The sequence below is a fragment of the Vibrio sp. D401a genome (genome assembly GCF_030248515.1).
In the GTDB taxonomy this organism is placed as follows: Bacteria; Pseudomonadota; Gammaproteobacteria; order Enterobacterales; family Vibrionaceae; genus Vibrio; species Vibrio rotiferianus.
On record NZ_JAHGAI010000018.1, the window covers coordinates 1 to 57671 of the forward strand.

Annotated in this window: 54 protein-coding genes and 1 tRNA gene (1 of these 55 running past the window's edge); 25 read left to right on the top strand and 30 right to left on the bottom strand. The window is 44.3% G+C overall.

Annotated elements, in window-relative coordinates; genetic code table 11:
- Positions 1–252 precede the first annotated feature (252 nt).
- Both KIV41_RS08385 and asd read right to left on the bottom strand, forming a co-directional pair.
- Positions 253–765 carry a type II secretion system protein gene (locus tag KIV41_RS08385; protein ID WP_071234639.1) on the bottom strand — a complete coding sequence of 171 codons (513 nt, stop codon included), beginning with the start codon at positions 763–765 and terminating at the stop codon, positions 253–255.
- A 122-nt stretch (positions 766–887) separates the two neighbouring features.
- Positions 888–2003: an aspartate-semialdehyde dehydrogenase gene (gene asd / locus KIV41_RS08390; RefSeq protein ID WP_252040931.1), complete on the bottom strand. Its 1116-nt coding sequence runs from the start codon at positions 2001–2003 to the stop codon at positions 888–890.
- A 437-nt stretch (positions 2004–2440) separates the two neighbouring features.
- Here asd and nhaC point away from each other — a divergent pair, with 437 nt between their 5' ends.
- The gene (gene nhaC, locus KIV41_RS08395) at positions 2441–3874 is read left to right on the top strand and encodes a Na+/H+ antiporter NhaC (RefSeq protein ID WP_010449438.1); all 1434 of its coding nucleotides are present in this window, start codon (positions 2441–2443) and stop codon (positions 3872–3874) included.
- 80 nt (positions 3875–3954) lie between these two features.
- Here the strand turns inward: nhaC and KIV41_RS08400 are convergent, their stop codons facing one another.
- The 3 genes from KIV41_RS08400 to yejK all read right to left on the bottom strand — a co-directional run bounded on the left by KIV41_RS08400 (position 3955) and on the right by yejK (position 7655).
- Positions 3955–5118 carry a chemotaxis protein gene (locus KIV41_RS08400; RefSeq protein WP_182027248.1) on the bottom strand — a complete coding sequence of 388 codons (1164 nt, stop codon included), beginning with the start codon at positions 5116–5118 and terminating at the stop codon, positions 3955–3957.
- A 113-nt stretch (positions 5119–5231) separates the two neighbouring features.
- Positions 5232–6542, bottom strand: a complete 1311-nt coding sequence (locus tag KIV41_RS08405) for an Hpt domain-containing protein (protein WP_182027249.1) — start codon at positions 6540–6542, stop codon at positions 5232–5234.
- Positions 6543–6656: 114 nt separating this feature from the next.
- Positions 6657–7655: a nucleoid-associated protein YejK gene (gene yejK / locus KIV41_RS08410; RefSeq protein ID WP_010449441.1), complete on the bottom strand. Its 999-nt coding sequence runs from the start codon at positions 7653–7655 to the stop codon at positions 6657–6659.
- Positions 7656–7740: 85 nt separating this feature from the next.
- On the opposite strand from yejK, the gene KIV41_RS08415 reads away from it, so the two are divergent.
- The 3 genes from KIV41_RS08415 to KIV41_RS08425 all read left to right on the top strand — a co-directional run bounded on the left by KIV41_RS08415 (position 7741) and on the right by KIV41_RS08425 (position 10032).
- Positions 7741–7968: a YejL family protein gene (locus KIV41_RS08415; RefSeq protein ID WP_010449442.1), complete on the top strand. Its 228-nt coding sequence runs from the start codon at positions 7741–7743 to the stop codon at positions 7966–7968.
- A gap of 22 nt (positions 7969–7990) precedes the next feature.
- On the top strand, positions 7991–9799 hold the full coding sequence (locus KIV41_RS08420) for a DUF3413 domain-containing protein (RefSeq protein ID WP_285336077.1): 1809 nt from the start codon (positions 7991–7993) through the stop codon (positions 9797–9799).
- Between the two features lie 142 nt (positions 9800–9941).
- Positions 9942–10032, top strand: a tRNA-Ser gene (locus KIV41_RS08425).
- A gap of 604 nt (positions 10033–10636) precedes the next feature.
- On the opposite strand, the gene KIV41_RS08430 is transcribed toward KIV41_RS08425, so the two are convergent.
- From KIV41_RS08430 to KIV41_RS08445, 4 genes are all read right to left on the bottom strand, one after another.
- Positions 10637–13438: a J domain-containing protein gene (locus tag KIV41_RS08430; RefSeq protein ID WP_285336078.1), complete on the bottom strand. Its 2802-nt coding sequence runs from the start codon at positions 13436–13438 to the stop codon at positions 10637–10639.
- Complete coding sequence (locus KIV41_RS08435) at positions 13438–14202, bottom strand: DUF1266 domain-containing protein (protein ID WP_010449446.1); 765 nt, start codon at positions 14200–14202, stop codon at positions 13438–13440. Before KIV41_RS08435 ends, KIV41_RS08430 begins: the two co-directional genes overlap by 1 nt.
- Positions 14203–14212: 10 nt before the next feature.
- Positions 14213–15901 carry an Hsp70 family protein gene (locus KIV41_RS08440; RefSeq protein WP_285336079.1) on the bottom strand — a complete coding sequence of 563 codons (1689 nt, stop codon included), beginning with the start codon at positions 15899–15901 and terminating at the stop codon, positions 14213–14215.
- 178 nt (positions 15902–16079) lie between these two features.
- Positions 16080–17009, bottom strand: a complete 930-nt coding sequence (locus KIV41_RS08445) for a histone deacetylase (RefSeq protein WP_285336080.1) — start codon at positions 17007–17009, stop codon at positions 16080–16082.
- Between the two features lie 281 nt (positions 17010–17290).
- Here KIV41_RS08445 and KIV41_RS08450 point away from each other — a divergent pair, with 281 nt between their 5' ends.
- Both KIV41_RS08450 and KIV41_RS08455 read left to right on the top strand, forming a co-directional pair.
- Positions 17291–17980 carry an SDR family oxidoreductase gene (locus KIV41_RS08450; RefSeq protein ID WP_171306228.1) on the top strand — a complete coding sequence of 230 codons (690 nt, stop codon included), beginning with the start codon at positions 17291–17293 and terminating at the stop codon, positions 17978–17980.
- A 151-nt stretch (positions 17981–18131) separates the two neighbouring features.
- Positions 18132–18338: a hypothetical protein gene (locus KIV41_RS08455; protein WP_009707305.1), complete on the top strand. Its 207-nt coding sequence runs from the start codon at positions 18132–18134 to the stop codon at positions 18336–18338.
- A gap of 62 nt (positions 18339–18400) precedes the next feature.
- Here KIV41_RS08455 and KIV41_RS08460 read toward each other — a convergent pair whose 3' ends face one another.
- The 3 genes from KIV41_RS08460 to KIV41_RS08470 form a co-directional block, all read right to left on the bottom strand.
- The gene (locus KIV41_RS08460) at positions 18401–20368 is read right to left on the bottom strand and encodes a DNA topoisomerase III (protein WP_285336081.1); all 1968 of its coding nucleotides are present in this window, start codon (positions 20366–20368) and stop codon (positions 18401–18403) included.
- Positions 20369–20467: 99 nt separating this feature from the next.
- The gene (locus KIV41_RS08465; protein ID WP_010449457.1) at positions 20468–21016 is read right to left on the bottom strand and encodes an NAD(P)H nitroreductase; all 549 of its coding nucleotides are present in this window, start codon (positions 21014–21016) and stop codon (positions 20468–20470) included.
- Between the two features lie 173 nt (positions 21017–21189).
- Positions 21190–23202: an NADPH-dependent 2,4-dienoyl-CoA reductase gene (locus tag KIV41_RS08470; protein WP_010449460.1), complete on the bottom strand. Its 2013-nt coding sequence runs from the start codon at positions 23200–23202 to the stop codon at positions 21190–21192.
- A 226-nt stretch (positions 23203–23428) separates the two neighbouring features.
- On the opposite strand from KIV41_RS08470, the gene sppA reads away from it, so the two are divergent.
- On the top strand, positions 23429–25279 hold the full coding sequence (sppA, locus tag KIV41_RS08475) for a signal peptide peptidase SppA (protein ID WP_045387317.1): 1851 nt from the start codon (positions 23429–23431) through the stop codon (positions 25277–25279).
- 114 nt (positions 25280–25393) lie between these two features.
- Positions 25394–26410: an asparaginase gene (ansA, locus tag KIV41_RS08480; protein ID WP_010449463.1), complete on the top strand. Its 1017-nt coding sequence runs from the start codon at positions 25394–25396 to the stop codon at positions 26408–26410.
- Positions 26411–26464: 54 nt separating this feature from the next.
- Here the strand turns inward: ansA and KIV41_RS08485 are convergent, their stop codons facing one another.
- Entirely contained in the window at positions 26465–26749 is a 285-nt protein-coding gene (locus KIV41_RS08485; protein ID WP_038884303.1) for a YeaC family protein, read from the bottom strand.
- A gap of 101 nt (positions 26750–26850) precedes the next feature.
- Between KIV41_RS08485 and KIV41_RS08490 the strand changes: the two genes are divergently transcribed.
- Positions 26851–27675: a DUF2989 domain-containing protein gene (locus KIV41_RS08490; RefSeq protein ID WP_045393565.1), complete on the top strand. Its 825-nt coding sequence runs from the start codon at positions 26851–26853 to the stop codon at positions 27673–27675.
- 141 nt (positions 27676–27816) lie between these two features.
- Here the strand turns inward: KIV41_RS08490 and msrB are convergent, their stop codons facing one another.
- Complete coding sequence (msrB, locus tag KIV41_RS08495) at positions 27817–28236, bottom strand: peptide-methionine (R)-S-oxide reductase MsrB (RefSeq protein WP_082038817.1); 420 nt, start codon at positions 28234–28236, stop codon at positions 27817–27819.
- 328 nt (positions 28237–28564) lie between these two features.
- On the opposite strand from msrB, the gene gap reads away from it, so the two are divergent.
- The 3 genes from gap (at position 28565) to KIV41_RS08510 (ending at position 31035) form a co-directional block, all read left to right on the top strand.
- Positions 28565–29560: a type I glyceraldehyde-3-phosphate dehydrogenase gene (gap, locus tag KIV41_RS08500; RefSeq protein ID WP_010449472.1), complete on the top strand. Its 996-nt coding sequence runs from the start codon at positions 28565–28567 to the stop codon at positions 29558–29560.
- A 157-nt stretch (positions 29561–29717) separates the two neighbouring features.
- On the top strand, positions 29718–30602 hold the full coding sequence (locus tag KIV41_RS08505) for a D-hexose-6-phosphate mutarotase (RefSeq protein ID WP_010449474.1): 885 nt from the start codon (positions 29718–29720) through the stop codon (positions 30600–30602).
- A gap of 85 nt (positions 30603–30687) precedes the next feature.
- Positions 30688–31035, top strand: a complete 348-nt coding sequence (locus tag KIV41_RS08510) for a hypothetical protein (RefSeq protein ID WP_045393555.1) — start codon at positions 30688–30690, stop codon at positions 31033–31035.
- A gap of 10 nt (positions 31036–31045) precedes the next feature.
- On the opposite strand, the gene KIV41_RS08515 is transcribed toward KIV41_RS08510, so the two are convergent.
- On the bottom strand, positions 31046–32014 hold the full coding sequence (locus tag KIV41_RS08515) for a nucleoside hydrolase (RefSeq protein WP_285336082.1): 969 nt from the start codon (positions 32012–32014) through the stop codon (positions 31046–31048).
- 330 nt (positions 32015–32344) lie between these two features.
- Here KIV41_RS08515 and KIV41_RS08520 point away from each other — a divergent pair, with 330 nt between their 5' ends.
- The 8 genes from KIV41_RS08520 to KIV41_RS08555 all read left to right on the top strand — a co-directional run bounded on the left by KIV41_RS08520 (position 32345) and on the right by KIV41_RS08555 (position 40355).
- Complete coding sequence (locus tag KIV41_RS08520) at positions 32345–34381, top strand: methyl-accepting chemotaxis protein (RefSeq protein WP_252040936.1); 2037 nt, start codon at positions 32345–32347, stop codon at positions 34379–34381.
- 113 nt (positions 34382–34494) lie between these two features.
- Entirely contained in the window at positions 34495–35337 is an 843-nt protein-coding gene (gene rlmA, locus KIV41_RS08525; RefSeq protein WP_045393546.1) for a 23S rRNA (guanine(745)-N(1))-methyltransferase, read from the top strand.
- Between the two features lie 84 nt (positions 35338–35421).
- Positions 35422–36369 carry a ChaN family lipoprotein gene (locus tag KIV41_RS08530; RefSeq protein WP_285336083.1) on the top strand — a complete coding sequence of 316 codons (948 nt, stop codon included), beginning with the start codon at positions 35422–35424 and terminating at the stop codon, positions 36367–36369.
- 195 nt (positions 36370–36564) lie between these two features.
- On the top strand, positions 36565–36924 hold the full coding sequence (locus KIV41_RS08535) for a hypothetical protein (RefSeq protein WP_045393540.1): 360 nt from the start codon (positions 36565–36567) through the stop codon (positions 36922–36924).
- Positions 36925–37543: 619 nt separating this feature from the next.
- Complete coding sequence (locus tag KIV41_RS08540) at positions 37544–39121, top strand: alkaline phosphatase (protein ID WP_252040937.1); 1578 nt, start codon at positions 37544–37546, stop codon at positions 39119–39121.
- A 134-nt stretch (positions 39122–39255) separates the two neighbouring features.
- The gene (locus KIV41_RS08545; RefSeq protein ID WP_045393533.1) at positions 39256–39552 is read left to right on the top strand and encodes a ribbon-helix-helix domain-containing protein; all 297 of its coding nucleotides are present in this window, start codon (positions 39256–39258) and stop codon (positions 39550–39552) included.
- Positions 39553–39634: 82 nt separating this feature from the next.
- Entirely contained in the window at positions 39635–40030 is a 396-nt protein-coding gene (locus KIV41_RS08550; RefSeq protein ID WP_010449489.1) for a VOC family protein, read from the top strand.
- 40 nt (positions 40031–40070) lie between these two features.
- A complete protein-coding gene (locus KIV41_RS08555) occupies positions 40071–40355 on the top strand; it encodes a putative quinol monooxygenase (protein ID WP_285336084.1) in 285 nt (94 codons plus the stop codon).
- Positions 40356–40438: 83 nt separating this feature from the next.
- Here KIV41_RS08555 and KIV41_RS08560 read toward each other — a convergent pair whose 3' ends face one another.
- Entirely contained in the window at positions 40439–42121 is a 1683-nt protein-coding gene (locus KIV41_RS08560; RefSeq protein WP_045393526.1) for a mechanosensitive ion channel family protein, read from the bottom strand.
- Between the two features lie 238 nt (positions 42122–42359).
- Between KIV41_RS08560 and KIV41_RS08565 the strand changes: the two genes are divergently transcribed.
- Entirely contained in the window at positions 42360–42611 is a 252-nt protein-coding gene (locus KIV41_RS08565) for a GlsB/YeaQ/YmgE family stress response membrane protein (RefSeq protein WP_285336085.1), read from the top strand.
- A 66-nt stretch (positions 42612–42677) separates the two neighbouring features.
- Here the strand turns inward: KIV41_RS08565 and KIV41_RS08570 are convergent, their stop codons facing one another.
- Positions 42678–43118, bottom strand: a complete 441-nt coding sequence (locus KIV41_RS08570) for a YcgN family cysteine cluster protein (RefSeq protein ID WP_010449494.1) — start codon at positions 43116–43118, stop codon at positions 42678–42680.
- A gap of 232 nt (positions 43119–43350) precedes the next feature.
- On the opposite strand from KIV41_RS08570, the gene KIV41_RS08575 reads away from it, so the two are divergent.
- Entirely contained in the window at positions 43351–43599 is a 249-nt protein-coding gene (locus KIV41_RS08575) for a YkgJ family cysteine cluster protein (protein ID WP_010449496.1), read from the top strand.
- Here the strand turns inward: KIV41_RS08575 and KIV41_RS08580 are convergent.
- The 3 genes from KIV41_RS08580 to KIV41_RS08590 are packed head-to-tail and all read right to left on the bottom strand — an operon-like array spanning position 43596 to position 45961.
- Positions 43596–44258 (bottom strand): transcriptional regulator, encoded by a 663-nt coding sequence (locus KIV41_RS08580; RefSeq protein WP_010449497.1) that lies wholly within the window; start codon positions 44256–44258, stop codon positions 43596–43598. The genes KIV41_RS08575 and KIV41_RS08580 overlap by 4 nt on opposite strands.
- Before the next feature lie 29 nt (positions 44259–44287).
- A complete protein-coding gene (locus tag KIV41_RS08585) occupies positions 44288–45565 on the bottom strand; it encodes a serine dehydratase subunit alpha family protein (RefSeq protein ID WP_038884278.1) in 1278 nt (425 codons plus the stop codon).
- A gap of 15 nt (positions 45566–45580) precedes the next feature.
- Positions 45581–45961, bottom strand: a complete 381-nt coding sequence (locus tag KIV41_RS08590) for a RidA family protein (RefSeq protein WP_171359248.1) — start codon at positions 45959–45961, stop codon at positions 45581–45583.
- Positions 45962–46276: 315 nt separating this feature from the next.
- Here KIV41_RS08590 and KIV41_RS08595 point away from each other — a divergent pair, with 315 nt between their 5' ends.
- Both KIV41_RS08595 and aqpZ read left to right on the top strand, forming a co-directional pair.
- Complete coding sequence (locus tag KIV41_RS08595) at positions 46277–47536, top strand: aromatic amino acid transport family protein (RefSeq protein WP_010449500.1); 1260 nt, start codon at positions 46277–46279, stop codon at positions 47534–47536.
- A gap of 212 nt (positions 47537–47748) precedes the next feature.
- On the top strand, positions 47749–48447 hold the full coding sequence (gene aqpZ, locus KIV41_RS08600) for an aquaporin Z (RefSeq protein ID WP_285336086.1): 699 nt from the start codon (positions 47749–47751) through the stop codon (positions 48445–48447).
- Between the two features lie 53 nt (positions 48448–48500).
- Here the strand turns inward: aqpZ and recR are convergent, their stop codons facing one another.
- The 7 genes from recR to KIV41_RS08635 form a co-directional block, all read right to left on the bottom strand.
- Positions 48501–49100 carry a recombination mediator RecR gene (recR, locus tag KIV41_RS08605; RefSeq protein ID WP_010449502.1) on the bottom strand — a complete coding sequence of 200 codons (600 nt, stop codon included), beginning with the start codon at positions 49098–49100 and terminating at the stop codon, positions 48501–48503.
- 30 nt (positions 49101–49130) lie between these two features.
- Positions 49131–49460: a YbaB/EbfC family nucleoid-associated protein gene (locus KIV41_RS08610; protein WP_005380618.1), complete on the bottom strand. Its 330-nt coding sequence runs from the start codon at positions 49458–49460 to the stop codon at positions 49131–49133.
- Positions 49461–49542: 82 nt separating this feature from the next.
- Positions 49543–51738: a DNA polymerase III subunit gamma/tau gene (gene dnaX, locus KIV41_RS08615; RefSeq protein ID WP_285336087.1), complete on the bottom strand. Its 2196-nt coding sequence runs from the start codon at positions 51736–51738 to the stop codon at positions 49543–49545.
- Between the two features lie 8 nt (positions 51739–51746).
- Positions 51747–52292 (bottom strand): adenine phosphoribosyltransferase, encoded by a 546-nt coding sequence (gene apt, locus KIV41_RS08620; RefSeq protein ID WP_045385826.1) that lies wholly within the window; start codon positions 52290–52292, stop codon positions 51747–51749.
- 162 nt (positions 52293–52454) lie between these two features.
- Positions 52455–52859, bottom strand: coding sequence for a YbaN family protein (locus KIV41_RS08625; protein WP_156145158.1), 405 nt, complete (start codon positions 52857–52859; stop codon positions 52455–52457).
- Positions 52860–52874: 15 nt separating this feature from the next.
- Positions 52875–53006: a hypothetical protein gene (locus KIV41_RS08630; RefSeq protein WP_010449509.1), complete on the bottom strand. Its 132-nt coding sequence runs from the start codon at positions 53004–53006 to the stop codon at positions 52875–52877.
- Between the two features lie 215 nt (positions 53007–53221).
- Positions 53222–54328 carry a response regulator gene (locus KIV41_RS08635; protein WP_038884270.1) on the bottom strand — a complete coding sequence of 369 codons (1107 nt, stop codon included), beginning with the start codon at positions 54326–54328 and terminating at the stop codon, positions 53222–53224.
- Between the two features lie 284 nt (positions 54329–54612).
- On the opposite strand from KIV41_RS08635, the gene KIV41_RS08640 reads away from it, so the two are divergent.
- Complete coding sequence (locus KIV41_RS08640; RefSeq protein ID WP_010449511.1) at positions 54613–55488, top strand: LysR family transcriptional regulator; 876 nt, start codon at positions 54613–54615, stop codon at positions 55486–55488.
- A 64-nt stretch (positions 55489–55552) separates the two neighbouring features.
- Here KIV41_RS08640 and purF read toward each other — a convergent pair whose 3' ends face one another.
- From purF to KIV41_RS08655, 3 genes are all read right to left on the bottom strand, one after another.
- On the bottom strand, positions 55553–57067 hold the full coding sequence (purF, locus tag KIV41_RS08645; RefSeq protein WP_010449512.1) for an amidophosphoribosyltransferase: 1515 nt from the start codon (positions 57065–57067) through the stop codon (positions 55553–55555).
- A gap of 36 nt (positions 57068–57103) precedes the next feature.
- Positions 57104–57595, bottom strand: a complete 492-nt coding sequence (locus KIV41_RS08650; protein ID WP_009842584.1) for a CvpA family protein — start codon at positions 57593–57595, stop codon at positions 57104–57106.
- A 61-nt stretch (positions 57596–57656) separates the two neighbouring features.
- A protein-coding gene (locus KIV41_RS08655; RefSeq protein WP_010449519.1) for an SPOR domain-containing protein crosses the window boundary here: on the bottom strand, positions 57657–57671 show its end. It continues 579 nt past the right edge of the window; only the last 15 of its 594 coding nucleotides appear in the window; its start codon lies beyond the right edge, outside the window; its stop codon occupies positions 57657–57659.

Genomic DNA, 57671 nt, shown 5'->3' on the forward strand with positions numbered 1-57671 from the left:
AAACTTACGACGTAATACTTCTGCACCTGAACGGTTATGAGCGATAGCGTGGAAACAGTGCTTGCCTAGGTCGATACCTAAAATATGAATAGAAGACATATGGTTCACCTCATTCTGAGAGCCTACTCTAAGCTTAAGGGCTTGAGAGTGGGGCGGACCATATAATTAAGCCGATGAACTAACATCGGCTTTTCCATCGCTTTTGGCTCTCACGAAACAAAGCATTCCCGCAGGACGAAGCCCGCTCTTGGTTTAGCAACCATCAGTGAAGACTTCTACCTTGTAATCATCACCCTCTTCCATTGCGGTGGTGTATTTTACATAGCAGTTACTCGCTTTGATTGAGTCTCGGTCATAAGCTTTCACCCACTTTGATTGTGTGATCACTCGATAGTTTGGATCGGCTGGAGTTTTACCAGTATTGAATGCATCCCAGACCCATTCACCATCACCGTTTTTGTAGTTCATGTCAGCCGTCATAAACTGTTCTAGACCACCATTTTCTACAATTGGGTAACCAAATTGGACGCTACCTGCACCATCAACATGGTACGCCGGAAGCTTTTCTTGTCCTTCAATAGCCGATTTACCGAAAGCAAGTTCCGCAGCGTTGTGCACAGAGGCTGCCATGCCCTGAATTGAAGAGACCCGAGCGTCATGCTGTAAGTTTAAAAAGCGCGGTGCAGCAACGACTGCAAGAATGCCTAAAATAACAATGACAACAACGAGTTCAATAAGGGTGAAACCTTTAGATGTTTGCTTCATAACAGCGCTCCGATTTGTAAGACGCAGCAAAGCTAAAGGTCAAAAGTCAATTTTTTGTCACGTGAATATCAAAAAAGCGCCCATTGGGCGCTTTCGGTTTAACATCTCATTTATAAGACAGGTTACGCTTTCTCTGCCAGGATAATGCGCAGAGTACGACGAAGTGGTTCCGCTGCACCCCACAATAGTTGGTCACCTACAGTGAAAGCGTTTAGGAAGTCATCACCCATTGCCATCTTACGCAGACGGCCAACTGGGATAGACAACGTACCAGTCACCTTCGCTGGTGTTAGCTCTTGAGCGGTGATGTCACGATCATTTGGCACCACTTTAACCCAATCATTGTGCGTTGCGATGATTTCTTCGATTTCATCCATTGGCACGTTTTGCTTGAGCTTAATGGTCAATGCTTGAGAGTGACAACGCATCGCACCGATACGTACACAAGTACCGTCGATAGGAACACGCGCATCTTGGAAACCAAGGATTTTGTTTGCTTCTACGCCCGCTTTCCACTCTTCTTTACTCTGACCGTTGTCGCGTTTAACGTCGATCCAAGGAATCAAAGAACCCGCTAGAGGCACACCAAACTTATCGGTTGGGAATGAAGAGCTACGCATTGTGTCGGCAACTTTTTTATCGATATCCAGAATAGAACTTGCTGGGTTTGCCAATTCAGAGCTTACAGAGTCGTTGATTACGCCCATCTGAGAGATCAACTCACGCATGTTTTGTGCACCTGCGCCAGACGCTGCTTGGTACGTCATTGCACTTGTCCACTCAACTAAACCTTTCTCGAACAGACCACCAAGGCCCATTAGCATCAAGCTTACTGTACAGTTACCACCAACAAACGTGTTGGTGCCACCGTGAATGCCTTGTTGAATTTGCGCTAGGTTTACTGGGTCTAGAGTGATGATAGAGTCTTCCGCCATACGTAGTGTAGAAGCTGCATCAATCCAGTAGCCTTTCCAACCAGCCTGGCGTAGTGCTGGATAAACTTTCTCTGTGTAACCACCACCTTGACACGTAATTACCGCATCAAGCTGTTTTAAGCTGTCAATATCGAACGCATCTTGAAGTAGACCAGCTTCTTTACCTAGGTTTGGAGCTGGGATACCTATTTGAGACGTGCTGTAGAAAACTGGTTCAATCAAATCGAAGTCTTTCTCTTCGACCATACGCTGCATCAGAACCGAACCGACCATGCCGCGCCAACCAACTAAACCTACTCTCATCGCATTAACTCTCCATGTATATTTTTAAAACTTGCTCCATAGTTCAATTTTCGACACAAAATCTCAAGCCCTAATTTGCAAATAAACGCAACTTTTTTAACCTTTACTGAGAAAGATACCTACTTGGGGTATTTTATCGCATTTTCATATTCATCCCGTTATCTATCGCCCCTGAAACATCACTCTCCCTTTATCCTTTGGTCTTACCACTCAGTGAGAAAATAACAATTGAAGCACACGATTTTTACACCACAAAACATTTCAAACCATTAAATTTAATCTTTTTCAGTTATTAATTTTACAAGCAAACGTTTTTACGGACGAAAGTCAAGATAAAGCACCAAATGTTCGAAATATAATTTTTGTTAATGTATGTTATGCGCGATTAAAACAGGGAGCGGCCTTCCTCTATTGCTCCATGAACGACAGAGGCACATATGAAGCAAGTTACAACACGTCTTCCTAGTCTGATACAGGTATTTATCTCGCTAGGTTTGTTTCTACTTTTGGCATTTTCATTTACTGCCAAACTAGACCTTCCAATTCAGCTGGCACTGTATATTGGTTGGTTCATTATCATGCTATTGGGCCTAAGATTAGGTCACCAATACAAAGATCTTGAAAAAGCAGCACTAAATGGTATTTCTAATGGCTTAGGTGCAGTGCTTATTCTTCTTGCTGTAGGTGCCTTAGTCGGTACTTGGATCAGTGGCGGTATTGTACCTACCATCATCTACTACGGTTTAAAGGCAATTCATCCTTCTATCTTCTTGCTAGCAACCATGATCATCTGCTCGCTAACTGCGCTGGCAACAGGCACCTCTTGGGGTGCGGCTGGTACAGCAGGCATCGCGATGATGGGCATAGGTCAAGGTCTTGGTGTTCCGGCTCCAATTACGGCTGGTGCAGTTCTATCAGGCTGTTACTTTGGTGACAAAATGTCGCCACTTTCAGACTCGGTAATTCTTGCGTCTTCAATGTCGAACGTAGAAGTGGTTGAGCATATCAAGGGCATGTTACCTATCGCGCTGATCAGCTACATCATCACTGGCATCATGTTCACTGCATTTGGCTTCCACTTTGCAGGCAAAGTTGACATGAGCCAAGTAGACTCTGTTATCCAGGCAATGGAACAGCAATTCTTCATTACGCCTTATTCTTTTGTTCCGGTGATCATCGTGTTAGCACTGCTAGCGATGCGTATGCCTTCTTTCCCAGTGATCAGTTTCGGCTCTCTGCTAGGTATTATTTGGGCAGTAATGATCCAAGATGTGGACTTCTTAACAGCGTTCAACACAGCTTGGGCACCATTTGCGATTTCTTCAGGCGTGGATTTCATTGATTCCATCTTGAACCGTGGTGGTATGTCTTCGATGCTTGGTTCTGTCGCGGTTATCGTATTTGGCCTTGGCTTCGGTGGCTTACTAGATAAAGTGGGTGTACTAGAAACGATTGCTAAACTGTTTGAAAAACGTGTACAAAGCGCAGGCTCACTAGCAACAAGTACTATCGGCACCGCGTTTATGGGCAACGTATTTGGCTCAGCAATGTACGTATCGCTGATCCTTACTCCTAAAATTTGTGCGAAGAACTATGACCGTCTTGGCTACAAGCGTAAGAATCTATCTCGTAACGCTGAGTTCGGCGGCACGCTAACATCAGGTATGGTTCCATGGAGTGATAACGGTATCTACATGGCGAGTATCCTTGGTGTCGCAACGCTTTCTTACGCGCCATTCATGTGGCTAAGCTTCGTATGTATCATCGTGACAATCTTTACCTCTTACATGGGCTGGTTTGTTGATAAATGTGAACCAACTGCGCCAGCAACAGAAGAAGCGGAAGGCGAACTAAAACAGCAAACGGCTTAAGTCTTCTTAATTTTCGATAGATAGAAAAAAGGACCGACGATTCGGTCCTTTTTTACGTTTGTCATTTAAGTTCTGACCAATCAAGCAGATTTAGTGCTGGTTCTTACCGCTGAACGTTTACCCAACGCATAACCCAAAACTAGGGGAGCAAAGAAGATCACTAGAATGAACAAAATGAAGTAGATGATGGTGCTCTTCACGAGTTCAATCAGTTTATCCATGGCAAGGTTCACAACCTCTTGTGAAACATGGTCGAGATCTTGAGCGAACTTCTCACGTTCGTTTGTGATGATTTGAGCTATCTCTTGGCGCTCTCTCGCCACCATCAACTCTAAAGCCTGACGCTCTTCACTCAACTGAAACAAACGCTCTTCTGTTTTTTGATCGATATCTTCCACTAGGGGCTGCAACTTCAAGGCCATTTGCTCAGCTAAATTGCGCATATATTCTGGGTTATTATCGATAAAGTCTTTCAGCGACTCTGAAGTCACTTTAAGGCTGTTCAGTGCAGCGTTGACTTGCTCAATACTTGCCGAACTGTTTAGTGCTAATAGCTGTGCTTTCCACGTCATGATCTTTGGTGTTTGTTCAGAAACCAAACTTAGACGATCAGAAACATCACCAATGGCTTCAGGCATTGTACCGAGAGTCGTTACCGCTTCTTCTTCACTGATTTGGTTTGCAGCTAGCCATGCGCGGTAAGCAGGTGTGCGAATCATGCTTAAATCAGTAAATGGGTACTTCTCAACAAAATCAGCTACGAACACCTTAGTCTTGACGTACACGTCCTTCTTCAACAAAGATTGCGCCAGCTTATCAACTTCTTTCGCTAAGTGAGCAGATACTTGTGTTGCTTCATCCGTTGCAAACAAACCTTTACCCGCGCCTGCACTGTAGAATTGGTTCATTTGGTGACTAAACACCCAGGTATCAATCAACGCAGCCATTGGTGACACTTGATAAGCCGCAGCTTGAAGCCCCTCTTCCGCATTAATTTTCCAAAGTAGAATGTAAGATTGATTCACTTTATCCGTAGACTCATAGCGTTCATGCAGCACATCGGCAGCTTGCTCGACCTGAGCGAAGAATTGCTGAGCGTATTCACGCGTCATAATGCGCATATTTAACTCTTGCTTTGTCAACGGAACTGTCTGGCTCTCGATCTTTACTTCTAATAAAGAGCAGCCAGAAAGGATTGATGATAGACATATAGCCAGAGTGACAGCTAACCGACGAAAACACATGATAAATACCTATATTCGATAGAATAAGAACAGGATAAGCACTCCGTTTATTAACGAAGTAGCTTGAGGTAACGCTTTTACCTCATAGCAACCTATTTTAAGTCAGAGGAATATCAATCCGTTAGCGATTCTTGAAGGGTTTCAGTTTCAAGACTGTCTTTTGCGAAAAGTATTGTACTTTCAAGTATGGTTGTCAGCTTAAGCAGCACACTTTCTGGTACTTGGCTTCCTTGTTTGAGCAAGTCTTCGATTTCCGCTGAAATATGGTGCAGTGGCATCGCTCCTAAACTACCAGAAACACCTTTTAGACTATGCGCAACTCGCTGAGCGTGTTCGAGATCTTCACTGAGTAATTGGCGTAACTTATCCGAATCACCAGCATGATCTTGGATAAACACATCCAACAGCATCCTGACTGATTCTTCATCTCCCGAGAGGGCATCCAACATTTTATCGATATCAATGAACTTACTCTCAGCCGTTTCTCTAGGTTCATACACTGCAGCAGGTGCATGAAAGTCCGACGCTTTGTGATTTGAACACTGACTCACATCGTTAACGTCTTCATTCGGCTCCTGAATGCCCTGTTCAGAACAAGAAGTCCCCCCTAATCGCTGGGGTTCAGATAAGTGAGGATCTTTATTAGGATGAGGCTGTTTGGTTTCATAAGCTATATAACTGAAAACAAGTAACAAACTGCCACTCAATAGAGTCATCATGAGTATAAGATGCTCTAATCGGAGGTGTACTTCATCTTCGAATTTTCGTAGCTGAGAAGTAAAGTCGGGGCTAGAAAGGTGGGTTACTAGGTACTTGCCCTGAGCATGGCGAGACAATACGCCAGAAGCCTGAGCCAATAAGCGCTGAAAATCGTCTCTTTGTGCCTGCGGTAAACTCATCGACTCAATAAACAATTGATCCAACTCTTGATAAGAAGTTTGATTGTTAGCGCGATTTATAAAGAGAGCATCCAATATATGTGCCCCAAGGCGAGCAACCATCGCCTGCAACGCGTCACTACCACCAGCTGCAACCCTTGTTTCTTGTAATGCTTCAGCAAGAGATAACAACTCAAGATCACTAGTAACAAACTTGTTCGCACTTTCTAAAAATCGATCTGTCGTATAAAGCAACTGAGTGACATCCGGAGCCCATAACGCACTCTTAGATTGGCTTTCAAGTTGTAACCTAACTGCGTAGATCAGCTGTAGAGTTAGCGAGATATCGTCAGCATGCTGTACTCGATAAGGTAATTCAAAACGAAATGAATTTCGTACTTCATCGATTTTCGTGCCCAGCTCATCAACGGCTTTCACAGACTGCTCTGTAGAACGGTAACTGGTCCACAATGCCACCGCAGCAATACTCCAGATGACAAACAACAACCAAGAAAATCGTCTTAAAACACTTCTAGCTTGAATCAATCCCTAGCCCTCAGGTGAACTCCATTAATAACAAGAATATAACATCAATTACAGGTTTACTGGGCTTACCTCACATAAAAAAAGAGAGCCACTCTAGCTCTCTTTTGAAAATGATTAATTTCGACTCAACTGGTCTTTTAGATTTGGAGGCGTGCCTTTAATCGTCAAGGTATCGGTTTCTGGATCGTAAAAAATACGCTCACCAAGTAGCAAACTATCGAAACTGATATTCAAGCCGCCACCAGCACCAACGTACTTAGTCAACTTACGTACGGTTGAACGATCACCAGGGAATGACTCTTCCAACTCGTAGCCTTGCTCTTTAGTGAAATCCATAAAGCTAGTGCCATCTTGACTTGGTGGCAATTCACCAGACAGTTCAGAAATTTGAACTTCGTCGCCGGATTTGATTTGTTCGTTACAGTAATTGTAAACCTGCTTTTTGTACTCGTTCGCTTCTTGCTTCTCAAGCTTTGAGTCAGCACAAAAGTCTTCGACCGCTTGCATCAAGACTTGGTTTTGCTGCTTAGTATCTAGACCCACATCTGCCTGTAGGAAATCCAAGAAAAAGTCCGCTACTTTACGACCTACGCGACCTTTGATGTAAGAAAGGTAGCGGTTTGAATCACGGTCAGTATCGTAACTTGATAGGTCGATGCGTGCAGCGATGTCCATCTTAGTGATATCTAGATAGTCAGTAGCACTGATATCTAAACCTTCCGTTACTTTTAAGCTTTGATTCAGTGGCAAGATACCAATAAACAGATAGTCGGTAGCTAAGCTTTGGTACTCAGCAAATACTAAAATACCTTCGTCTGCAAAAGGGTATTTAATCAACTCATCTTTCAAACGATTTGCACTAATTTGTGAGAAGTCATAAAAATTTCGTTCTCCTTTGCGCATTTCTTGAAGCCAAAACTGAAATTCGCTGTCTGACTGGAAGCAGCCAAAGCCTTTTCCTGCTTTAGAATGGAATACTCGATGCAGTTCTGCGACTAGATTTTCAGTGGATGCGTCATTTTCGAGAGAGTCTGAACGGTAGGTAACAACCAGTTCGTCCTGATCATTTTTGCTCAACTGATGCAATATTACGTTTGAAAGATGAAGGCTCATAGTGATTTTATCTTGCGACAAGGTTTAAGTTGCTAGGCATTGTAGGGTATCATAAGCCGCTTTTACTATCATTATTAGAGTCTTTATGCCGATTACATCTAAATATACTGACGACCAAGTAGAGAAAATTCTTGCTGAAGTGGGTGCTGTTCTTGAAAAACATGCCGCAACGCCAGAGTTAACGCTAATGATTGCCGGAAATATCGCAACCAATGTCTTAAATCAACGAGTTGCTGCTTCACAACGTAAGATTATTGCTGAAAAATTTGCTCAGGCACTAATGTCTTCTCTTGAAGCCCCAAAATCACACTAATAACGGACAATAGAACAAGTACATGGTAGACAGCGGAAACTCATACGGCGAACGCGTATCTCGACTGGTTGGTTGGGGTCACTGGTTCGCATTCTTCAACATCATAGCTTCGATGTTGATAGGTACACGCTATATCGTCCAGTCACCTTGGCCCGAAACTTTGTTAGGGCAATTTTATCTGGCGGTATCCTGGGTGGGTCACTTTGGCTTCCTAGTATTTGCTCTCTACTTACTGGTTCTTTTTCCGCTTACGTTTATCCTGCCATCACGAAAACTCTTTCGTTTGGTGGCAGTGGTATTCGCGACCGTCGGTCAAACCGTTTTATTGATTGATACGCAAGCCTATCAATCCATTAACCTTCACTTAAATCCCGTCGTTTGGGAATTGTTGTTTAGTGAAGATAAAAGCGCCATTAGCGCAGACTTACAGCACCTTTTTGTTGTAATGCCGCTTATTTTCTTACTCCAACTCGGCTTATCCGAGTGGGTGTGGCGTAAACAACGTAAACTATCTCATAAACATGTTGGCCGACCACTCGCTGCAGTGTTCTTCTTAAGCTTTATGGCTAGCCATCTTGTTTATATATGGGCTGACGCCTATTTCTATAGTCCAATTACAAGTCAACGATCGAACTTCCCTCTGTCGTACCCAATGACAGCAAAAAGCTTTATGGAAAAACATGGTCTACTTGATCGTGAAGAGTACCTGAAACGCTTAGAAGAAAACCGTGACAACATTGATCTCGTTAGTTACCCATTGGAAAAGTTAGAGTTTAATCGCCGCGGCAATAAGCTCAATGTACTGATGATCAGTGTCAATAATTTGCGTGCAGATGCCCTGAATGCCTCTGAAATGCCAAGTACCTATCAGTTTGCAATAGATAATCAAAACTTTACCAACCATTACAGCTCGAGCAATGATGCTTTTGGCGCCTTTGGTTTGTTTTATGGTTTACCAACAAGCTATGCAAGCAGCATTAAAGCACAGGGTTCATCACCCGTTATGCTGAATGTATTGCAAGAGCAAGGCTACTCATTCGGCTTGTTCAGCGGGAATGGATTTGAAGACGATCTATATCCAGAGGTTATCTTCCGAGGTTTAGAGCTAGCTCCTACTTTAGATGGTGCCCAAGCACATACTGAAGCTCAGTCGCTGATTGCATGGAATACTTGGCTAACAGAGCAAGCTAATACGCCATGGTTTAGCTACATTGAAGTGACCACCGTAGATAACTTTGAATCCGAGCCTGCTTCTATCAATAATGAACTGAGCGCAAGTGAGCGATTTAAGCAAGCTTATGAGCAAGCAGTGCAGTCGGCAGATACTACGGTGAAAAACATTCTGACCACACTAGAAGAGCAGCAGTTGTTAGAAAACACCATCGTTGTTATTACCTCTAACCATGGTAGTGAGTTCAACGAAACTAAGACAAACAGCTGGGGTGCAAACAGTAATTACAGCCGCTATCAACTTCAAGTGCCAATGATTGTTCACTGGCCTGGAATGTTGCCTGCAGAGTTTAGTCATAGTACTAGCCACCTTGACCTGTCCGTTACCCTGCTTCAAGACATGCTAGGCGTATCATCAAACCCAAATGAATACAGTAGTGGCCGCAATCTATTTGATGAAAGCCGTCGCCGTTGGATTTTGGCGGGAGATACTAAAGAGCTTGCACTTATTACAGAGAACCAAACTACCGTTATCGACAAGTTTGGAAACTACAAGCTGTATAATCAAGACTATCAGCGCCTACGTGATACTAGCCCTAAACTGCCGGTATTAATGCAAGGTCTGACCGAGCTACAGCGTTTCTATACAAAGAGCAACTAACTCACCTTAAACGGCTTTCATTTTGAAAGCCGTTTTTGTTTAAATAAACACCAAACAACACAATTGTGATCACGAAATAAGCAAACGAACAATTTTGGGGTTTACAAGATTTTCAAAGCCTTATATTATGCGCCTCAACAACGGAGAGATGGCTGAGTGGTTGAAAGCACCGGTCTTGAAAACCGGCATACGTTAATAGCGTATCTAGGGTTCAAATCCCTATCTCTCCGCCACATTTAGAGAAAGCCCGCTAAGCAATTAGTGGGCTTTTTCGTATCTGAAGGCTTAAAGAGGGATTTCTCCAAATCCCTCCTTGAATGCAAGCCCAGCACTCCGAGACATTTAGAAAGCTCGTTGAGAAATCAACGGGCTTTCGTCGTTTTAGCGCTTAGAAAATTGCGGGATTTCTAAATCCCTAGTTGAGCGCAACCCAGGCTCTAAGCCACATTTAGAGAAAGTCCGCTAAGCAATTAGTAGGCTTTTTCGTATCTAAAGGCTTAAAGAAGGATTTGTTCAAATCCCTCCTTGAATGCAAGCCCAGCACTCCGACACACTCAAAAAAAGCTCGCTACGTTAGCGCACCCTGCGTGATTACACTCTAGGCTTTAAATTACTGGTCGTCGACACTTTTGAAAAAGCGACATCACTTACAAGCAAGTCGATTCAGCGGCAGATAAAGGTATAAATAAGTGCCTATAACAATTAAGGCCACTGCTTAGTCTCCTGGTGAGCCCCCAAACCAGACGCATGAAAAAAGCCAACTGCGTAAGCAGTTGGCTCAGTATAAACAGTCAACATGTTTTAGGATGAGCCAAAGTTAGGCTACATCCAACTTTCTTAAGCACTCATTTCGTTATCAGCATCTAACCTGAATAATTCTGGTTCTGGCTTGCGTTCATAAATCTGCTCGAATAAAGGTACTTCTCGACGATGGAAAGTCGAGGACTCCCACTTTCCGTTCAAGTTAAACTTAGTAATACCATAGGTGAAAATCAGCAATACTAAGCCTTGTATTATTCCAACCCAAAAACTTCCAAACAATAACGTACAAACATAGAAAATCGGATATATCAGCCTCACCACATCTCGATTAATCTTAGAAGTCGTTCTTGCATAAGTAGCGAAAAACAAGAGTAACGAGAAGGCATACAATGAGATACTAGTAGATATATTAACCGTGTTCTGAGTGGAGAAAATTTCTGAGAGCCCAATCAGATGATCTCGACAAACAACATAGAGGGCGATATTTAGAAATGCGAGTTTATTATATATGCCTGCATTGTGTGATTTGGCTTTTTTACCCTTCTGTTCAATGTCTTCTTCCAATTTAGTTTGCATCGTAGAGTTCAAATGGTACAACGCAATTTCAGCGATCGTACTTTGTTCGGCTGATATTTGGTCTTTTGATACTAGTTGCTCAATGTAAGATTTATCGAAGTTATGTTTATCGAGTTTAGTCTTAATCAGAGTAATCACATAGTTAATCCCAACCTCGTAGCTATCGCGTGGTATGGTTTTAGCCATGAACCTATTTGCCCCTGTAGGTTCTTCAAAACAGGCACAACACACAGCATAGAGGTAAGTTTCATCATCATACCTAAACTCAATATATTCGATTTTTCTCTCGTCTAACTCTCGCTCAAGGCATAATTTTAATACATCTACGTATAAATCCAGATATGCCCAATCCTCTAATCTAGCCTCTAGGATTGCAAGGCATGCAGCTGCACCTTCTAATTGCCCTTCTCGTATCAAGTATCTAGAAAATGCGGCTAAATGCATACCACTAGACAGAGACTGCTTTGCAAGCTCTTGATAATCTACATTTTGAGATATGTGCTCAATCCGCCGTTCGATTAACTTTTTAAGAATAAACTGATCACTGTACTTTTCGATATCTACAAACTCGTCTAGGTGCTCATTTGCCGGATCAAACAAAAATGCTTTTGCGGCAGTGATTGCGCATTCACCGACTGTATCTAGCGACGTCGAAGGTAAAGGAACAGAATAATTCTGTAAGGTTGGAGATAGGTGATAATAATGCAGCAACCACTCTATGTCGTTTGCAAAGCGTAACCCACCTAGCGGACTTAATAATTGGTAATCTGGACAGACTACCCGATAAAAGCCAATGCTAGACAACCAGTTTACTCGTGATTGGCGAACAAATAGTTTCCTTGTTAGGATTTCTTTTCTCACTAGCAACTTAAACCATTGATCAGGTAAAAGTGGATGGCGGAAATATAAGTTTTGCCACTGTTCAGAGCTCAGCTCCAAGACTTGTTCTTCGGTCAAGTCTGGAATGTCAAACCAATCATGATTGCCGTATAGAGAAAGAGAACTTTTCAGCCATTCAGGATAGTCCAACTCAGAGCTCTTGTGTTGCAACCACATTCCAAGCACTTGGAACATAAGGCCAAAGTCACCTCCCCTTTGTTGCTTAGAAACTCTGGCTGATGTTTGCTGAAAATCGTTAGCAGAACCATAACACCCGCACCACAGCGTGAGATAAACCTCATCGCTCAGATCGTTTATTTCCCCGTGCTTAAGTGGCCTCATCGTTTTTGCGAAAGGTTTGTCGTTTGATAGAGTATCGACGAAAAATTCATAACGAGCGTGATCTTTGCTTTTTTCTTTGTCCCACGGTGTCGGAAATAACCAACGCACCTTTGGCTTCTGTAATATCTCTGCTGCAACAACAGCCATAGCCATAGACACATCTTGCTGCTGTCCTTTAAACCAATCAGACAATACTTCAGCAACAAAACCAAAACTGCTCTGATTCACTTGCAGCACATTATTCAACGATTGCACAAACAAGTCTTCCATTGCGAACTCTTTACAAGCATTAGCAACAAGCAGCCATTCATCACAGTTAAGAGCAGTGAAGTGCAATTTATTTAGCTGTTCAACAACTTCCGGGACGACTGTTTTTGGCCACCAACCTTGTAGCTGGCATCCTTTCAGAAATAGTAGATATTGCGAAGGATGGAAAACTTCTGAAGATGGCATCGGCGTGTGCCACCACTGCATAAAATCGTCGATATTCTGATATGTTGTTGAAAAAGACAATGGCCCAATTCGCATCATTATCGCTCGTTGTTGAGTTGCACAATACTCACTTAGTGCTTCAAGTGGTATTTGAGTTTGTACACCTCCCCAGTAAACTAAGAAGTCAGCGACCTCCTGATCATATTCCGAGCCCTTCATCAAACGTTGCCAGTTGAACATTTGCCAAAAGCAATGAATCAATTCGCCAGGAAACCAGCGTCGTTTCATGATTTTGTCTAATGCATGATCAGAGATCTTAATCTGAGATGACAGATCCAATAAGGCAATTTTCTCCGACCACTTTTTCCAACCGACGATATCAAAACGTACCTTAGGATCTGAAATTCGCTCATCAAAAGTTGCTTTGTACACACTTAATGGTGTGTCACTCTTTTCTCGCGTTGGAAAAGCTTGAGTAATCGTCTCTGCATTACGGCTTTTTAACGCCAAATCATAAGCTTGTTTTAATTGTTTAAACCCTTCAGGATTCACCTCTGGGTGGTTGTGCTTCAATTGTTCACGATATGCACGCTTTATCTCGGTTTCATCTTCAGTTTTCGTGATATCAAGTATTTTCCAAATGTCCATTAAGCTTCCTCTTTTTGTTCTTCTTGGGCTTTTAAAAATAAAGATTCCGGAGCATCAAAAATAGGAAGCTGCAGATCAAAAGGTAAACTATCCCAGACGGGTGCATTCGGGAGATTTAAACAAGAATAAAATTGGCTATAGCATGTAAAACTTCCATCAGTGAATAATATTTCGGGGCCTTCATCGTTGACACTGTATCTCCAAAACACTCTACCCAGTATGTAACTGCGATGATAGGTGGCCCAATCGGGAAACAAGTATTGAATTTTGCGGGCAGCATAGGATAAAAAAAACAACATCTCGTCTTCTGAGAGCCAACCTGACACAAAGCCGTGACGAGAAAGATAAGTTGCCCTCATCAAATCGAATCCAAAAAAGCGACAATTACCGACGAGATCATAGGCCATTTGATGAAATCTAAACTCATCTCTTAACTGGTCACTTTCCAAGTTGTCTATTATTTCCTGTTGCTTGTGCTTCCCGGTCAAAGCTATTTGGTCAAAGAAACCTCTGCCTCCATAACCATGCATATCCAAGCTCAGTAATCGATTGATAGTTTCGACGAGATCATCATGGTTCTGGATCCCCCACGATTCAGTGATGGGCTTTCTGTTTTCCTCAAAACTGCCATCTCTGAATTCAGTAGCCATCCAAATCTGGCTCCAATCGGTACCCCAACTCCAAAGCAACATCGGCGCAGTAACAGCAAGCAACCAGTTATAACAAGGTTGATCTTTTATCTTATCTAGTTTTTGAGATTTCATAGTATTCTTATTATTTCAGCCCTAGCCTACCCAGTTGTTGATAAATTAATGTCCGTTTTTCTCTGATCTCGAGCTCATCTTGTGTCGCCAATGCCATCTCAAACGCAAAGATGTACTCTTCTATAACCGTTCGAAATTCCGCTGTGTTTTCGGCATAGAGCTGATGCAGTTTTTCGAGTAATGTAATGTTGGGAATTGACTCTCTAGGATGGAACTTCAAGCGACTTAGTTTCGCATGACTCATCTCTAACTGTTCCTGGCTTATACCTTCTGGCGTTTTGTCGATAACTTTACTGACGGTTTCACCAGTTGATTGAGGAGTAACATCAACCTCTAACAAGCCATTGATGTCATAGCTAAACCTTATGTCAATTAGCTCTTGTCCCGCTTTTCCCTTGGGGATATCTACTACAAACTCATCAATAAATATATTGTCCTTAGCCCAAAGGCGCTCTCCTTGATAGATCGCCACGCATATATCGGTTTGGTCATCATTGCAGGTCGAGAATGTCTGAACCCTAGAAACTGGAATTATCGTATTCCTTTCTATGATTGGTGAAAAAACGCCTTCTCGATCGCCTCGGCGACAAAGAATGCCAAGACTATAGGGACATACGTCAGTCAATATGATTTCACTGACATGTTCGTTTCTTAAACGACAAGCCGCTTGAATTGCTGCTCCTTGAGCAACGACTAGATCAGGATCGATCTCACTGTGGCCGAAACGGCCTAACAATCGATTCGCGGTTGACTGGATGAGTCTTAGTCGTGTGGCACCACCTACAAAAATGAGCTCATCAATCTGATTTGATTCCAAACGAGCATCTGATAGAGCTTGCCCAAGTGGTCGTAATATTCGGTCGAGAGAACTTTTCCAAACTTCCTCCATGTCCTGTTTGGTAAACTGGATTTTTTGGCCATAAGGCTCTGGGACTTCAACGATCAAACCATCTTCATAACGATGCTTTGCCGTCTCACAATGAGCTCTAAGAGAGGATAGAAATGAGAGTGGAAGCTCCTCTGGGGCAAGTTGTAATCTGGCTAAGACTGCATGAATCACATCATCTGTAAAATCATCCCCGCCTAAAAAGTTATCTCCTGTTGAGGCTCTAACCTCGATAAAGCTGTCAAAGTGTTCCACGACCGTTACATCGAATGTTCCCCCGCCTAAGTCAAACACAAGGAAACGACTATTTGCTTGCTTGTGCAGGCTATACGATAAACATGCAGCGGTGGGTTCATTGATAAGCCGAACAGCATTTAGACCAGCCAAACGAGCTGCTGCTTTGACCTCTTTTCTTTGAGAGTCATTAAAATAAGCAGGAACGGAGATAACCACATCAGATATAGGCAGAGACAAGTATGTTTCAGCATCTTGTTTTAGCGAAGCGAGAATCAGTGAACACAACTCTACTGCGTTGTATTCCTTTTTAGCCAGCTTAAACGTCTTATTCGTGCCCAAAAACCGCTTAAAAGAAGCGACTGAACAAAGTGGATTTGTAACTAAACGCGATTTGGCAGCTTCGCCAACCAAAAGTTCGTCTTTCTCATTAATCGCTACAACTGAAGGTGTTAAGAATTTCCCTAAACTGTTCGGGATAAACACCGCTTTATCATCTTGCCATACAGATATCGCGCTATTAGTTGTCCCGAGATCAATTCCTATGGCCAATTTATGATTAACTTCAACGCTATGCACGGATAAGAAACCAATTGAATTAAATAGGGACTATTGTGCCTACTAAATCAACAAATAACCTTGAATAGCGTTCCAGAAAAGTCACGCACTCCTGTCAAAAAAGTTAATAATTACATTAAGTTACCAATATAAGCGCGCTGACATGCGAATCCCTTTAACTTTTTTTATCAGTGAGACCTTAAAATTGTTCAAACGCATACACTTGAGCCACAGCTTCGATAAGCTGCATATGGATAGGCACCAAGTCAGCGTGGTCACTTCGATACCCGCCACCAACGACGGCCGCGACAGGAATACCTTTGTCTTTCATTGACTGCATTAAAAAACGGTCTCGCTCAAATATACCTTCTGTCGACACGTCAAAATAACCCAGTTCATCGTCGGTATGAATATCCACACCAGCATCGTAAATCACCATGTCTGGACGATGTAAGTTAATAGCCATTTCAACCACTTCTTTAAACGTCATTAAGAACGTTTCATCACTGGTATCACGACTCAAAGGGACATCAAGATCGGAATCTGGCTTTCTCGCTGGGAAGTTCTTATCACAATGGAAAGACAACGTGATGATGTCAGGTTCGTCCTCGCACAGAGTCGCCGTTCCATCACCATGGTGTACGTCGCTGTCAATGATCATCACCTTGTCAATATGGTCATGATCCAGCATGTGCTTCGCCGCGATAGCAAGATCATTGAAAAGGCAGAAGCCACTACCAAAGTCTTTGTGTGCGTGATGATAACCGCCGCTGAGATGAATGGCGACGCCATGCTCTAGCGCCATCTCTGCTGTCAACACCGTACCTGCTGTTGACGTGAGTGTCCGAGCGATGAGGGCCTCACTCCAAGGGAACCCGATTCGACGCATTTTGACTGCTGGCATGCTGCCAGTCACCAACAAATCAACGTACTCTCCACTATGAACGCGTTTAACATCATCCACACTCAGAGGGTTTGGTTGGAAGAATTCAATTTGTTCTCCCCACCCTTTGGTCGCTAGCTTCTCCACTACCGCTTGATAGAGATAGTGATATTTCATTATCGGATAGCGATGGCCTTCTGGCAGCTCAAGTTGTGAGTAAATAGGGTGATAGATAAGGGGTAGCATGAGACATTCTTTTCATAAATCGTTGTGAAATAGTACCAACTCCAAGAGTTGATTAAAAAGGAAATTAATTGATAATGATTTTCAATATCAATTAATTTCCTTCTGTTATGAATAAAACCTTATATACGATCCTTGGTACTTTCTTTGGCTCTTTCTGCGCGATATCTCTATTCATGTCGATGATGCTAGGTGCGTGGTGGTTAGTTGATTTTATCGCCTTAAGCTAACACAATGATTCTATCTCCTAGTAAACTCATTGAATCAGATAGATAGGTATTTCCATGAGTCAAACAGTCTTTATCACTGGTGCGAATCGCGGTATTGGCTTGAGTTTAGCTGAACTGTATTTACAAAAAGGTGCTCAAGTACACGCGACTAGCCGTAACCTAGCAGAGAGCTCAGAGCTACAAGCATTAGCATCAAACTACCGCACATTAACTTTGCATCAATTGGACGTCACTAATTACCAGCAAGTCGCAGAGCTAGCTAGCAAGCTATCGGCTATCGACGTGCTGATTAACAACGCAGGTTACTACGGTCCTAAAGGCTATGGCTTTGGTAACACTGATATCGAAGAATGGAGAAAGGTCTTCGAGATAAATACCATCGCACCATTAAAACTAGTGGAAACTTTTTACCCGCTGCTACAAAGAGGTAGCTCGAAGAAGGTGGCGTGTATCTCTTCTAAAGTTGGCAGCATGACGGAAAACACCTCTGGTGGTGGTTACATCTACCGCTCTTCCAAAGCGGCACTTAACTCCGTTGTTAAGAGCTTAAGTAACGATTTAACCGATGAAGGGTTCACTGTGCTTGCGCTTCATCCAGGCTGGGTACGCACTGCAATGGGCGGACCAAATGCGCTTATCGACACTAAAACCTCTGCTGCAGGGTTAGCAAAAGTCATAGAGCAAAGCACGCAAGAAAATTCTGGCCAGTTTATTAACTACGACGGAACACAATTGCCTTGGTAATAGGCATTTATCAATAAGTTAATGTTGGGCGACGAACAGGTTCCTGGATTCGTCGCCCATTTTTCATTTCTCCAATCTCGTCACTCAACTTGAATTTCACCGTTTCCTATCCAGACTTAGTGAGGTATTAACCCCACTAAGGAGAGTAACCATGGCAGCAGATAAAGATCTGGTGAATTTCAGTGAAGATCATGAGCTCAATTACTGCTTAAGAAGTGCAGGTAAACGTCAAACTCAAGCGAATCGCGATACGCTGATCGACTTAGGACGACAAGTAAAACAGGATTTAGGTAAACGAGTGTTAACTCAAGACGATGTCAGAGGCGCAATCGACAAGAACGATAACTTGTTCGACTAGTCATGACATCAATATCAGAAAGCGGCATTGGATGGTGCCGCTTAGTTGTAGGTAAACATGAGTTATTTAGAGGATTTACGTTTAGTGCTCGTCGTTTTCGATGTACCACCTTTCGAATAGCTGCGCTTCTTACGCTTGAATGCTGGTCGTTCTACTTTAGGAAGATGACGTAAAGAATCAGGAATCGGACCCGATTTCACTTCGCCCATCAATCCATCAATACGCTGTTCTAACGCTTGCATGAAAGGCTGATACGCTTGATTTCGTTCTGCCATTCCTTGTAATTGGTGCTCCCAATGCGCTGTCATATCAGGATAAGTCGCATCCATTGGTAGCGCATGAATCAAGCCACGCCCCGCTGGCGAACTCAAAATCGATTTACCCTGACGAGTCAGCAACTGGCGCTTAAACAGCGTATCCAGAATACCGGCTCGAGTCGCTTCCGTTCCTAAGCCATCGGTGTCGCGCAATATCTTCTTCAATTCTTTATCTGCTACATAACGCGCAATGCCCGTCATGGCTTGAAGTAATGTAGCTTCGGTAAAGTGCTTTGGTGGTTCAGTCTTACGATCTTTAATTTCACCTTCACGACAAGTCAGTACGGTCCCTTCTGCTAACGGCGGAACCGCATCAATGCCATCATCTTCTTTATCCGTTTTCCCCATTAACGCTTTCCAGCCCGGTGATACGAGCTGACGACCTTTGGCGATAAACATACCACCAGCAATATCAAACACCAGCTTCGCCTCAGCATAAACCGCTGCCGGATAAAACTGCATCAAGTATTGTCGTGCAATAAGTTGATATACCTTCATCTCATTGCCAGATAGCGCGTTCACATTTGCTTGTTTTGGCGTTGGAATAATCGCATGGTGAGCATCCACCTTTTTGTCGTTCCACGCTTTAGACTTAATCGATAAGTCAGCACCTTGCACCGCGCCTTGTAACTCTTTGGCATTGTTAGCAATAGCAGAAGTCACTGATCCCGCTTGCGAATAATGCTCCATCGGTAAGTAACGGCAATCAGAGCGTGGGTACGTGATCAGCTTGTGCTTCTCATACAGCGCCTGACAAGTATCCAGCACCTGCTGCGCACTCATGCCATAACGCTTGGCAGCATCAATCTGCAATGCGGATAATGAATATGGTAGTGGTGCAAATTGCTTGGTTTGCTTTTGTTCCGACTCGGTCACTTTCGCAGGTTGGTTGGTAATGCGGTTCGCCACGTTCTCGACCAGCTTTCTGCTGAGAACACGCCCTTCCTCATCTTGCCAAGGCTTACAGGCTTCACTTGGCTTCCAGCGCGCACGAATATCAAACGAGCCATTTTGATCTTGATAAGGGATCAGAGCATGCAACGTGAAGTAATCTTTGGGTACAAAGTTTTCGATTTCTTCATCTCGGCGTACCACCAAACCAAGCACTGGTGTTTGCACACGCCCCACAGATAAAACACCTTGATAACCCGCTTTTTGTCCCAGTAAGGTATAAGCGCGAGACATATTCATTCCGTAAAGCCAATCAGCACGAGAACGGGCCAGAGCCGACACAGAAAGAGGAATAAAATCACGATTGCTACGCATTGAGCTTAACGCACGCTTTACCGCGGGTAAGTTTAAGTCAGAGATAAGAAGTCGCTGTGTAGCTTCTTTCTTAGTTTTGGAAAGCTTGCAGTAATCCAGAACCTCGTCCACCAACAATTGACCTTCTCGGTCTGGGTCTCCTGCGTGGATAACCTCTGTCGCGTCTTTGAGGAGTTTACGGATCACCGTAAGCTGTTTACTCGCGCTTTTTCGCGGTCTCAGTTGCCATTGCTGTGGAACGATAGGCAAATCTGCCATATTCCATTTCTTATAACGTTCGTCATAAGCATCGGGCTCGACTTGCTCTAACAAGTGGCCAATACACCATGTGACCACATCTCCATTACCACAACGGATAAAGCCTTGGTCTTTCTTTTGGGGATTTGGCAAAGCCGCCGCGATCGCGCGACCTAAACTTGGTTTTTCAGCAATAAACAGACGAGACATAAGGACTTGGAAGTAAAAACAATTAGGGCCACATTATCCAATGTCGCCCTAATAAATCAAGAAGAACTGTACAGATAAACAGTAAGAGTCATCCTTTGATTAAAGAAACTCGACATAATCAGAGAGGTTTCTTTGAGGTACCTTCATTGGGGTACAACCTGGTGTTCCCAAGTATAAGAAGCCGACGATTTGGTCTTCGCCTTCAAGGCCAAAAGCTTGGTGTACTTCTGGATGGAACATCCACTTACCTGAACGCCAGAAACCTTGGAAACCCTGAGCCACCGCTGCCATCTGCATAGCTTGTGCAGCACAACCGGCAGAAAGGTACTGTTCAAGTGCTGGCACTTTTTCATGCTCTGTCACTTTAGCAATAATAGTAACTACCATAGGAGCACGGAAAGGAGCATTTCTCACTTTCTCAACAACCGCCTCATCACTCTCTTCCGCCTCTGCTGCTTTAACTAGAATATCAGACAGCCTCTTCAGGCCATCACCCTGAGCAATAACAAAACGCCAAGGTGTTAGCGCTGCATGATCAGGGGCTCGTAGGCCTGCTCGAATGATGTTTTCAAGCGCTTTACCTTCTGGGGCGGGCTCAGACAACTTGGCAATAGAACGACGGTTGAGCAAAAGTTCGAGAGCTTCCATGAGCAAATCCTTATTTGATTGAGTTATTATTTTTTACGCAACTCACTTTAGCATAATCCACTTTCCCAAATAACACTCTGTTTTATAGGGACTTAGAAACAAAAAAAGCTGCGCACTTGGCGCAGCTATAAAAGTTAAGAACGAATGAAAAAATTAAGATATGTGTCGAGGAGTTAGAGTTTCACTGCTAATTTAACGCCTTGACGAATGGCCCGAACCGCATCCAGTTCACCAGCATGATCGGCACCACCGATGATATGCAGCTTCTCTCCCAATTCATGCCATTTATCTTCGAATGGGCGAACTGACTCTTGACCAGCACAAATCACCACTTTGTCGGCTTCTAACAACTGCTCTTTGCCATTCACATGGATATGTAAACCCGCATCATCAATTTTGTCGTACGATACGCCACCGTACAGGTGAACGCCGCGCTTCTCTAATGTACGTTTGTGAATCCAACCGGTCGTTTTACCTGGGCCTTTACCTACACGTCCCTTACGACGTTGAAGCACCCACACTTCTTTATCGCTCACCGCATCTGGATAAGGATACAAACCGCCCGGTTGAGACATCTCTTTATCGATGCCCCATTCGTGCAGCCAATCATCAAGTGTTTGGCCGACAGGCTCTGTAATCATGGTGGCAACATCCACACCAATACCACCAGCGCCGACGATCGCAACTTTCTCACCAACTGGGGTTTTATCTCGAATCAACGTTTGGTAGTCGACGACTTTCTCTGGGTTATCAATACCATCGATTTTGACTTTACGTGGCTCAACACCTGATGCCATGACGACTTCATCGTACTCAGTAAGTAAATCATAATTGGCTTCTGTCTCTAGATGCAGATTCACACCGGTTTCTTCAATGCGGTTTGCAAAGTAACGAATAGTCTCACGGAACTCTTCTTTACCCGGAATCTGCATCGCTAAGCGGAACTGACCGCCAATGCGATCATTCTTCTCAAACAAATCAACTTTATGCCCACGCTCAGCCAGTGTCGTCGCACAAGCCAAACCCGCAGGTCCAGCACCGACTACAGCAATGTTTTTCTTCTTGAAAGCGTCTTCAACAACGATTTCCGTTTCGTAACACGCCAGCGGGTTAACCAAACAGCTTGCGCGCTTACCTTTGAAAACATTATCCAAGCAGGCTTGGTTACAGCCAATACACGTATTGATTAACTGAGATTTCTCTTGCTCCGCTTTGGCAACAAAATAAGGGTCAGCTAAGAAAGGGCGCGCCATTGAGACCATATCTGCTTGCCCAGATGAGAGAATACGTTCGGCATCGTCTGGGGTATTGATACGATTACAGGTGATAATAGGCACTGACACATGAGGTTTGACTTTCTCTGTCACCCACGTGAATGCCCCACGAGGAACCTGAGTGGCAATGGTCGGAATACGTGCTTCGTGCCAACCAATACCCGTGTTGATAATGGTTACGCCTGCTTCTTCTAACGCTTTCGCTAACTCAATTACATCCTCAAACGTGCTTCCTTGCTCGACCAAATCAAGCATTGAAAGACGGAAGATAATAATGAATTTTTCACCGACCGCTTTGCGTACCGCTTTAACGATTTCAACCGGGAAGCGCATACGTTTTTTATAACTGCCACCCCATTCGTCATATCGCATGTTGGTACGTTTACATAAGAATTGGTTAATCAAATAACCTTCAGAGCCCATCAGTTCAACACCATCATAGCCAGCTAGCTGAGCCAGCTCTGCACTATTAGCAAATGCTTCGATGGTATTTTTAATTTGGCGAGCACTCATTTCACTTGGGGCAAACTTCGCGATTGGCGCTTTCATGCCTGACGCACTTTGTGCGAATGGGTGCATTGCATAGCGCCCAGCATGAAGGATTTGCAGAGCGATCTTACCGCCATGTTTATGTACGGCTTCTGTCACAACCTTGTGTGCTTTAGCATGCTTAGGTTTACTGAACTCTGCACTCAAAGGATGTAATCGACCACGTAGATTGGGAGAGAAACCGCCCGTCACGATCAGACCTACACCGCCTTTTGCACGTTCTTCATAAAACGCGGCAAGCTTTTGTAGACCTTCTTTATGCTCTTCTAGGCCTGTGTGCATTGATCCCATCAGGACACGGTTTCGTAGTTGTGTAAAACCTAAGTCCAGTGGCTTTAACAAGTTCGGGTACATGGCAGACATCACTAAACATCCATTTTTATTGTTGTGGTCTGACCACAGTACGCCGCAAAAATCAAAAAATCAAACAGCCGTTTACATTTTTGCAACACACGTCAATCTCACGTTAAAATATGCCAATTGTTGAATTGCCGTGATAAGCTAAAAAAATTGTTATCTTTTGAGATCTTAGAGATAAGAACCCATACTTTGTAAGATTAGGGAATGACTATCTCGTTATGGAGACAAGATGAAAAAACTCTTCAAATTTATTGGTCTGATATTTAAGGGGATATGGAAAGCCATCACCTTTGTCAGACTTGCACTGGCAAACTTGATCTTCCTAGTGATGATTGCCGTTTTCTACTTTGCCTTTACCTACACGGGCGAAGGTCAACCTACCGTTGAAAAAGAATCCGCGCTGGTGATGAACCTGTCTGGCCCTATCGTAGAACAACGTCGCTATGTAAACCCGATGGATTCGATAGCTGGCTCAGTTCTTGGTAACGAAATCCCGAAAGAGAACGTGTTATTCGACATCGTCGATACCATTCGTTACGCGAAAGACGACCCGAAGATTTCCGGCTTAGTACTCGCACTCCGCGATATGCCAGAAACAAACTTGACGAAGCTTCGTTACATCGCAAAAGCACTCAATGAATTCAAAGCGTCAGGTAAACCTATTTATGCCGTTGGTGACTTTTACAACCAAAGCCAATACTACCTAGCAAGTTACGCAGACAAAGTTTATCTCGCTCCTGATGGCGGTGTACTGATTAAGGGTTACAGTTCTTACTCGATGTACTACAAAACATTGCTTGAGAAGCTAGACGTTTCAACACACGTGTTCCGCGTAGGTACCTATAAGTCTGCCATCGAGCCATTCATTCGCGATGATATGTCAGATGCAGCAAAAGAATCAGCAACACGTTGGATCACGCAGCTTTGGAGCGCTTTTGTGGACGATGTTGCCACTAACCGCAATATCGACGTGAAAGTTCTGAATCCGACGATGGACGAGTTGCTAGCTCAAATGAAATCCGTGGATGGTGATATTGCCCAATTGGCGAAAAAGTTAGGCTTGGTTGATGAACTCGCCACCCGTCAAGATATTCGTAAGTTGTTCGCCGAACAATTTGGCAGTGACGGTAAAGACAGCTATAACGCAGTGAGCTACTACGATTATCTTGTAACTATGCGTCCTGACCTGTCAATGCCAGAAAGTGATGTTGCTGTCGTTGTCGCTAGCGGCACAATTATGGATGGTCAGCAACCTCGTGGCACTATTGGTGGTGACACCGTTGCAAGCTTGCTTCGCCAAGCGCGTAACGATGACAAAGTAAAAGCTGTGGTACTTCGTGTAGATAGCCCAGGGGGGAGCGCATTTGCTTCAGAAGTTATTCGCAACGAAATCGAAGCGCTGAAAGAAGTTGGCAAACCTGTGGTTGTGTCCATGTCTAGCCTCGCGGCTTCAGGCGGTTACTGGATCTCTATGAGCGCCGATAAAATTGTAGCTCAACCAACAACGCTAACAGGTTCAATTGGTATCTTCAGTGTCATTACGACATTCGAGAAAGGCTTCAACAAAATTGGCATCAGCACTGATGGTGTTGGTACATCCCCATTCTCTGGTGAAGGTTTTACCACTGGTCTTTCTAAAGGCGCATCTGACGCATTCCAGCTTGGTATCGAGCATGGCTATAAGCGTTTCATTTCTTTAGTTGGTACTAATCGTGATATGTCACTAGAAGAAGTAGATAAGGTGGCGCAAGGTAGAGTGTGGACTGGGCAAGATGCGATGTCATTCGGTCTTGTGGACCAAATGGGTGATTTCGATGATGCCGTTAAGTTGGCAGCGCAGCTTGCTGACATCACTGACTACGGCATCTACTGGGTGGAAGAACCTCTATCACCTACCGAGCAGTTTATCCAAGAGTTCATGAACCAAGTGAAAGTGTCTCTAGGTATCGACGCTACAAGCTTTTTACCGAAGAGCCTTCAACCTATTGCTCAACAGTTCGAACAAGACGCAAGTATGCTACAAAGCTTCAACGATCCTAAAGGCCAATACGCATTCTGTTTAACTTGCCAAGTGCAATAGCACTCTGAATCATAGTCTAAAAGGGGCAGCTCTGTGCGAGATGCCCCTTTTTATTAGGTTTCATTCCGCTATAATCCCCGCCACTGTTCCCCTACATGAAAGTTAAATATAACGATGACTAGAAAACACATCTACATCGCTTACACTGGCGGTACCATCGGTATGCAGAAATCCGATGACCATGGTTACGTACCAGTAGCAGGTTTTATGGAAAAACAACTTGCTAGCATGCCAGAGTTTCACCGTCCAGAGATGCCAGATTATACGATCCATGAGTACGAGCCTCTGATCGACTCTTCTGATATGACTCCGGCAGACTGGCAGCAGATCGCCGATGACATCCGTGACAACTATGAAAAGTACGATGGTTTCGTGATCCTTCACGGTACCGATACTATGGCGTATACGGCATCTGCTCTGTCTTTCATGTTAGAAAACTTGGGCAAACCCGTTATCGTGACAGGCTCACAAATCCCGTTGGCGGAGTTACGTTCGGATGGTCAAGCGAACCTGCTAAACGCGCTACACATTGCGGCAAATTACCCAATCAACGAAGTCACATTATTCTTCAATAACCAGTTGATGCGCGGCAACCGTAGTACCAAGTCTCACGCAGATGGCTTTAATGCCTTTACTTCACCTAATCTACCTCCATTGCTGGAAGCGGGTATCAATATCCAAATCAGCAACAACATTACTGTGGGGGCAAAGCCAGAAGGTGAATTCAAAGTACATAACATCACACCACAGCCTATTGGCGTGATCACTATGTACCCAGGTATTTCGCACGAAGTAATTCGCAACACGCTACTTCAGCCTGTAAACGCGATGATCTTGCTGACGTTTGGGGTGGGCAATGCACCACAAAATCCAGAATTACTTGGCCATCTGAAAGAAGCATCTGAGCGCGGAGTCATCGTCGTGAACCTCACTCAATGTCTGGCGGGTAAAGTCAACATGGGTGGCTATGCAACAGGCTGTGCTCTTGCGGAGTCAGGTGTTATCAGCGGCTTTGATATGACGCCAGAAGCTGCGCTAGCAAAACTGCACTACTTGTTAAGCCAAGATCTGTCTTACGAACAAATCAAAGACAAGATGCAGGAAGTATTAAGAGGAGAAATGAGCCTGTAAACTCATTTCAAATGCTAAGCCCAACTTATGCGTTGGGCTTTTTGGGCGTAAATTTTAGTCTAAGTTTGGGTTCACTCTAACTATATCTGCCTCTTCTTGACAAAACTGCTTCTTAAGTTCTTGTTTCGACTTAAAACTTATTTCCCCACCTGCAGCAACCGTCATGTGCTGTGCTTCCGTATTGTGCTTAGATTGAAACAACATCACAGCTTGCATACATGAGTCTCGCTGCTCTTGAGAAAGTGGTGTACCCTCAGGCCATCTACCCGTTTCGACCGCATAAACCAAGCGATCATAGACTTCTGGGGTTATCGCGTTTAGTAATTGTTCTGCGTTCATCATGTACCTTTTTATTACATTTTCATCACAGAAAATAACCGGATACTAAACAGAGTCAAGACAACACAAATAAATTGGTGTAACGGATCACAAGCAAAATGATGAAACGTACAAATTGGCTAGTTGCAACCACCTTTTCTCTATTACTCACTGGCTGCTTTGAAGGAAACTTAACAACCGAAGAGCTGTGTGAAAAGAATCCTGAACTTCGTTGCGAACAGCTCAACATGAGTGATGGGCAGTGCCGTATTCCGCGTACCAATTTGGTATGGCACCGCTTTGAAGTAATGAAAGCCCCAACAGAAGCAAATAAAGTTCAAGAATATAAACTGGTTGCTGAGTACCGTAAATGCCTAGAACTCGCTTCTCAGATCACCCCTATCGACCAAAGTGCACTTAAAAGGCAACGCTTCAATGCTTTAGTTAATAGCATCGATGAGCTAGAGCGCATTGTTAATGATTTACAATCCACATCAGATCCATCAACGCTATACTTTCTTTGGTCTCAAACTGGTGACAACAGCGCGAGGCGAAAATTCTTGCAAATGGAAGGAACAGCCGCATTAGATACTGCTGAATTGCAGTTCGCTTTAGCCACTTTTTACACGACTCGCGATCAAGAAAAGACTATCACTATCCTCGATAAGGCATTGTCTCTGACTCAAGACGGAAAAGTGAACCCTGAGATCCTCAAGTCTATGGCAAGTATCCATCAAGGTTTGAACAGAAAAGAGCGTGCTTACATTTGGACGATGGTAGCGAAGCGATTTGATGTGCAAGTCGCCTCTGAAAAAAACCTAAAAGTCATGTTTCACTTTTCCGATGCAAGTAAATATGACGAGCTTGACGATATAGCAGGTAAGGTCGCTAAAGCGATTGATAAAGGCCATTATCACCCAAGCCTCATTCCTACTAACCTTGAATAACTGCTTCACCAAGCTGAATAAGGTAATAATTAATTGAACAGAACACCCTTCTTAGGGTGTTCTTGCATTTGGGTAAGCAGCCACTCACTTGTTATGAATGAAAAATGAAAGGATGAAACATTCTTACATTATATAGTGCGACTATTGTTCTGATTTGTTGAAAATTAACGACACCGAGTTGACGCAGTAGCGTTCACCGGTAGACACCGGACCATCCTCAAAAACGTGACCTAGGTGGCTATCACATGCCGCACAACGTATCTCAGTTCGAACCATTCCGTGACTTAAGTCCTTCAAATAACGAATCGCATCATTATTTATTGGTGCATCAAAGCTCGGCCAACCACAGCCAGAATCATACTTGTTGTCGGACACAAAAAGAGGCGCATTACAGCAGGTACATGCATACACTCCGGTATCTTTGTTATGGAGCAGCTTGCCGCTAAATGGAGGTTCAGTACCTTGCTCACGACAGACATGATATTCCTCAACAGATAACTGCTCACGCCAGTACTCATCGGACTTCGTTACTTTTATTCCATCTTTCTTCACAGCATTCATTTCCTTCTTTCTTATTTTTGGCAATGACTTTTTGAGCAAAAAACTTGCTTCTCGTAACAGTTGTAGCACATACTTTCTCACCAGGACACCATGTGTAATTAATTTGATACGAGTACTTATCTCAAAAGTTATATTACGCCAACTGGAATGTAGAATAACTAGATAAAAGTTTAAAAAACGAGCATTTGCGAAGAATTGTTAAAAAAAGCGTCGCTTTTTTTTGACTTTAAACAAGTTAAGTCCGATTATCTGTTGCAGATGTTTACTGGATTCTGTAATTTTACTACCAGTTATCTTTAATCAGAAATTAAGTTGTGGAGCAACTATAATGACTATCAAAGTAGGTATTAACGGTTTTGGCCGTATCGGTCGTTTCGTATTCCGTGCAGCGCAAGAGCGCAACGACATCGAAGTTGTAGGTATTAACGACCTTATCGACGTAGATTACATGGCATACATGCTTAAGTACGACTCAACTCACGGCCGTTTCAACGGTACTGTTGAAGTTGAAGGCGGTAACCTAATCGTTAACGGTAAAACTGTACGTGTAACTGCTGAGCGCAACCCTGAAGATCTAAAATGGGATGCTATCGACGTTGACGTAGTAGCTGAAGCAACTGGTCTTTTCCTAACTGACGAGACTGCACGTAAGCACATCACTGCTGGTGCTAAGAAAGTTGTTCTAACTGGTCCTTCTAAAGACGCGACTCCAATGATCGTTATGGGTGTTAACCAAGACACTTACGCTGGTCAAGACATCGTTTCTAACGCTTCTTGTACTACTAACTGTCTAGCGCCTATCGCTAAAGTTCTTAACGACAAGTTCGGTATCGTATCTGGTCTTATGACTACAGTTCACGCTACTACAGCAACTCAAAAAACTGTTGACGGTCCTTCTGCTAAAGACTGGCGCGGTGGTCGTGGTGCTTCTCAGAACATCATCCCATCTTCAACTGGTGCTGCTAAAGCTGTAGGCGTTGTTCTTCCAGAACTAAACGGCAAACTAACTGGTATGGCTTTCCGCGTACCAACAGCTAACGTTTCTGTAGTTGACCTAACAGTTAACCTAGAGAAAGGCGCATCTTACGAAGCTATCTGTGCAGCAATGAAAGAAGCTTCTGAAGGCGAACTAAAAGGCGTTCTAGGCTACACTGAAGACCAAGTTGTTTCTCAAGACTTCATCGGCGAAGTTCAAACTTCAGTATTCGATGCTAAAGCTGGTATCGCTCTAACTGAAAACTTCGTTAAAGTTGTATCTTGGTACGACAACGAAATCGGTTACTCAAACAAAGTTCTAGACCTAATCGCTCACATCTCTAAGTAATTAGACAGTTAGCAATTAGCGAATAACTTCGTTAAAGAAAAGGCGGCTCTAGAGTCGCCTTTTTTGTATCTGGAATTTGAGAGAAGACAGACTCTGTTTTACATTTGATGTATGAAGTGTGTCGCGAAGTCTCTCCCCCAGCTATAGGAAACAGCACATGGATTTAAATACTCTCCCTGCCCTAACGGTTCTATCTGACAACGTGACAATCGTAGAAATCGATCAGGTTAAAGTCGTCCGCGTTATTCATGAGAAGGCTACTGCAGGCATCGCACTACACGGCGGTCATGTCGTATCGTTTACACCAGCAGGCCAAGAAGATCTGATCTGGATGAGCGAAAAAGCAATCTTTGATGGTAAAGCGGCACTGCGTGGTGGCATTCCAGTTTGTTGGCCTTGGTTTGGCCGCGTTGCTGCGCCAGCACATGGATTTGCACGCACTGCAGAATGGGAATTAGTTGAACACCGTGAGAACGACAATGGCGTGATCGTTGAACTGGCTCTGTTCCCAACTGAAGAAATTCACGATATCTGGCCACACATGTTCGATGCTCGCCTAGTTGTTGAAATCAGCGACGAGCTAAAAGTGACATTGAAAGTCATGAACATCGATGATGAAGAGTGGACATTCTCTGGCGCGCTGCACACTTACCTAAATGTCGGTGACATCAACCAAGCACAAACAACAGGTATGGGTCCTGAATACATCGATAGCCTAAAAGCAGGTGAAATCTGCAAAGGTGGCGAAGTTCTTCAGCTAACCGATACTATTGACCGTGTTTACACTCAACCAGAAGCGCAAATTTTGGTGAAAGATCCAGTATTAGGCCGCACATTGAGCGTAGAGAACCAAGGTCATAACTCGGCAGTATTGTGGAACCCTTGGGCAGAGGGCGCGCAAGGCATGGGTGATATGGCTGACAACGGTTACCAAACCATGATGTGTGTTGAGTCGACGGTTCACGCTCCAAGTATCGAGCAAGGCAAAACGCTTCAACCTGGCGAGACACATGAGCTTATCACTGTGATTTCTGCGCAGTAATCCAATTTTAAAGGCCGGTTCACCCGGCCTTTTTTACAGTTCCATACTAAGACCAATCAAAGCGAATTGAGACGATGGAGCAACCATGAAATACCACATTTATTCAATATCACTTCTTACAAGCTTATTGTTTGGCTGTGCTAGCTCTGAGGTCTTGTTACACGCAGAGAAAAACGTCTTCGAATACAAGCAGTTGTCACCGACACAATTTCAAGTCTATTGCCCAACCGGAATTTGCCGCTTCCAAGTCTCCGCGGACGAGAAAACGGCAGTAAGCATTGAGATGTTCTACGGAGAAGGCAAACCGTTCAAGAAGATTGAGGGGCTTACCTACGACAATCAAAATCAATACCCAGCGTCGAATGCTTTTACTCTTCCCGTAGAGTCAGGCAACGAGAGGCTATCCGTGCAAGTTATCGACTATTACAGATAACCTCTCTCCATTATCGTTCGGAATAATGAATAATAGACTCTCGATAAAGCGAAAGCAGTGTATCGCTTTTCACACCGACGCCAACGTTTTGCGCAGAGAAAGCGCTCCACTCATCGTGCATGTATTTGCGTTGGTCGGTTTTCTGAATCGTCATCCCTTCGGCAGGTCCATCAGTCACTACTCGGACGGCACCACTGCGCAAAGTAAACAGCTCAGGATCAATGACATACGCAATCGCAGAAGGGTCATGGACATGGCAACCATCCAATCCAACCTTCTCGGAGTAAAACTTCAAATAGTAGCGGCTCACATCCCAAATGAACTGCCCCACTTCTCCCGCATCCTCTCGCAGTTGGTCTAGGTATTGCCCCGTAAAGAAGCTCTCTTCCGTAACATCCAAGCCGATGATGACGACCGGCCACGAAGCCGTGAATACCTTATCTGCGGCATGAGGGTCGTCATGAATGTTTGCTTCCGCAAATGGCGTAACATTGCCTCGATGATCGTTCTCACCAAAAGCGCCGCCCATTACAACCACTTCCTTAACCAAGTTAACGATTTCTGGGTCTGCTTCCAAAGCGAGCGCAAGGTTAGTTAAAGGGCCCACGGCCACCAAGGTGATTTCTCCCGGTTCTGCTCTAACGCTGTCGATGATGAACTGATAGGCAGGCGTATCAATGGCACTTACATCCAGTGCGCTCGGCGCCTTCACATCACCAAAGCCAGCTTCCCCGTGTACGACAACTGTTGCTCCAACCGGCGCTTTTACTAAAGGCTTATCCGCACCTTTCGCAACCAATGCTTTCATACCAAACTTCTGTTTTAGGTAAAGGGCGTTTTGTGTCGCGTTGTCTATCGTTGCATTACCATAAACGGTTGTAATGGCCATAAGGTCGATATCAGGATGGGCTTCAGCAAAAAGAATGGCCATCGCATCATCGATGCCAGGATCTGTGTCTAGGATGATTTTCTTTGTCATAACAGCTTCTATTAAACGCTTGGAAAGCCCCAACAATACCTATAAAAAACAAGGATAAACGTGACCAAAGCCGAAGGTATGAGCTTTCTTTTTCTCACCATGCTAACCGACGAATTGAATGAATACAAAAAGATCGCTATCCAGAGTGGCGATTCATCCGTTCTTTCTGAAATAAACTGAGCAATCAAGCGGTCATTTCCTATCTAAGCTATTGGTTGCTCTTATTTTTTGACAATTAACTTAATAAATATCAAAAAAACTCGTCATATAAATCGCTAGCATGCCGATACAACATTTATAACATCTATCAATAATCAGGAAAGACACTACATGCTAGACAAATATCGGAATCAAAGTGTTGGTTTCCAGCTCAAACTGGTCATCACACTGTGTCTGCTTATTGCATTTTCAAGCATTGCTGCGCTTGTTTATCAAAACGCTTCAAACGTACTTTTAGAAAACACGCTGAAAGAACATCAATCTAAAGTGGAATCGATGGCAAAAACCATTGCAGGCCAGTTCAATGCTTATCTGCACACGGCAGAAGTTTTAGAATCAACATTCCGTAATGGTTATTTAGCGGGCGTCTATGTCGAGAGTTACAACGTCGACTTTCAAGGTCACCAAGTACCAAACATCACCCAATACAGCGAAAGCTTGATTGGTGACACTAAGTTAGTTGATAGCTTCACTCGTGACACTGGTGCTGTTGCGACCCTGTTTGCTCCAATGGGCAACGACTTCATTCGCGTCGCTACTTCACTAAAAGATCCTCAAGGTAAGAGAGCGCTTGGCACTACATTAGGGCTTAACCACCCCGGTTACCAAAAGCTTAAAAACGGCCAGCCTTACTATGCGCAAATCAAACTTTATGGTGAGCGCTACATCACCTACTACGCACCTTTAAAAGACGCGAATGGTAAGGTCAACGGTATCTCTTTCATTGGCTTACCTGTTGAGCGCGCGACCCAAGATCTATTCAGCTCGCTACAAAGCGTAAAATGGGGCGACACTGGTTACACCATCATTCTGGATAACGAAAAAGACAACCAAGGTCATTACCTTCTTCACCCAAAACACGAAGAGAGCGATCCACCGATTCAAGAAGTGTCTGACTACAACGGCAATAAGCCTTTCTACCAACTTTTCGAACAGGACAGTGGCTTAATTCGATACCCATTTGAATATCAAGGCACCGTGGGTGAAAAGTACCTAGTTTACACTCAAGTACCAGGTTGGAACTGGAAACTCTTAGGTGGCACTTTCATCAATGAAGTCACCAAAGGCAGCCAAGCTTTACTTCAACTGATTGCGACAATTTCTCTCATTGTGGCAGCGGCCACTTTTGTGGTGCTTACGCTTGTACTCAACCGAACGCTAAATCCACTCACCGTTTTGAATGGCTACATGAACCGTTTGGCAAAAGGTGAAGTGAGTATTGATATTCCTGCGTCAGGTAAAGCATCGAAAAACGAAATCATTAACTTGAACAACGGCGTTGCTAATATGGCGGGACAACTGAACGAGTTAGTTGGTCAGATTCGTTCGACCAGCGACCAAGTTGAAAGCAACTCGACCAGCGTTGTTGATGATGCCAACCGCAATCTTATGCAATCAGACTTACAGCAAGAGCAAGTAGAACAAGTTGTTACGGCCATTGAAGAAATGGCATCCTCAGCTCAATCTGTTGCACAGCAAGTGGAACAGATTGCCGTAAACGTTCGCTCTGCGAACACCGACAGCCAATCTGGCTTGGAAGTTGTCGAAGGTGTCTGCATCGATGTCGCACAATTGAATGACCAACTTGATCAATCGGCAGCAGCCATCGAACAAGTAAACAATGACAGTGAAAGCATTCAAACCGTCACTAAGATGATTGATGAGATTGCAGAGCAAACCAACCTCCTCGCACTCAATGCCGCAATTGAAGCCGCGCGGGCTGGCGAACAAGGTCGTGGTTTTGCCGTAGTTGCTGATGAAGTTCGTACCCTAGCCCACCGAACACAGACTTCCGTTAAAGACGTTGTCGAGATCATTGAAAAGCTAAAAGGCTCAACCAGTAATGCGGTCTCCATGATGAACGAAAGCCAGCAAAATGCGAATAAAGTACTCGATAAGGCGCAAGAAGCTGGTACGGCACTTGAAGCTATAGCAGGACAAGTTCAATCCATCGCCTCTCAAGCCGATGCCATTGCCGCAACGTCAGAAGAGCAAGCTCAAGTTTCACAAGAAATCGCTGCTAACGCTCACTCTATCAGTGAACTCAACCGCGAAAGCCGTGACACCAGCGCTAAAACGTCACAAAGCGCTACTGAACTACAGCAGCAAGCTCAGAACTTGAAGCAACAAGTGGATTTCTTCCACTAAGCACTCGTTAGCAAAACCGTTCAAAAGAGCCGATATATTCGGCTCTTTTTCTTTCGCTTGCCGCATCCCTTTTTGATAGAATCTGCCGCCCTACTATTTGTCCAGAGATCGTCATGAACTATCAATGCCCTCTATGTCATCAAGCTCTTACGCTCACAGCAAAGACGTTTAAATGTGATAACAATCATCAATTCGATCTAGCCAAAGAAGGCTACGTGAATCTGATGCCTGCTCACCATAAACGCTCAAAAGATCCAGGTGATAACAAAGAGATGATGCAGGCTCGTCGTCGTTTTTTAGAAGGTAACCATTACGATCCAATGCGACAAGAAGTGGCTCGCCTATGTGCAAAATACGCTGAGGGCACTGACCACCAGCTTTTGGATATTGGCTGTGGTGAAGGCTACTACACTGACCAAGTTCAGCAATCTCTGCACGCTCAAAATGAAGCGGCCAATGTATACGGTTTGGACATCTCTAAAGTAGCGATTCGTTACGCATCTAAGCGCTACCCGAACTGTGATTTCAGCGTGGCATCTAGCCACCGTCTACCATTTTCCGAGCAATCTCTCGATGCGGTTTTACGTATCTACGCGCCATGTAAGGCAGAAGAACTGCAGCGCGTCATCAAGGATAATGGCGTCGTCATTACTGTCACTCCTGCGGGTCGTCACCTGTATCAATTCCGTGAACGTATCTATCAAGAAGTGCGCCTACATAATGAAGAGCCTGAGAGCATTGACGGGTTTGAATTAGAGCATCAGCAAAAGCTCAACTACACCATGGACTTAAAAGACGGCGTAGCATTTGACCTACTACAAATGACCCCATTTGCATGGAAAGCCAGCGATGAACTTCGCGAAGAATTAAAGTCATCTACACTTTTCCAATGTGAGGCTGACTTTATGCTGCGCGTTTATCGAAAGAAAGCAGCTCAATCAAGCAAAGAACAATAGATTGTAATGTAAATTATTCTCATTAGCATTGATTCATCTGCCAGCCTCCATTAATATCACTCGGACATTTTTGGAGGCTTTTTAATGCGCTTTACTACATTGAGTCTGATTTTTGCAGGCTTGCTCACTGGCTGTGTATCTAACACACCAACAACTCCTAACGTTACTGAAAATAACGTATCCAGTTTCTATGACTACCAACTTCATGATCCATCCGGTGAAGTTATCTCCGTCAATCAACTGCCCTCTGAACTACAGCAAGCTGACGTAATTTTAATTGGTGAATGGCATACACATGCAGGTGTCCACCGATTTCAGACCGACATGCTAAAGCAGTTATCTTCTGCTAACCGCCCCCTTGCTCTTTCAATGGAACAGGTCACACGCGACAAGCAAGTAATCTTGGATTCGTACCTAAACGGCGAAATCGGCGAGCAGTACTTCATGAAGCAAAGTAATGCTTGGCCAAATTACGAAAGTGACTACCGCCCATTGGTGGAGCTTGCTAAGCAAGCGGAGATTCCTGTGATCGCATCAAATGCGCCAAAAGACATTGTGCGTTGTATTGGACGCCAAGGTATCGACTACCTAGATAAGCTCGATTCTGACGAGCGCAGTTTTGTTGCAAATGAAGTCAACACCGCAAACAGCCCATACAAAGAAAAGTTCATGGCATCCATGCACCATGGCAAGCCAGAACAGACCGAGAAGCAATACGCAGCTCAGGTTACATGGGACGAGACCATGGCGGAGTCCATCGTAAAATACTTAGAAAAACACCCAGGGGCTCAAGTGGTTCATGTTGCGGGTAAATTCCACACCGAAGGTGGTTTAGGCACAGCAACATCTATCTTGAATCGCAACCCAAATTTAAACGTCGCAGTTATTACGCCTACTGCGGACATTACGTCTGATGGTTCTGATTACCAACTTGAGGTCCTTGATCCACCAGTACGCTACGTACAAGACGCGAATCGTATGGCGGCGTACAAACACCTCACGAAACGAAACAACGACCTTCAATGTAAGTAATCCGAAATACCTTACAATCGATAAAGAAAAATAGGTCTGCTTTTTGCTTTAATTTCTGGGTATAAACCAGAGGCGGCAAAAGCAGACCTATTTTTTGTTTGATTGATTCAAGAATTATCCATTGCCGCCGATATAGAAATAACTGCTTTTTACCTGCACTCATAGAAGGAGTGCTGTTGTTCGAAGGGGTAACAGATGAATCCAGTAGGAAGCAACTCGGTCAATGCATATTCCAGTCAGCCAGCTAAGATACAAGCTAACAAAGTTGCTGGTAGTGATGATGCGCCTAAACCATTGCAAATAGAGAAAAATAAGGTGACCTTGTCTGATGAAGGCAAAGCCTTGTTAGCCGCGCTGCAAGACATCGACCAAAATGGCCACGAAGTCAAAGCTGAAAACAAAACCGTGGGAGACAAAGTTGAGTCATTCGCCCATGGTGCGTTAGGCATGGATCATCCGGATAAGATTAAAGAAGAAGAGGATGACTCTTACTCTGCGGGTCAATACCTTTCAGCAGCACTCACCGTTGGTGGAATCATCTTAGCGCTTGTTTAGCTTTTTTGGATAATGCTTAAAATCCACCCAAAAATCAAAAGATTAAACAAGAGTTTCTTTCGTTACGACAAGTAACCTCATTTGAACGCGTTTTTTGTCCAAGTCCATAATGGTCAACGATTCATTATTGGACGATGGACTATGAAAAAGGCTTTTCAATCTTGCCCTTCTTCAACTCAATTTTTCCATTTTCCTATTAAGTACGGTCGATAAGTTCGCGCCCGACGAATCCCAAATTTCACTGAATTATCTCGATTATGCTGCTGCGTAAGGCGAGTTCTGTTTGCTGTTCATCATTTGTCTTTAGAAGGGCAAGAGGAGTTGCCACTCTATTCAGACAACATGGTAAGAGCAAAACTGGCCAAACTTGGTTCAGAAAAGGCTTCCATGCCTTCCTCAATCGAGTTTGCTCATCGTGGCCCAAAGTACTGCTTACGCGGTGTAACTTTAGCTCATGACTTTCAACTCCTAAACGTAATTCAAAGCTCACTTCGGTGAGCTTTTTTTATTGTCACCCTAGAACATCGCAATGACTTTCATATGAATCTTTTATTACTGTAGTATTTCCTTCATCAATCCTTGTTGTAATGCCAGCGCTTTTATAAATAAGGAATATACAATGAAGCACTTAGTGACCCCAATCGTAACCGCAATGGCGGCTTCGACGCTCTCTTTCAATGCCCTATCGGCAGAAATCAAAAACGTTATCTTGATGATTGGTGACGGCATGGGCCCTCAACAAGTTGGTCTGCTAGAAACCTACGCGAACCACGCACCAAACTCAATTTACCAAGGTGAAACCACCGCGCTCTATAAACTCGCCCAAGAAGGTGTTATCGGCTCCTCTTTGACAAACCCTGAAGACGCCATTGTTGTAGATTCAGCCTGTTCTGCGACCATGCTTGCGACGGGTATCCCCACCGCTTCTGAAGTGATTGGTATCGATAGCCAAGGCAACCATGTCGAAACTATTTTGGAAAAAGCAAAATCAAAAGGTAAGGCAACGGGCTTAGTATCGGATACCCGAATGACGCACGCCACTCCCGCGGCTTTTGCCTCGCACCAGCCTCATCGCTCACTTGAGAACAACATTGCGGTCGACATGCTAGAAACTGGCGTTGATGTGATGCTTTCTGGTGGCCTTCGTCACTGGATTCCAAAATCAACCAACGACAAAGGCGATACCTACAAGCAACTTGAGAAGCTCACTCAAGGTGATGTTTACCTAAAATCGAAGCGCAAAGATGAACGTAACTTACTCACCGAAGCGCAGCAGCAGGGTTACAGCTTAGCATTCAACCGCAACATGCTTGAGAAAGCCAAAGGCGACAAAGTACTCGGCCTATTTGCTTACTCAGGAATGAATGATGGCATTGCCTACAGCCAGAGTAAAAATGATCCAAAACGAAGCCAACCTTCTCTCAAAGAGATGACCGAGAAGGCGTTAGATGTACTTTCAAAAGACAAAGACGGCTTCTTCTTGATGGTAGAAGGCGGACAAATTGACTGGGCAGGTCACAGCAACGATGCTGGCACCATGCTGCATGAGTTGATCAAGTTCGATGAAGCTGTAAATTCCGTTTATGAATGGGCAAAAAACCGTGAGGATACGCTAGTGATCGTCACCGCTGACCATGAAACCGGTTCTTTTGGTTTTAGCTACTCTTCAGCCAATCTTCCTAAGCCTGAAAAGCGTAGTGGCGAAGCCTTCGCGAAGCGTGATTACGCACCAAACTTCAACTTTGGTCAGTTTGATATTCTCGATGGCCTCTACAATCAAAAGCAAAGCTACTACGGCATGATCAGCGAGTTCCAAAAACTTGATAAAGCGCAGCAAACCCCTGAAAAGCTGGCTGACATTGTGAACGCCAGCAGCGATTTCTCTATTACTCCAGAGCAAGCAGAACGCGTACTAGCAAGTCAACCTAACCCGTACCGCTTAGCTAGCCATAAGTACTTGAAAGAAGAAACTGTCCCAGCCATTAACGACTTTGATGCATTTTTCCCATACAACGACAGGGGTAACTTGCTAGCTCGTGAACAAGCCACTAAACAAAATACCGTTTGGGGAACAGGCACACACACGCATACACCAGTCAATGTGTTCGCTTGGGGACCAGCGGGTACCATTCTGCCAGTATCGAAGATAATGCATCACTCACAACTTGGTGAATACCTTATCCAGCAAATCAAATAATCCATGCTCCGCACTGACTACATTGGTGCACTTCCACGCCCTCCTTTGAGGGCGTTTTTTGTATTCAAAACGGTTGACGCTTCGCTTCTCAAGCTCCAATATCTTCGGTTCATTTGTAAAACGAACAACATCACATGTGCGAAATATTTGCTAAACAACCCCAAGAAAATTATCAGTTTATCACCCGCTCTATCCGCATTGATGGCCATGCCACCAGCGTAAAACTAGAATCGAGCTTTTGGTTGATTCTTGAAGAGATTGCTTCCGCGCAAGAGATGACGGTGCCTAAGTTCATCAGTACTGTTTACCAAGAAGCGTTAAAGCACAATGGTGAGGTCAACAATTTCGCTTCCCTGCTACGTTGTGCTTGCCTTACTTACGCACGCCAACCTCAAGCAACGATTGAAAGCGCGCTCAGCGAACTTAACTAAGTCCCTATTTGATTGTCGTACTTGAGTACTACCTATTGTTCCCGAAAAATGACTAGTCTGGGCGCACTAATAAGGAGTACTCATGACAAAAATGATTCATACCATGATCCGCGTAAGCGATCTCGAGCGTTCTCTTAAGTTTTACAGCAATGCACTTGAGCTAGAAATCAAAGACCAATATATCTTCGACGGGTTTTCTCTTACCTATTTGGCCAACCCAGAAACGGGCTTCGAACTCGAACTTACCCACAACCATGATCAGAGCGAGCCGTATACTCATGGTACTGGTTACGGCCACCTCGCTGTCAGTGTCGAAGATATCGAGGCCGCCCATCAACGCCTAAAGAACTTAGACATAGAGGCGAGCGACATTAAAGCGTTTGATCACCAACAAAAGCACCTAGCGACATTCTTCTTTATTACCGATCCAGACGGCTACAAGATTGAGTTCTTGCAACGTCAAGGTCGTTACCTATAAAAACGAAATCTTTCATAACGACAAAGAAGTGAACACGACAATGATTCATTTAACGGCTGCATTTCATGCTAAAACAGACTCTATTTCGCAACTCAAGCAAGCGCTAAAAGGCATGCTAGAACCTACTCGTAATGAGCCGGGTTGCCTGCGTTACCAACTGTTCCAAGATAAAAACGACCCAAGCCAGTTCTTGTTTCAAGAGCAGTTTGCAGACCAAACCGCGTTTGACTCACATTGCAACACGGCGCACTTTCAAGCCCTATTGAAGGAGATTGAAGACTTACTGGTTAGCGAGCCTAAAGTGACTTTCTTCGACCAGATCTAAATCTCGACAGCAATACCAAGAAAAACGCCAATAAAAAGGCGCTCATTGAGCGCCTTTGTTGTTATCTGTTAAAGAGGAGGTGTCTACGACTCTTTCTTTTCCACCATGTGTAAGTGTACGTCTTGTTGCGGGAATGGAATCGAAATGCCTTCACGATCGAAGCGCAGTTTCACTTCCTTGGTTACATCCCAATATACATCCCAGTAATCATCGGTTTTCACCCAAGGACGAACAATGAAATCAACTGAAGATGTATTTAAGGTGTGTACCTTGATATTGGGTTCAGGTGAACGAAGTACCGAAGGGTGCGACGTAACAATATCATTTAGCACTTCTTCTGCTTTGAGCAGATCATCGGCATAGCCGATACCAAAAATCATATCAACACGACGAATGCGCTCATGGGTGACGTTTTTGATCACATCTCCCCAAATTTTGCTATTTGGTACGATAATGATTTGGTTGTCGAAGGTACGAATTGTGGTGTTCACTAAGCTCATATGGCTTACCTTTCCATCTACCCCACCAGCATAAACAAAATCGCCAACATCAAACGGACGGTAAATAAGTAACATCATACCCGCCGCAAAGTTCGACAACGTATCTTGCAGCGCAAAACCGATAATCACACCCGCGATACCAAAACCCGTCAAAATTGGCGCTAGGTTGAGACCTATTTGAGATAAGCCGACCATGATACCAATCACCCAAACGGCTTTACCTGACATTGAGATAAAGAAGTCTTGCATTAGGTGAGAGAGTTTTAAGTTTTTCGAAGCAACGGTTTTACTCACCACTTTGCGAGTTAGCTTGGCTAAGGCACGGGCAATAATGAGAATTAACGCAAATACGAACAGCTGGAAGATATGTTGAGGCGCATTATCAGCTAGCCAATCTACCGCTGAGTTTGACCAGTGGCTCACGATGGAGAGCACCACTTTGGTGTTGAGTAGATCGTGGGTAATGCTCCCCGTCACTTCGAAAATCTGACGCTTATATTCAGAGGTTTCTAAACCAACTTTATCACCAATGGAAATCAGTTTTCGCAAGCTGTCCGTTGCAATACCAAGTCTCTGCTTAAGTATTAATTGGCTTAGTTGTAGCGATGCCTTCTCTGATTCAGGGCTTGAAGACAACTGAGAGGCAATGACACCACTTTGTTGATTCAAGTATTCAATCGAAGCCGAAAGTATGCGCATTCGCTTATCGACTCCTTCTTTAAGCTCCAATTCTGCATCTTGATCTTGGATATTGAGCTTTTTCAACCAAGTCAGGTTTTGCCAGCTCGAGTCATAGCTTGCATCAAGATATTGCTGCAACTCTCGATAGCTATTGATCAAAGAGAGTTTGTCTTCATCCTTAGCCTTATTGATTTCCACCAAAAGTGTTTTGATTTTCTCATCTAAATAAGCAGTCGCACCTACAGAGTACTTCTCTTGCGTTCTCACTAACTCAAGCAGTTTGCTATGAGGAATCGATTCATGGTCGATGGCAGTTGCTAATCGGCTTCTTAATTCTTCGTTTTTCTGGAAAAGCTGCAGTTGTAGTGCATCGCGCTCATCACCACTCGCTTGTTTCAGGGTTTCAGACAAATCGATAATGTCTGTGTTGATGCGATCAATCGCTTGCTCCGCAGCAGAAACCTTTGGGACTTCTGCTTCACTCTCTGTTGCCTGCGCAATAAAAGTGCTCAGAGAAGCCATGACTATTGTCAATATAAATAACAAGGAAGCGAAACGCACCTTAAGGGGAGATAGAAACGCCATTATTACCTCATTCGAAAACGTGATTCCGTTCTTAGAGTCCAATTTTGACTCAAAGAGACTCAAACACCTGAAATTATAGTTCTTAAGTTTACAACACGGCTTTAAATGTCGAACAGCATTTCGTTACTCATATGTCAAAGTTCATAGCACGGCTTCAAAATATTCCCCATCCCACTTAAATAGAATGAACTATGATTTAGTCGTATCCGTGTAACTTCAACTTATGTAAGGGAGAATTATGGGTGTTCTATCGTGGATTATTCTTGGCTTGATTGCAGGCGCGTTAGCAAAATGGCTAATGCCCGGTAAGGATGGTGGTGGATGGATTGCAACCATGCTACTCGGTATCGCTGGTGCATTCGTGGGCGGTTTTTTAGGAAGCTTTGTCGGACTTGGTGGCGCAAATGGGATCAATATCGGCAGTATCATCACAGCGACACTGGGGGCTTTCGTCCTGCTGTTTGTCTATAACCGTTTCTTGAGAAACTAAGCTCCTTTTTCTCTTGCCCATAGCGAACAAGCCTCCCATATACTTGAGAGGCTTGGTTAAATTTGGTTACGAACGATTAGGGTGGTTCAAAATATGGTCTTCCCAGTCCACCACATCAATCTCGTAAACGACTTTGTTGCGTACACTCTCACCAGCCGCATGCATAGCTGACTTAGAACCCGTAATCAAAGGGTGCCATTCTGGCAACGATTGCTTCTCTGCGAGCAGACGGTATGCACAGGTATGAGGTAACCATGTGAAATCATCAATGTCTTCACGCGTGAGCTTGGTACACTCTTCACCTGATGTGAAACGGTTCGGATAGTCTTTACAAGAACAGGTTTTACTGTTCAACCAACTACACGCAACGTTGGTATAGTAGATTTCGTCAGTATCTTCATCCATTAGCTTGTGCAAGCAGCACTTACCACAACCATCACAGAGAGATTCCCATTCTTCTTCTGTCATGTGCTCTAACGATTTACTTTGCCAAAATGGAGTGCTCATACGCTTACTACTTATGTTTTGAATGGGAATGAATAGGGTGCGTTTTATACTCCTCTAGCGGCAAAAGTTCAAGTTTTGCTAACTACTCAAAGATAAGGCAAACAGGTAACCAGCTGATTTTAATCATTAACATAAAGGACAGTTCAATTAGATGAAGGGAATTTAGTTGGAATGCTTCCAATCTGGCGAGAAATGTCCATAATGCCCCCTTATTTTTTACGAGGGCTTATAAATGGAATGTCGATTGGGCTGCGGGGCGTGTTGTATCGCACCAAGTATCTCTTCTCCGATTCCTGGCATGCCAAAGGGCAAACCAGCTGGAGAGCGCTGTATTCAATTGAATGATGACAACCTATGTAAGCTTTTCGGAAAACCTGAACGCCCAAAAGTTTGCCACGACTTTAAACCTTGCCCGGTCGTGTGTGGCAAAACCAATCAAGAAGCGATCAATAATATTACAGAGCTCGAGCTACTGACTTAATCGTTGCTGCCCAGCTCTCGAAGGTAAAGGTAAATCGTATCGCGTGAAATACCGAGATGATTTGCCACCATCAATACCGCATCTTTGTACTTGAAAATGCCTAAGCCCTGTAAACGCGTCACCAGCTCTCGGTTACGTTTTGAAGGTGAAATCGCCTCGTTAGCCCACACTTCCGACTGCACTGTCTCAATGGTGCTGATGATGGTTTCATCGATATTACGTGCGAACGTTTCCGGCGAACGAGCATTCCCCGAACAACAATCATTTTGCTGAACCGGCATAATCGACCTTAAGAAATCCTGCATCGGTACGTCCATATCCACGTTAATGCACAGCAAACCAATTGGCTTGTTTTTTGGGTTGCGGACAATAGTGGTGATTGAATGCAGAGTCTTGCCACTCGCCGTTTTGGTTACGTACGAATCCGAAACGTCGTTGCCTTCAAGTAGTTTCATTCTTGCTAAGTTGGTAATCGGTGCACCTTCTCCACGTTCAGTAACATGGCCATTGGCAATTTTGATGATTTCCGGTGCTTCCGCATCAAGACTGTGAAGGACGACTTCGGTATGCTCACCGTACATGCGAGCAATACCATCTACGACGTTCTTCATTGAATTCAAAATATCTAAGTCACTTTTGGTGAGTTTCTTAAGTTGCAATGTTACTTCCCTTAGCAAAAACGTTGAGGCTAGGCCGACATAATATCGATTATAGATTTGTCAGTATATGGCATACCAAGTCTAACCATTGAACCTACATTTCTTATCGTTTGTTCAACTTCATCGCCTACTATACCTTGATTCTTCACGCTGTGGTTACCCATCGCCATCAAATATGAGCGTACCGCGGTGGTAGAGGAAGTGCAGACTTTCATCGCGCAGGATGATTTCGCCCCATCACATACCATGCCCGAACTGTCGCTAATTACGTTCTGAATCGCATAACATGACTGTTCAAACGAGCCGCCTGCCAAATACACTAACGCCATGGATGCCGCCGCGCTGGTTACAGTGTTGCCACAGAAAGCAGACAATGGTGGGTAGTAGGATTTGATATAAATCGCGCCAAGATGACTCATTATCAATGCGCGTGCTAGCTGCTCTTCACTGCTTTGGAACGCTTCTGCAGCAATAACGACAGGAACCGTTGCTGCGATACCTTGGTTTCCACTGCCAAAGTTGCTCATAGCAGGCAGTGTCGCACCACCCATTCGAGCATCGGATGCCGCAGACGTCATCATCTGAATTCGGCTCATCAAATCATTGCCAAGCAAACCTTGATCGATGTTGCCTTTCAGCGTTCTTCCTATCTCCAAACCGTAACCGCGATCGATCCCTTCTTGCGCCAAAGAACTATTTAACTCCGCCGCTTTTAGAATAAATTTGATGTCTTCAAAAGGCGCTTGAAGTGCAAATTCGTAGATTTGTTTAATCGAGATATCGACGCCTTCGCAAATCGATCCTGTTGCAACACGCTGTTGCTGAGGTGCATCAAACGTCACTTCACCGTTACGAGTAATCTGAATAATGTTGGTATGTCCGCCACTGATCGTCACTGAAACGACTTCATCCCCAGCTGTCATAGTCACGCTGCAAAAGATAAATTCTTGTGTGTCGATACGTGCAACACTAACACGCTCTTGATCGATCAGTTGCTGGGCGGCAGTTACGTCGTCTTGATTAATTTTGGCAAGAACCTCAAGTTCTGCATTAGGATCTCCTGCCAACGCACCAACTGACGCAGCGATCTTAAGACCAATTTTCCCGGTTCCGGGAACATAAACTCCCATCGAGTTTTTAAATAAATTGTCAGAGACACGAACTTCAATCCTGTCTGGGGTCTGGCTTCCAAGCTCACGCTTTGCAACTGCTGCCGCATATGCAGCAGCAATGGGTTCTGTACATCCGAGCGCAGGTTTTACGACTTGCTTAATGATTTGGATATATTGGTTCCATTGCTGATTCATGCTTTTTTCTCCGTATTACTTCTTGCAAGCAATCGCTTCAACTTCAATCAACACACCTAGCGGAAGATCTTTCACCGCAAAGCAGCTGCGTGCAGGGCAATCTTTATTGAAAAACTCTGCATACACTTTATTGAATTCAGCAAAATCACTGATGTTTGCTAGGTAGCAAGTTGTTTTTAAAACAGTATCAATACTACCGCCACCCGCTTCTAAGACGTGTTTCAAGTTCGTCAAAGATTGATGGCTCTGAGCAGTAATGCCGCCCTCAACCACTTTGCCTATCGCGCTATCAACAGGAAGCTGACCAGAAGTAAAAATCAAGTCACCATAAGCGGTACCGTGTGAATAAGGGCCAATAGCGGCTGGAGCGTGCTCTGAAGCGATCAATTCTTTCATGTTAATCCTCACATAATTTTTAGTTTTAATCTAAAAGCTCTTAAGTAAGCTGTCATTTCAAAGCTATTCTTTCAACTAAATGCGAATACAACAACTACCTCAGATCACATAAATCGATCTTTTTTCAGATTTTATTGAGTATTTTTGTCGAGATCTCAAATTCATCTGAATTTTCCACAAAAAAATTGTTGCTAAAGTTTTTCTCAAATAGATTTGAGAAAAATTCATACAAACAAAGAGAAAACGACAATGAGCGTTACTGTTCCTACACAAACTCTTCCAATAACAAATGAACCGCCTCACGTTAAAGCTGGCATGACGGCAGAAGAATGGAGAGCCGCAACTAAGTTTGATAGCACCGACTGGGGTTGGGTTATCATGAGTATCGGTATGGCTATCGGTGCAGGTATTGTGTTCCTCCCCGTTAAGGTTGGCGTGCTTGGCCTATGGGTGTTCCTAGCCTCTGCAGTAATTGGCTACCCTGCAATGTATCTATTCCAACGCCTCTTCATCAATACCTTATCCACTTCACCAAAATGCCAAGATTACGCAGGTGTCATCTCCGGTTACCTAGGTAATAAATGGGGAGCATTATTAGGCATGCTCTACTTCATCATGTTGGTGATCTGGGTATTTGTCTATTCCACTGCGATCAACAACGATTCAGCTTCCTTCCTACATAGTTTTGGCGTAACCAAAGGGCTATTGTCAGAAAATCCGCTGTACGGTCTAGCTTTGGTTTGTGCTTTGGTAGCCATCGCTTCTCGTGGTGAGAAGATCCTATTCAAAGTCAGTACAGGATTGGTATTAATCAAATTGTGTACTGTTGCATTGCTTGGCTTCATGATGATTGAGAAGTGGGATTTAGCAAACGTGGGTAGCGTACCAACAGCAGGTGCTGGCTTGAAAGATGCCATAGAGCTATTGCCGTTCACGCTCACTTCTATCTTGTTCATTCAAAGCTTAAGCCCAATGGTGATCTCTTACCGTTCTAAAGAGAAGTCGATTGAAGTTGCACGCTTCAAAGCAATGCGCGCGATGAAGCTTGCCTTCGGTATTTTGTTTGTCACCGTGTTCTTCTACGCAATTTCATTTACCTTAGCAATGTCTCATGAACAGGCAGTCAAAGCAGCAGAAGAAAACATCTCAGCCTTGGCGATGGTAGCTCAGGGGATGGACGGCACAACTCTGAAACTTCTAAGCCTAATGCTCAATATCTTCTCAGTGATGACTGCATTCTTCGGCGTATACCTTGGTTTCCGTGATTCTTGCCAAGGCTTAGCCATGCTCGCTCTTAAGAAGGTCATGCCAGAAGAGCAAATCAACAAGGAGCTTGTGACAAAAGGCATTATCTTATTCGCGATATTGATGGCATGGGGTGCTATAGTTCTGAATTTACCTGTGCTGAGCTTTACTTCAGTATGTAGCCCTATCTTTGGTCTGATTGGTTGTTTGATCCCAGCTTACCTAGTGTATCAAGTGCCTTCTCTGCATAAATACAAAGGTGCTTCTTTATACCTAATCATTGCTACAGGCATTTTGCTGTGTATCTCACCGTTTATCGCTTTTAGTTAATCCATCCTCTCGCCTCGGTTATCATTTATCTAAGTGGTAGCCGAGGTTTTCGTCTTTATTTTTCCCCTCTCCGTTCGCGACAATTCTGTTTCATACCTGAGACGAGTTTACCCAAATCTCGCAATCTGCTTAATTTCCGAGTGCTAGCTCACACTTTTCTGACAATTCTCAACTATGTTCAGCGGGTAATCTCAATCCGCATAGGAAACAATATGAATAAATACATAGCAGAGGTGTTTGGTACTTTTTGGTTAGTACTTGGTGGTTGTGGCAGTGCTGTACTGGCTGCTGGCTTTCCAGACGTGGGCATTGGCCTATTAGGTGTTTCTTTTGCTTTCGGTTTGACCGTTCTTACCATGGCATTTGCTATCGGCCATATCTCTGGCTGTCACCTAAACCCAGCTGTGACTGTCGGTTTATGGGCTGGCGGCCGTTTCGACACTAAAGACGTTGTACCTTATATCATTGCTCAAGTTGTCGGTGGTGTGATTGCAGGTGGCGTGCTTTATGTTATCGCGACCGGCCAAGCAGGATTTGAGGTTGTTGGTTCGGGCTTCGCTTCAAACGGCTACGGTGAACATTCTCCAGGTCAATACTCAATGATGGCGGCACTTGTGACTGAAGTGGTGATGACGATGATGTTCCTTATCGTAATCATGGGCGCGACAGACAAACGCGCACCGCAAGGCTTTGCACCTATCGCGATCGGTCTGTGTTTGACTCTTATCCACCTAATCAGTATTCCTGTGACTAACACTTCGGTTAACCCAGCACGCAGTACTGGTGTTGCGGTGTTTGTTGGTGACTGGGCTGTGTCTCAGCTATGGCTCTTCTGGGTAGCACCAATCGTGGGCGGTATTCTAGGTGCGCTTATCTACAAGAATCTTCTAGGTAAAGAATCAAACGATTAAGTAGTTCGCAAACCGCAAGATCAAAAAAGCCGCTGAATTCAGCGGCTTTTTTATTAAATCTTGTGTCGCCCCAGAAGGGAGTGTGACAAGGTTGTCCCGTCCACGAGCTCAAGCTCGCCACCGACTGGTACACCGTGGGCAATGCGGCTTGCATCAACTTGATGTTCTTTACACAGCTCTGCGATGTAATGTGCTGTTGCTTCCCCCTCCACCGTTGGGTTGGTGGCGAGAATCACTTCAGAAACATCACCTCGACGGAGACGGTAATCCAACACATCAAGGCCAATATCACTTGGGCCAATACCATCTAGGGGTGATAAGTGCCCCATCAGCACAAAGTACCGACCGGAGTATTGACCAGTGGCTTCTACTGCTGCAATGTCTGCTGGGCTTTCTACTACACAAATTTGACCGTTTTCTTGGCGTTTTGGGTTAGTACAGATATGGCAGACTTCTTCTTCAGTAAAAGTACGGCACTCAGTGCAATGACCAATTTCTGTCATGGACTGACTCAGCGCGTCTGCCAGTTGCAAACCGCCTTTTCTATCACGCTGTAACAAATGAAAGGCCATACGTTGCGCCGACTTGGGGCCAACCCCAGGTAGACAACGTAAGGCCTCCATCAATTGTTCCAGCATATGACTGGTACGCATTAAAAATCCGCTTAATTAAGATTCAGCAGATTAGAATGGCATCTTCATACCTGGTGGTAGTTGCATACCGCCAGTTACAGAAGCCATTTTCTCTTTTTGAGTCTCTTCAACGCGACGTGCTGCATCGTTGAATGCTGCAGCAATAAGATCTTCTAGCATCTCTTTGTCGTCTTCCATCAGACTTTCGTCAATGTCTACACGACGCACACTGTGGCTGCCAGTGATTGTAACTTTAACTAGACCAGCACCAGACTCGCCAGTTACTTCCATATTCGCGATTTCTTCTTGAAGCTTTTGCATGCGATCTTGCATTTGCTGGGCTTGCTTCATTAGGTTGCCCATACCGCCTTTACCAAACATGTTTATCTCTCTGGTTTAATTAGGTGTTGCATCTGTTAATGGGGTTATCACATTACGTTTTCAACCCCATTCCGTTCAATTTTTAGATAGGACGAACACTATCTTTATCAAGCTCTGCTGCAAATCGACGTTCGATGAACTGAACATGTGGATCGTTCTCTAAGCTGTTCAGAGCTTGTTGTAATTTTTCTTGGTAGAGCCTGTCTCTCAACTCAAGCGGCGTCTCACCGTTTTCGCCGACTCCGATGCTCAGGTGACACTCTTCTCCCAACACATTGTTCAGTGCGCTCAGAAGCTCACTTTGCGCTCTGTCGGTATTCAAGTGTGCCTGACTGCCTCTTAATTGTAGCGAAACTGTCGAGCCTTCTTTGTTGAAATGCGAGTTTAATGCCAATTGTTCCACTAATTTTGGGGTATTCATTTGGCTAATTAAGTTCGCCCATTCGCTTTTCTCTAGCGATTCATCAACAAGCTTCTGAGCCATCTCTGGCGTCTTTTCATGCTCTAGCGCTTGCTTGAGCTGCGTAGGTGTCAACTGCGTATTGGCTTTCTTTTCAACCGGTTTGGTTGGACGCCAACGGTACGCTTCATCCTCTGGTGCTTGTTTTTCAGCTTGAGGAGCAGATTTGGGCGACACCTGCGCGGAATTGCCATGCAATTGCGCTAGACGGTCAATAACCGATTCTTTTTGTGCAGATGTCGCGTTAGACTTTTTTGGACCACCAGTTTGATTTGGTGCTTGCTGCTGCCCTTGACGTTGCGAACGCAATTGATGACGCAAACCACTCAAGTTACCACGAGCTGGGGCTGGAGCACTTTCTTGTGGCTGAGCCTGTTGAGGAGCTTGCTGCGTTGGTGCAGGGTTCTCACCCACTGGCGGAGCCATATCATATTGTGGTGGTACCATGTCGTAGCCACCCTGATACTCAGGCTGGTACTGTGGCGCTTCGTTCATCGCACTTGGGTTGTGCGCCGCAGGCTGGCTCATTGGCTGAGATACAGCTTGTTGTTGCGGCGCCGATGTCATTGGGCGGCTTTGCGTTTGCTGCACGGGCGCTTGAGACACGGATGCTTGCTGGTGCGATGGTGGCTGTTGAGATGACTGCTGCGGAGCCGCTTTTGGCTGACTTGTACTCGCAGCTGGCGCGACTTGTGGCTGTGATGATGTAGAAATCACGTTTGCGCCATTACTCGCTGCTGGGCGGAATGCCATCATACGCAATACAATCATTTCCATGCCGACGCGACCATTTGGTGACAACGTCAGATCTTCACGCCCTTTTAAAGCAATTTGGTAGTAAAGCTGAACATCTTGCGGCGTTAGAGCTTTACTTAATAATTCGATTTTTTCTGCATCAGGTTGCGCCTGATCCAAGGTCGATGGCAGAGCTTGGTACATCGCGACACGATGAAGCTGCGATGCCAGTTGTTGTAACAATCCATCCCACTCCACACCATTCGATGCAAGTTGCTGGATTTTATCCATCGCCTGTTGAGGTTGCTTACTGCTGATCGACTCAAGTAAGTGAATCGCTTGGTCAGTATCAATTGTCCCAAGCATGTGACTCACGATATCGGTTTGAATTGTACCGTTACCTAGAGCAATCGCTTGGTCAGTTAAGCTCAATGCATCACGCATACTGCCATCTGCAGCGTGCGAGATCATGCCAAGTGCTCTTGCTTCTGCAGAGACTTGTTCTTTTTCCAGAATATGGTCAAGTTGTTGATGAATGTCATCAACACTGATTGGCTTAAGGTGGAACTGTAAACAGCGTGACAGAATCGTCACAGGCAGTTTTTGTGGATCCGTGGTCGCCAACAAGAACTTCACATACTCAGGCGGCTCTTCCAACGTTTTTAACAGTGCATTGAAAGAGTGACGCGAAAGCATGTGTACCTCATCGATGAGGTACACTTTAAAACGTCCGCGAGCGGGTTTGTATTGAACGTTATCTAACAGTTCACGAGTGTCTTCAACTTTAGTACGAGAAGCTGCGTCAATCTCTAATAGGTCAACAAAACGACCTTCATCAATCTCACGACAAGTATCACACTCACCACAAGGGTTAGCAGTAATACCTGTCTCACAGTTCAGGCCCTTAGCAAACAGTCGGCCAATCGACGTTTTACCAACGCCTCGAGTGCCGCTAAATAAGTACGCATGGTGTAAGCGATTTTGCGCTAACGCGTTCTCTAAAGCCGTCAGAACATGGTTCTGGCCTACGACTTGGTCAAACTTGTTAGGACGCCATTTTCGCGCTAAAGCTAAATAACTCATTGAATGTATTAGTGTCCTTCAAACTCGCAAATGCTGTATACGTTCAGGCCTAGACCTTCTAGACGCTTATCACCACCGATTTCTGGCAGGTTGATAACGAATGCAGCATGCTCTAACTCACCGCCTAGTTGGCGGATAAGCTTCGTTGTTGCTTCAATTGTGCCGCCAGTTGCTAGCAGATCGTCAACAACCAATACTTTATCGCCTTCTACGATTGCATCAGTATGAATTTCTAGCGTATCGACACCATATTCAAGCTCATATGATTGAGCAACCGTCGGGCGAGGAAGCTTGCCAGGCTTACGCACAGGAACAAAACCCACGCCTAACTCTAGCGCTAAAGGTGCGCCGAATAGGAAACCACGAGCTTCTGTACCCACAACTTTAGTAAAGCCCATGTCTTTGTAACGCTCAACCAATAGGTTAATCGTTGCTTGGTACGCTGTTGCGTCCTCAAGAAGGCTAGTTACGTCGCGGAAAAGGATACCTGGTTTTGGGTAGTCTTGGATGCTTTTGATGCTAGATTTGATCAGTGAAATTGTTTCTGTAGTCATAATACCGGTTTACTTAGATTGGCTCATCACCCTCTGTTCTAATCACAATATTATGAGGGCAATCAACAATAGGTTTTCACCACCATGTGCTTTTTTAAAAAATCACAGGCGCTGAAAATACAAACGCCCACTCGAAGAGCGGGCACACTATTCCCTACAATCTTAGTGATTTTCTTCTCTGTCAGCAACAAGCTCAGTCACAGGTAGACGCATAAACCAACTGAGTAAAACGATTAGCATCACTAAAAGCGCAATTTTTACCCAGATGAAGGGCGCAACCAGAATTGATACGGTAAAACTCAATACGATAAACAACGCACCACGTTGCTTAACTTTTCGAGTTACCGCTCTATGTTTGTGCCAGTTCTCTAACATCGGCCCAAAAGTTTTATGCTCGTGTAGCCAACGATGAAATGTCGGGCTACCACGTAAAAAGCAGGCACTCGCTAAAAGGATAAAAGGTGTGGTCGGGAGCAAAGGAAGAACGATACCTGCAATGCCAAGTATCATGCAGAGTCCACCTGCAATATTGAAAAAGTAACGCTTAATACGAATGGTGGACTCCAATAAACTATCTTTTAATTAAAAGCCTGCGTAACCGTTCATTACGCGAAGCCAGGTTAACGTTGCAGGTAGAGTTGGGATCAAAAGGACTGCAATAAAACCTAAAAAGTAAAAAACATTATAAGGCTCTTTAAATTCTTTGTCTGCCATGGGCTTCTTCTCACTAGTTGACTTTACTTCTCCCAAACGCACCGCGTTAAATTAACGTTGCACAAATGGGTCATTATTGTTTTAAGCGATGACTATACCTTAAACAGCAAATGCTAAACACCAACAAAAAGTAAGGGTTTATAGAATAAGAAGCCGGATACGAACCAACAAAAAACGGCGCAATGCGCCGTTTCAGTATAAATATACTCCCACAACTAAATAAGCCGACTCATCTGAATGATACTGAGGCTAAAGCTTGAAGATCCGATACAACCTATTGAAAGCTGACCATTGGTGTTAATGGTTAGATCTTTGGTAACGAAGTTCTTCACACTTCCCTCTCCTAAACTCAATCCAGCAGGAACATGGTGGTTCATATTGCCATTGATCCATTGGCTGTCTAAGCCTGCTGGTAGTATAGATATTGAAGAAGAAGCCAGATCCGCCACACCAAATACCGCATTGACTGGCGCTGCACACTCTGAACACTGAATGCCTTTTTCAATAATCTCGACAAGGTCTTTAAGGTCAGCACTAAAGCTCTTCAGGTTCCTCAGGTAATCATCAAATAAAGCTCGAATAAGGAGTGTTGTCGCTACCCCTTTATCTGACTGAGAAGCAGAATCCACCAAGTAAAATGCAAACTGACCATTCATCAACCATCGATAATCAAATACTAAAGGCATAACGTCAGTGGATTGCAGCAACCTATATGAACACTTCCAATCACCTTGGGTGGTATCTTTCTCTGGCAGCAAAGCATGCAGCAGATCCCGAGCGGCGCTTGGGTTGTTTTGCAAATACTCTAAGTGCCAATGCAATTCCTGCTCATCTGGCATCTCGCCGCCATCATCAACACGGAACCACTGGCTTGAAAAATCGCGTTGCTCTGAAAAATGACAATCAGAATCCTCTAGGGTGTTTTCAACTGCTTGATAGAGATGTTCATAATTACTAATGGGTTTGGGTAAGAAATCTTTTATTCCAAACCTTAAGGCTTTCGCAACATCTGACATCTCATTGGTAGCAGAAACTACAATAAGGGGTAGTGATGGATACTCTAGACTAACCTCTTCGACGAACTCAATACCATCGAGCACTGGCATTGATAAATCACACAATATAACGTCGGGATCATTATTTCGAAGTTGTTGCAGTGCTTCTAGCCCGTTTTCAGCTTCTACTACCTTAAATCCCTGACTTTCCAAATAAGCACTAGTCACTTTGCGAAAAATCGGATCGTCGTCCACTAACATGATCAGTTTCTGATTAACCGCTTCTTGCGCCGAGGCTATTGCTGTTTGACTGTGAGTCTTATACATACCTTTACACCTCACAAAGCTCAGTCAAAAAACAAATTAATAAGTCATTATTTTTGTTATATTTACGTCTCACGAAACGTTGCGCAGCAAGACATCAGGCCCTTTCACCTTGTTATAAACCGTAGCCTTAAAATGAGTTTTATACAAATATTGCATGTTTTATCAGTATTTACTCAGCTATGTCTCGTGTGTTGAAATGATGCAACATGTTGACTTAAAGCAAACTTTGATCACAAAGTTAATTATAAATTAGCCAAAAACGGTAATTTAAAGTGTCTGGAAATATGAAATTAGATGATTTGAACCTGTTTCGATTAGTTGTCGAAAATGGGAGCTATACCGCAACTTCGCGTAAGACCATGATTCCGGTGGCAACCATCACCCGACGTATTCAGGCGCTAGAAGATTCGGTTAACTTGCGACTGTTAAATCGCCATGCGCGAAAACTGTCTCTAACAGAAGCCGGAGAACGTTTTTATCATGAGTGCTCTCCCCTTCTTCAACGCCTTACTTCTGCAGCTGAAGAGATCACCGACGAATGCCGCGGTGCGTCTGGCAAGATAAAGATATCCGCGCCATATAATCTGACTAAGCGCATGATGATGCCGATGTTCAATGGTTTTATGCGCCAGTACCCAGATATCAATATTGAACTGACAACTGAAAGCAATGCAGATCAACTTGATCCGACCGAATGGGATGTTATTTTCCGTGTAGGCCCTCAACGTGATTCAAGTCTAATTGCACGTAAGATCGGCGAAGTTAAAGATATTTTAGTCGCTAGTCCCGACTACTTATCTGCAAACCCGGCCCCAACTCATGCAGAAGAACTTAGCAATCACTCGCTACTTAAAGGGCACCCTCTTCTTAAGTGGACGTTGATTAACAGCAAGGGTGAATCTGTCGTTAACATCGAGCGAGGTCGCTTCCAAGCTAACGCGCTAAATGTTGTTCGTAGCGCTTGTTCAGACAGCCTTGGTATTACCCTAATGCCTGACGTGATGATCAAAGAATTTATTGAGAGTGGTGATTTAGTTCGCGTTCTGCCAGATTGGAGCGCAAACCCGCGTGATATCTACATGCTTTACAACCACAAAGACCACCTTCCTGAAAAAGTGCGCTTATTCATTGATTTCGTGATCGCTTACAACATTCACTAAGTCAAGAGCCATAAAAAAACCAGAGCCTTCGCTCTGGTTTTTTTATTTCTTTAGAGGTCGTGGATTATGCGCCTTCATTATGCAGTTCAAGGTTCGCTAAATCTTGTTGAATTTCGCGTTCCGTCTTCGCATCATCATTACGCATACCATCTAAGAAATCGAGATATTGCTGATCTATATCACCAGTAACGTATTCGCCGTTAAATACTGAGGTATCGAACTGAGCAATGTCTTGGTTACCTAGGCCAACCGCCTCAACTAAATCATCAAGGCGCTGATAAATAAGCGCGTCTGCACCAATTTGCTTACAAATGGTCTCGTTGTCGCGACCGTGAGCAATCAATTCTGTTGCACTTGGCATGTCAATACCATATACGTTCGGGAAACGAACTTCAGGTGCTGCAGAAACCATAAATACTTTATTCGCACCCGAGTCACGCGCCATTTCAATGATCTGCTCAGACGTTGTGCCACGCACTATAGAATCGTCAACAAGTAGTACGTTTTTGCCTTTAAACTCAGAGCGAATCGCATTCAACTTACGGCGCACAGATTTCTTACGCTGCTGCTGACCCGGCATGATAAAGGTACGGCCGACATAACGGTTTTTCACAAAACCTTGGCGGTATGGTTTGTCGATCGCTTGAGCAATTTGCAAAGCAATGTCACAAGAAGTTTCTGGAATTGGGATAACAACATCGATATCGAGATCTGCGTAGTCTTCGCTGATACGTTCACCGAGCTTCTTACCCATCTCAACGCGTGCGCTGTAAACAGAAATTTTATCGATAAATGAATCTGGGCGAGCAAAGTAAACAAACTCAAAGATGCATGGATTAAGCTTGGGATTGTCAGCACATTGCTTAGTAAACAACTCACCATCGAACGTTGCGTAAATTGCTTCACCTGGTGCAACGTCACGTACAAAATCAAAACCAACCGCATCTAACGCTACTGATTCTGAAGCCACCATGTATTCTGTTTTGCCATTCTCTTCGCGCTTACCAAGGCAAAGTGGACGGATTCCATGTGGGTCACGAAATGCAATCATACCGTGCCCAATGATCATTGCAGCGACGGCATAAGCACCACGGATTGTACGATGTACATTTGTTACGGCGCGGAACACATCTTCTGAAGTAACGTTCCCCTTCACTGTGTCGATTTCATGAGCCAATACGTTGAGTAAGACCTCAGAATCTGAAGTGGTGTTAATGTGGCGGCGGTCTTTTTCAAACAGTTTCTGACGAACTTCGTGCGCGTTAGTCAGGTTCCCGTTGTGGGCAAGTGTAATACCGAAAGGAGAGTTTACGTAGAAAGGTTGAGCTTCTGAGGCACTTGAGCTGCCTGCAGTTGGGTAGCGTACATGTCCAATACCCACCTCACCTTGCAAGCGCTGCATGTGTTTGGCTTCAAACACATCCTTCACTAAACCGTTCGCCTTACGCAGACGAAAACGATTGCTTTCTATGGTACAAATACCAGCGGCATCTTGGCCACGATGCTGTAACACCGTTAACGCGTCATAAATAGACTGGTTTACAGGCGTTGTGCCCACGATTCCAACAATACCACACATGTCCTAATCCTCGATTTGCGACAGTAGCTGGCACTACTAGATAGTGCCAGACAAAAAACTTGATGTTGCTTGTAAGTGCTCGAAGAATGGGGCGATGATACGGCTGAACTCTGGGACCAACTGTGACTCTTTCCACCAATCCGAGCTTGGGAATGCAGTAAACGCATCCATAAAAAACAGCACCGCAGAAACAATCAGTACTCCACGTAAACCACCAAACACCACACCAAGAATTCGATCGGTGCCGGATAGTCCTGTTTTTTGTACCAGTTGACCAATGACGTAATTCACCACTGCACCAACCACTAAGGTTGCGACGAATAACGCCGCAATTGCGGCTCCGTTTCGAAACATTTCATCTTCGATGTTGGTGAAGTACACCGCCAATTTGGCGTAGTAGTTGCTGGAGATAAAAAACGCTCCAAACCAAATCACCAAAGACAAAGCTTCTTTAGCAAAACCGCGAACTAAACTGATCAGAGCTGAAAATCCGATCACACCTAAAATGACAAAATCTAACCAATTCATGTTTTCTTCATCTTAAGTTGGCGCGCATTTTAACAGAAAAAATGCTGACGCAAACGTTTTCTTATGGATTTAATGG

Excerpts from the sequence above, each read along its gene's own strand:
- KIV41_RS08535 (WP_045393540.1), top strand. The coding sequence starts at position 36,565 with ATGAATCCAGTAGGAAGCAACTCGGTCAATGCATATTCCAGTCAGCCA.
- KIV41_RS08560 (WP_045393526.1), bottom strand. The coding sequence starts at position 42,121 with ATGGCGTTTCTATCTCCCCTTAAGGTGCGTTTCGCTTCCTTGTTATTT.
- KIV41_RS08650 (WP_009842584.1), bottom strand. The coding sequence starts at position 57,595 with ATGAATTGGTTAGATTTTGTCATTTTAGGTGTGATCGGATTTTCAGCT.
- KIV41_RS08510 (WP_045393555.1), top strand. The coding sequence starts at position 30,688 with ATGAAATACCACATTTATTCAATATCACTTCTTACAAGCTTATTGTTT.
- purF (WP_010449512.1), bottom strand. The coding sequence starts at position 57,067 with ATGTGTGGTATTGTTGGAATCGTGGGCACAACGCCTGTAAACCAGTCT.
- aqpZ (WP_285336086.1), top strand. The coding sequence starts at position 47,749 with ATGAATAAATACATAGCAGAGGTGTTTGGTACTTTTTGGTTAGTACTT.
- KIV41_RS08465 (WP_010449457.1), bottom strand. The coding sequence starts at position 21,016 with ATGGAAGCTCTCGAACTTTTGCTCAACCGTCGTTCTATTGCCAAGTTG.
- KIV41_RS08635 (WP_038884270.1), bottom strand. The coding sequence starts at position 54,328 with ATGTATAAGACTCACAGTCAAACAGCAATAGCCTCGGCGCAAGAAGCG.
- KIV41_RS08520 (WP_252040936.1), top strand. The coding sequence starts at position 32,345 with ATGCTAGACAAATATCGGAATCAAAGTGTTGGTTTCCAGCTCAAACTG.
- recR (WP_010449502.1), bottom strand. The coding sequence starts at position 49,100 with ATGCGTACCAGTCATATGCTGGAACAATTGATGGAGGCCTTACGTTGT.
- KIV41_RS08485 (WP_038884303.1), bottom strand. The coding sequence starts at position 26,749 with ATGAACGCAGAACAATTACTAAACGCGATAACCCCAGAAGTCTATGAT.
- KIV41_RS08470 (WP_010449460.1), bottom strand. The coding sequence starts at position 23,202 with ATGTCTGCCATGTACCCGAACTTGTTAAAGCCACTGGACTTAGGTTTT.
- KIV41_RS08590 (WP_171359248.1), bottom strand. The coding sequence starts at position 45,961 with ATGAAAGAATTGATCGCTTCAGAGCACGCTCCAGCCGCTATTGGCCCT.
- KIV41_RS08455 (WP_009707305.1), top strand. The coding sequence starts at position 18,132 with ATGGCAGCAGATAAAGATCTGGTGAATTTCAGTGAAGATCATGAGCTC.
- KIV41_RS08450 (WP_171306228.1), top strand. The coding sequence starts at position 17,291 with ATGAGTCAAACAGTCTTTATCACTGGTGCGAATCGCGGTATTGGCTTG.
- dnaX (WP_285336087.1), bottom strand. The coding sequence starts at position 51,738 with ATGAGTTATTTAGCTTTAGCGCGAAAATGGCGTCCTAACAAGTTTGAC.
- nhaC (WP_010449438.1), top strand. The coding sequence starts at position 2,441 with ATGAAGCAAGTTACAACACGTCTTCCTAGTCTGATACAGGTATTTATC.
- KIV41_RS08540 (WP_252040937.1), top strand. The coding sequence starts at position 37,544 with ATGAAGCACTTAGTGACCCCAATCGTAACCGCAATGGCGGCTTCGACG.
- KIV41_RS08400 (WP_182027248.1), bottom strand. The coding sequence starts at position 5,118 with ATGTGTTTTCGTCGGTTAGCTGTCACTCTGGCTATATGTCTATCATCA.
- KIV41_RS08545 (WP_045393533.1), top strand. The coding sequence starts at position 39,256 with ATGTGCGAAATATTTGCTAAACAACCCCAAGAAAATTATCAGTTTATC.
- KIV41_RS08420 (WP_285336077.1), top strand. The coding sequence starts at position 7,991 with ATGGTAGACAGCGGAAACTCATACGGCGAACGCGTATCTCGACTGGTT.
- KIV41_RS08385 (WP_071234639.1), bottom strand. The coding sequence starts at position 765 with ATGAAGCAAACATCTAAAGGTTTCACCCTTATTGAACTCGTTGTTGTC.
- KIV41_RS08550 (WP_010449489.1), top strand. The coding sequence starts at position 39,635 with ATGACAAAAATGATTCATACCATGATCCGCGTAAGCGATCTCGAGCGT.
- KIV41_RS08585 (WP_038884278.1), bottom strand. The coding sequence starts at position 45,565 with ATGAATCAGCAATGGAACCAATATATCCAAATCATTAAGCAAGTCGTA.
- yejK (WP_010449441.1), bottom strand. The coding sequence starts at position 7,655 with ATGAGCCTTCATCTTTCAAACGTAATATTGCATCAGTTGAGCAAAAAT.
- KIV41_RS08445 (WP_285336080.1), bottom strand. The coding sequence starts at position 17,009 with ATGCTACCCCTTATCTATCACCCTATTTACTCACAACTTGAGCTGCCA.
- KIV41_RS08460 (WP_285336081.1), bottom strand. The coding sequence starts at position 20,368 with ATGTCTCGTCTGTTTATTGCTGAAAAACCAAGTTTAGGTCGCGCGATC.
- KIV41_RS08610 (WP_005380618.1), bottom strand. The coding sequence starts at position 49,460 with ATGTTTGGTAAAGGCGGTATGGGCAACCTAATGAAGCAAGCCCAGCAA.
- rlmA (WP_045393546.1), top strand. The coding sequence starts at position 34,495 with ATGAACTATCAATGCCCTCTATGTCATCAAGCTCTTACGCTCACAGCA.
- KIV41_RS08530 (WP_285336083.1), top strand. The coding sequence starts at position 35,422 with ATGCGCTTTACTACATTGAGTCTGATTTTTGCAGGCTTGCTCACTGGC.
- KIV41_RS08490 (WP_045393565.1), top strand. The coding sequence starts at position 26,851 with ATGAAACGTACAAATTGGCTAGTTGCAACCACCTTTTCTCTATTACTC.
- apt (WP_045385826.1), bottom strand. The coding sequence starts at position 52,292 with ATGACTACAGAAACAATTTCACTGATCAAATCTAGCATCAAAAGCATC.
- KIV41_RS08595 (WP_010449500.1), top strand. The coding sequence starts at position 46,277 with ATGACGGCAGAAGAATGGAGAGCCGCAACTAAGTTTGATAGCACCGAC.
- KIV41_RS08415 (WP_010449442.1), top strand. The coding sequence starts at position 7,741 with ATGCCGATTACATCTAAATATACTGACGACCAAGTAGAGAAAATTCTT.
- KIV41_RS08515 (WP_285336082.1), bottom strand. The coding sequence starts at position 32,014 with ATGACAAAGAAAATCATCCTAGACACAGATCCTGGCATCGATGATGCG.
- KIV41_RS08505 (WP_010449474.1), top strand. The coding sequence starts at position 29,718 with ATGGATTTAAATACTCTCCCTGCCCTAACGGTTCTATCTGACAACGTG.
- msrB (WP_082038817.1), bottom strand. The coding sequence starts at position 28,236 with ATGAATGCTGTGAAGAAAGATGGAATAAAAGTAACGAAGTCCGATGAG.
- gap (WP_010449472.1), top strand. The coding sequence starts at position 28,565 with ATGACTATCAAAGTAGGTATTAACGGTTTTGGCCGTATCGGTCGTTTC.
- KIV41_RS08555 (WP_285336084.1), top strand. The coding sequence starts at position 40,071 with ATGATTCATTTAACGGCTGCATTTCATGCTAAAACAGACTCTATTTCG.
- KIV41_RS08570 (WP_010449494.1), bottom strand. The coding sequence starts at position 43,118 with ATGAGCACTCCATTTTGGCAAAGTAAATCGTTAGAGCACATGACAGAA.
- KIV41_RS08630 (WP_010449509.1), bottom strand. The coding sequence starts at position 53,006 with ATGGCAGACAAAGAATTTAAAGAGCCTTATAATGTTTTTTACTTTTTA.
- KIV41_RS08565 (WP_285336085.1), top strand. The coding sequence starts at position 42,360 with ATGGGTGTTCTATCGTGGATTATTCTTGGCTTGATTGCAGGCGCGTTA.
- KIV41_RS08575 (WP_010449496.1), top strand. The coding sequence starts at position 43,351 with ATGGAATGTCGATTGGGCTGCGGGGCGTGTTGTATCGCACCAAGTATC.
- sppA (WP_045387317.1), top strand. The coding sequence starts at position 23,429 with ATGAAAAAACTCTTCAAATTTATTGGTCTGATATTTAAGGGGATATGG.
- KIV41_RS08430 (WP_285336078.1), bottom strand. The coding sequence starts at position 13,438 with ATGGACATTTGGAAAATACTTGATATCACGAAAACTGAAGATGAAACC.
- asd (WP_252040931.1), bottom strand. The coding sequence starts at position 2,003 with ATGAGAGTAGGTTTAGTTGGTTGGCGCGGCATGGTCGGTTCGGTTCTG.
- KIV41_RS08435 (WP_010449446.1), bottom strand. The coding sequence starts at position 14,202 with ATGAAATCTCAAAAACTAGATAAGATAAAAGATCAACCTTGTTATAAC.
- KIV41_RS08640 (WP_010449511.1), top strand. The coding sequence starts at position 54,613 with ATGAAATTAGATGATTTGAACCTGTTTCGATTAGTTGTCGAAAATGGG.
- ansA (WP_010449463.1), top strand. The coding sequence starts at position 25,394 with ATGACTAGAAAACACATCTACATCGCTTACACTGGCGGTACCATCGGT.